The 53,429-nt window shown below is 59.5% G+C and carries 47 protein-coding genes; 24 read left to right on the top strand and 23 right to left on the bottom strand.

From position 1 onward, the window contains the following. The 8 genes from WA157_RS18675 to WA157_RS18640 form a co-directional block, all read right to left on the bottom strand. The coding region (locus WA157_RS18675) for a hypothetical protein (protein ID WP_422622407.1) at nt 1–300 on the bottom strand (300 nt) is incomplete at its 3' end. A gap of 171 nt (nt 301–471) precedes the next feature. Beyond that, nucleotides 472–1,674 (bottom strand): ribonucleotide-diphosphate reductase subunit beta, encoded by a 1,203-nt coding sequence (locus WA157_RS18670; RefSeq protein WP_422622406.1) that lies wholly within the window; start codon nt 1,672–1,674, stop codon nt 472–474. A 133-nt stretch (nt 1,675–1,807) separates the two neighbouring features. Further along, entirely contained in the window at nt 1,808–4,693 is a 2,886-nt protein-coding gene (locus WA157_RS18665; protein ID WP_422622409.1) for a ribonucleoside-diphosphate reductase subunit alpha, read from the bottom strand. Between the two features lie 235 nt (nt 4,694–4,928). Further along, nucleotides 4,929–5,540, bottom strand: coding sequence for a 1,6-anhydro-N-acetylmuramyl-L-alanine amidase AmpD (ampD, locus tag WA157_RS18660; protein WP_422622405.1), 612 nt, complete (start codon nt 5,538–5,540; stop codon nt 4,929–4,931). Beyond that, nucleotides 5,527–6,978 carry a sigma-54-dependent transcriptional regulator gene (locus WA157_RS18655; protein ID WP_422622404.1) on the bottom strand — a complete coding sequence of 484 codons (1,452 nt, stop codon included), beginning with the start codon at nt 6,976–6,978 and terminating at the stop codon, nt 5,527–5,529. The genes ampD and WA157_RS18655 overlap by 14 nt, the downstream gene beginning before the upstream one ends. Beyond that, nucleotides 6,957–8,711, bottom strand: a complete 1,755-nt coding sequence (locus WA157_RS18650) for a sensor histidine kinase (RefSeq protein WP_422622403.1) — start codon at nt 8,709–8,711, stop codon at nt 6,957–6,959. The genes WA157_RS18655 and WA157_RS18650 overlap by 22 nt, the downstream gene beginning before the upstream one ends. Next, nucleotides 8,712–8,939: a PP0621 family protein gene (locus tag WA157_RS18645; RefSeq protein WP_422622402.1), complete on the bottom strand. Its 228-nt coding sequence runs from the start codon at nt 8,937–8,939 to the stop codon at nt 8,712–8,714. It abuts the gene before it with no gap. Further along, nucleotides 8,936–9,739 carry a cytochrome C assembly family protein gene (locus WA157_RS18640; protein WP_422622401.1) on the bottom strand — a complete coding sequence of 268 codons (804 nt, stop codon included), beginning with the start codon at nt 9,737–9,739 and terminating at the stop codon, nt 8,936–8,938. Before WA157_RS18640 ends, WA157_RS18645 begins: the two co-directional genes overlap by 4 nt. Before the next feature lie 77 nt (nt 9,740–9,816). Between WA157_RS18640 and ffh the strand changes: the two genes are divergently transcribed. The 14 genes from ffh to WA157_RS18570 all read left to right on the top strand — a co-directional run bounded on the left by ffh (nt 9,817) and on the right by WA157_RS18570 (nt 25,748). Continuing rightward, nucleotides 9,817–11,181 carry a signal recognition particle protein gene (gene ffh, locus WA157_RS18635; protein WP_011465614.1) on the top strand — a complete coding sequence of 455 codons (1,365 nt, stop codon included), beginning with the start codon at nt 9,817–9,819 and terminating at the stop codon, nt 11,179–11,181. A 189-nt stretch (nt 11,182–11,370) separates the two neighbouring features. Further along, nucleotides 11,371–11,889 (top strand): pilus assembly FimT family protein, encoded by a 519-nt coding sequence (locus WA157_RS18630; protein WP_422622400.1) that lies wholly within the window; start codon nt 11,371–11,373, stop codon nt 11,887–11,889. After that, complete coding sequence (locus WA157_RS18625; protein ID WP_422622399.1) at nt 11,882–12,373, top strand: type IV pilus modification PilV family protein; 492 nt, start codon at nt 11,882–11,884, stop codon at nt 12,371–12,373. Before WA157_RS18630 ends, WA157_RS18625 begins: the two co-directional genes overlap by 8 nt. Next, on the top strand, nt 12,370–13,221 hold the full coding sequence (locus WA157_RS18620; protein WP_422622398.1) for a PulJ/GspJ family protein: 852 nt from the start codon (nt 12,370–12,372) through the stop codon (nt 13,219–13,221). The genes WA157_RS18625 and WA157_RS18620 overlap by 4 nt, the downstream gene beginning before the upstream one ends. Continuing rightward, nucleotides 13,218–13,637, top strand: a complete 420-nt coding sequence (locus WA157_RS18615) for a hypothetical protein (protein WP_422622397.1) — start codon at nt 13,218–13,220, stop codon at nt 13,635–13,637. Before WA157_RS18620 ends, WA157_RS18615 begins: the two co-directional genes overlap by 4 nt. A 169-nt stretch (nt 13,638–13,806) precedes the next feature. Further along, the gene (locus tag WA157_RS18610; RefSeq protein WP_422622396.1) at nt 13,807–17,313 is read left to right on the top strand and encodes a DUF6701 domain-containing protein; all 3,507 of its coding nucleotides are present in this window, start codon (nt 13,807–13,809) and stop codon (nt 17,311–17,313) included. A gap of 156 nt (nt 17,314–17,469) precedes the next feature. Then, a complete protein-coding gene (locus WA157_RS18605; protein WP_422622395.1) occupies nt 17,470–18,567 on the top strand; it encodes a hypothetical protein in 1,098 nt (365 codons plus the stop codon). A gap of 70 nt (nt 18,568–18,637) precedes the next feature. Next, nucleotides 18,638–19,327 (top strand): PilN domain-containing protein, encoded by a 690-nt coding sequence (locus WA157_RS18600; RefSeq protein WP_422622394.1) that lies wholly within the window; start codon nt 18,638–18,640, stop codon nt 19,325–19,327. Next, nucleotides 19,324–19,977, top strand: a complete 654-nt coding sequence (locus WA157_RS18595) for a hypothetical protein (RefSeq protein ID WP_422622393.1) — start codon at nt 19,324–19,326, stop codon at nt 19,975–19,977. Before WA157_RS18600 ends, WA157_RS18595 begins: the two co-directional genes overlap by 4 nt. Next, entirely contained in the window at nt 19,974–20,498 is a 525-nt protein-coding gene (locus WA157_RS18590) for a hypothetical protein (RefSeq protein ID WP_422622392.1), read from the top strand. Before WA157_RS18595 ends, WA157_RS18590 begins: the two co-directional genes overlap by 4 nt. An 11-nt stretch (nt 20,499–20,509) precedes the next feature. After that, on the top strand, nt 20,510–22,354 hold the full coding sequence (locus tag WA157_RS18585; RefSeq protein WP_422622391.1) for a secretin N-terminal domain-containing protein: 1,845 nt from the start codon (nt 20,510–20,512) through the stop codon (nt 22,352–22,354). After that, nucleotides 22,354–23,286, top strand: a complete 933-nt coding sequence (locus WA157_RS18580; protein WP_422622390.1) for an ExeA family protein — start codon at nt 22,354–22,356, stop codon at nt 23,284–23,286. Before WA157_RS18585 ends, WA157_RS18580 begins: the two co-directional genes overlap by 1 nt. Next, on the top strand, nt 23,283–24,473 hold the full coding sequence (locus WA157_RS18575) for a hypothetical protein (RefSeq protein ID WP_422622389.1): 1,191 nt from the start codon (nt 23,283–23,285) through the stop codon (nt 24,471–24,473). Before WA157_RS18580 ends, WA157_RS18575 begins: the two co-directional genes overlap by 4 nt. 36 nt (nt 24,474–24,509) lie before the next feature. Continuing rightward, complete coding sequence (locus WA157_RS18570) at nt 24,510–25,748, top strand: HD-GYP domain-containing protein (RefSeq protein WP_422622388.1); 1,239 nt, start codon at nt 24,510–24,512, stop codon at nt 25,746–25,748. A gap of 119 nt (nt 25,749–25,867) precedes the next feature. Here WA157_RS18570 and WA157_RS18565 read toward each other — a convergent pair whose 3' ends face one another. From WA157_RS18565 to WA157_RS18535, 7 genes are all read right to left on the bottom strand, one after another. Then, entirely contained in the window at nt 25,868–27,118 is a 1,251-nt protein-coding gene (locus tag WA157_RS18565; protein ID WP_422622387.1) for an acyl-CoA dehydrogenase family protein, read from the bottom strand. A 59-nt stretch (nt 27,119–27,177) separates the two neighbouring features. Next, a complete protein-coding gene (locus WA157_RS18560) occupies nt 27,178–28,263 on the bottom strand; it encodes a phosphotransferase (RefSeq protein ID WP_422622386.1) in 1,086 nt (361 codons plus the stop codon). Between the two features lie 20 nt (nt 28,264–28,283). Continuing rightward, complete coding sequence (locus tag WA157_RS18555) at nt 28,284–29,003, bottom strand: Crp/Fnr family transcriptional regulator (RefSeq protein WP_011465598.1); 720 nt, start codon at nt 29,001–29,003, stop codon at nt 28,284–28,286. A 101-nt stretch (nt 29,004–29,104) separates the two neighbouring features. Beyond that, the gene (pssA, locus tag WA157_RS18550; protein ID WP_422622385.1) at nt 29,105–29,917 is read right to left on the bottom strand and encodes a CDP-diacylglycerol--serine O-phosphatidyltransferase; all 813 of its coding nucleotides are present in this window, start codon (nt 29,915–29,917) and stop codon (nt 29,105–29,107) included. Nucleotides 29,918–29,987: 70 nt separating this feature from the next. After that, a complete protein-coding gene (ilvC, locus tag WA157_RS18545) occupies nt 29,988–31,004 on the bottom strand; it encodes a ketol-acid reductoisomerase (RefSeq protein WP_422622384.1) in 1,017 nt (338 codons plus the stop codon). 21 nt (nt 31,005–31,025) lie between these two features. Then, nucleotides 31,026–31,517, bottom strand: a complete 492-nt coding sequence (gene ilvN / locus WA157_RS18540) for an acetolactate synthase small subunit (protein ID WP_011465595.1) — start codon at nt 31,515–31,517, stop codon at nt 31,026–31,028. 89 nt (nt 31,518–31,606) lie between these two features. Further along, nucleotides 31,607–33,430, bottom strand: a complete 1,824-nt coding sequence (locus WA157_RS18535) for an acetolactate synthase 3 catalytic subunit (RefSeq protein WP_422622383.1) — start codon at nt 33,428–33,430, stop codon at nt 31,607–31,609. 291 nt (nt 33,431–33,721) lie between these two features. On the opposite strand from WA157_RS18535, the gene WA157_RS18530 reads away from it, so the two are divergent. The 4 genes from WA157_RS18530 to WA157_RS18515 are packed head-to-tail and all read left to right on the top strand — an operon-like array spanning nt 33,722 to nt 35,943. Continuing rightward, nucleotides 33,722–34,288 carry an RNA polymerase sigma factor gene (locus WA157_RS18530; RefSeq protein WP_422622382.1) on the top strand — a complete coding sequence of 189 codons (567 nt, stop codon included), beginning with the start codon at nt 33,722–33,724 and terminating at the stop codon, nt 34,286–34,288. Next, complete coding sequence (locus tag WA157_RS18525) at nt 34,285–34,722, top strand: DUF3619 family protein (protein ID WP_422622381.1); 438 nt, start codon at nt 34,285–34,287, stop codon at nt 34,720–34,722. The genes WA157_RS18530 and WA157_RS18525 overlap by 4 nt, the downstream gene beginning before the upstream one ends. A 9-nt stretch (nt 34,723–34,731) precedes the next feature. Next, nucleotides 34,732–35,460 (top strand): DUF3106 domain-containing protein, encoded by a 729-nt coding sequence (locus tag WA157_RS18520; protein ID WP_422622380.1) that lies wholly within the window; start codon nt 34,732–34,734, stop codon nt 35,458–35,460. Continuing rightward, nucleotides 35,461–35,943 (top strand): RDD family protein, encoded by a 483-nt coding sequence (locus tag WA157_RS18515; protein ID WP_422622379.1) that lies wholly within the window; start codon nt 35,461–35,463, stop codon nt 35,941–35,943. Nucleotides 35,944–36,032: 89 nt separating this feature from the next. Here the strand turns inward: WA157_RS18515 and WA157_RS18510 are convergent, their stop codons facing one another. Both WA157_RS18510 and WA157_RS18505 read right to left on the bottom strand, forming a co-directional pair. After that, nucleotides 36,033–36,311 (bottom strand): DUF4389 domain-containing protein, encoded by a 279-nt coding sequence (locus tag WA157_RS18510; RefSeq protein WP_422622378.1) that lies wholly within the window; start codon nt 36,309–36,311, stop codon nt 36,033–36,035. Next, nucleotides 36,308–37,306 carry an LLM class flavin-dependent oxidoreductase gene (locus tag WA157_RS18505; protein ID WP_422622408.1) on the bottom strand — a complete coding sequence of 333 codons (999 nt, stop codon included), beginning with the start codon at nt 37,304–37,306 and terminating at the stop codon, nt 36,308–36,310. Before WA157_RS18505 ends, WA157_RS18510 begins: the two co-directional genes overlap by 4 nt. A gap of 132 nt (nt 37,307–37,438) precedes the next feature. On the opposite strand from WA157_RS18505, the gene WA157_RS18500 reads away from it, so the two are divergent. Together WA157_RS18500 and WA157_RS18495 are read left to right on the top strand one after the other, a co-directional pair. Next, nucleotides 37,439–39,859 (top strand): Lon protease family protein, encoded by a 2,421-nt coding sequence (locus tag WA157_RS18500; RefSeq protein ID WP_422622377.1) that lies wholly within the window; start codon nt 37,439–37,441, stop codon nt 39,857–39,859. Between the two features lie 168 nt (nt 39,860–40,027). After that, the gene (locus WA157_RS18495) at nt 40,028–41,866 is read left to right on the top strand and encodes a chorismate-binding protein (protein WP_422622376.1); all 1,839 of its coding nucleotides are present in this window, start codon (nt 40,028–40,030) and stop codon (nt 41,864–41,866) included. 28 nt (nt 41,867–41,894) lie between these two features. Here the strand turns inward: WA157_RS18495 and WA157_RS18490 are convergent, their stop codons facing one another. Beyond that, complete coding sequence (locus WA157_RS18490) at nt 41,895–42,785, bottom strand: dienelactone hydrolase family protein (protein ID WP_422622375.1); 891 nt, start codon at nt 42,783–42,785, stop codon at nt 41,895–41,897. A gap of 154 nt (nt 42,786–42,939) precedes the next feature. On the opposite strand from WA157_RS18490, the gene WA157_RS18485 reads away from it, so the two are divergent. Together WA157_RS18485 and WA157_RS18480 are read left to right on the top strand one after the other, a co-directional pair. Next, on the top strand, nt 42,940–43,722 hold the full coding sequence (locus tag WA157_RS18485; protein WP_422622374.1) for an SDR family oxidoreductase: 783 nt from the start codon (nt 42,940–42,942) through the stop codon (nt 43,720–43,722). 12 nt (nt 43,723–43,734) lie between these two features. Then, nucleotides 43,735–44,940, top strand: a complete 1,206-nt coding sequence (locus tag WA157_RS18480; RefSeq protein WP_422622373.1) for an FAD-dependent monooxygenase — start codon at nt 43,735–43,737, stop codon at nt 44,938–44,940. A gap of 141 nt (nt 44,941–45,081) precedes the next feature. Here the strand turns inward: WA157_RS18480 and WA157_RS18475 are convergent, their stop codons facing one another. The 5 genes from WA157_RS18475 to WA157_RS18455 all read right to left on the bottom strand — a co-directional run bounded on the left by WA157_RS18475 (nt 45,082) and on the right by WA157_RS18455 (nt 50,580). Continuing rightward, nucleotides 45,082–45,609, bottom strand: a complete 528-nt coding sequence (locus WA157_RS18475) for a hypothetical protein (protein ID WP_422622372.1) — start codon at nt 45,607–45,609, stop codon at nt 45,082–45,084. Between the two features lie 14 nt (nt 45,610–45,623). After that, nucleotides 45,624–46,307 (bottom strand): C39 family peptidase, encoded by a 684-nt coding sequence (locus WA157_RS18470; protein WP_422622371.1) that lies wholly within the window; start codon nt 46,305–46,307, stop codon nt 45,624–45,626. Nucleotides 46,308–46,310: 3 nt separating this feature from the next. Continuing rightward, on the bottom strand, nt 46,311–46,706 hold the full coding sequence (locus WA157_RS18465) for a hypothetical protein (protein ID WP_422622370.1): 396 nt from the start codon (nt 46,704–46,706) through the stop codon (nt 46,311–46,313). A 108-nt stretch (nt 46,707–46,814) separates the two neighbouring features. Further along, on the bottom strand, nt 46,815–48,821 hold the full coding sequence (locus tag WA157_RS18460) for a hypothetical protein (RefSeq protein WP_422622369.1): 2,007 nt from the start codon (nt 48,819–48,821) through the stop codon (nt 46,815–46,817). A gap of 406 nt (nt 48,822–49,227) precedes the next feature. Beyond that, nucleotides 49,228–50,580, bottom strand: a complete 1,353-nt coding sequence (locus tag WA157_RS18455) for a sigma 54-interacting transcriptional regulator (protein ID WP_422622368.1) — start codon at nt 50,578–50,580, stop codon at nt 49,228–49,230. Nucleotides 50,581–50,846: 266 nt separating this feature from the next. Here WA157_RS18455 and WA157_RS18450 point away from each other — a divergent pair, with 266 nt between their 5' ends. Both WA157_RS18450 and WA157_RS18445 read left to right on the top strand, forming a co-directional pair. Beyond that, nucleotides 50,847–52,205, top strand: coding sequence for an acetate kinase (locus WA157_RS18450; protein ID WP_422622367.1), 1,359 nt, complete (start codon nt 50,847–50,849; stop codon nt 52,203–52,205). Between the two features lie 130 nt (nt 52,206–52,335). Beyond that, nucleotides 52,336–52,836: a LapA family protein gene (locus WA157_RS18445; RefSeq protein ID WP_422622366.1), complete on the top strand. Its 501-nt coding sequence runs from the start codon at nt 52,336–52,338 to the stop codon at nt 52,834–52,836. Nucleotides 52,837–53,429: the final 593 nt, after the last annotated feature.

The following is a 53,429-nucleotide window of genomic DNA, read 5'->3' as shown; positions in this document are numbered from 1 at the left end:
CTTTGCTGGTGCAGCTTTCTTTGCTGGTGCAGCTTTCTTTGCTGGTGCAGCTTTTTTAGCCGGTGCAGCCTTCTTAGCCGGTGCAGCCTTCTTAGCCGGTGCAGCCTTCTTAGCCGGTGCAGCCTTCTTAGCCGGTGCAGCCTTCTTAGCTGGTGCAGCCTTCTTGGCCGGTGCAGCTTTCTTGGCTGGTGCAGCTTTCTTGGCTGGTGCAGCTTTCTTAGCCGGTGCAGCTTTCTTAGCCGGTGCAGCTTTCTTCACGGGAGCGGCCTTTTTTACGACCGGTTTTTTTGCAGTTGCCATCATTGTTCTCCTTGATCAATTTACGAAGAGCACTTCATGCCAGTCAAAGCGCATGAAGCGATGCATGATGTTGGGCTCAAACCCAGCACTATGAACCAGGGTGCACAAATTACTGTTGCCTTCACAAGGGCAGTCAGCAAGACGTGAAATCTTTATTGTCATTTTTAAAAATTAATCCCAGGACAGCGCACCACCGGATTGATATTCAATCACGCGGGTCTCAAAAAAGTTGCGTTCTTTCTTGAGGTCAATCATTTCGCTCATCCACGGGAACGGATTCTCTTCATTGGGGAAAAGTGTCTCGAGACCGATCTGCGTGGCGCGGCGGTTGGCGATATAGCGCAAGTAGCCTTTGAACATGGATGCATTCATACCCAGCACGCCGCGGGGCATGGTGTCTTCGGCGTAGCGGTATTCCAGTTCGACAGCCTGCTCGAACAATGCCTTGATTTCAGCCTTGAACTCTGATGTCCACAACTGCGGGTTTTCAAGCTTGAGCTGGTTGATCAGGTCAATGCCAAAGTTGCAGTGCATGGACTCATCGCGCAGGATGTATTGGTACTGCTCGGCAGCTCCGGTCATTTTATTTTGACGCCCCAAAGCCAGAATCTGCGCAAAGCCAACGTAGAAAAACAGACCTTCCATCAGGCAGGCAAACACGATCAGCGACTTCAACAGGGTCTGGTCTGCCTCGTGAGTTCCGGTTTTGAATGCCGGATCCATGATGGCTTCAATGAAGGGGATCAAAAACTCGTCTTTGTCGCGGATGGACTGGACTTCGTTGTAGGCGTTGAAGATTTCACTTTCATCGAGACCCAAGGACTCCACGATGTACTGATAAGCGTGGGTGTGAATGGCTTCTTCAAAGGCCTGGCGCAACAAGAACTGCCGGCACTCAGGCGCTGTGATATGGCGATAGGTGCCAAGCACGATGTTGTTGGCCGCCAGTGAGTCTGCGGTGACGAAGAAACCCAGATTGCGTTTGATGATGCGACGCTCGTCTTCAGTCAGCCCGTTGGGATCTTTCCACAGCGCAATGTCACGCGTCATGTTGACTTCTTGTGGCATCCAGTGGTTGGCGCAGCTGGAGAGATATTTCTCCCAAGCCCACTTGTACTTGAAGGGAACGAGCTGGTTGACGTCGGTCTTGCCATTGATGATTCGTTTGTCAGCGGCATTGACGCGGCGGGGGCTGATGGAAACTGCTGCACCGCGCTGGTTCGCTGTGACGGATAGGGCTGGACGGGCCGCACCATCATGCAGCGAGTGAACCTCGGCAGATGCCAGCGACGGCTCCGTCGAGCGGCTGCTGGATGAGCCGCGTGTATGAGGCAATGGCGGTGTGGGCTTGACTTCTTCGTCCCAGGTCAACATAGATGATTCCAATCAGCAGATTATGAGAGCAGTGAAATGAAATGAAAAGTATTCATTCACATCGTTGCGCTATTGTGTTGATGAGTGTGGCGCAGCAACATCGCATCGCCACGATAGGGTGAGGGCATGAACCTCATTGACATGATTCGCAGGTTGGATCGTCAACGCCGCAAAATTTGATGTCGGTTGCAGGGCCGGATGCCATCTGCATTCTTGCCGTGGCCGCCGCAGCGTCCAGTGCACTCATGCTGGCACCGCCATGCGCCGACTCACTGCCTGAAGACACTGCATTCATGCGCCCGGCGGTGACGGTTGATTTCTCTGCATGGGTGGCCGACATGGTGCGCAGATAGTAGGTGGTCTTCAAGCCGCGAATCCAGGCCAGCTTGTACGTGTCATCGAGCTTTTTGCCAGAGGCGCCAGCCATGTAAATGTTGAGAGACTGGGCTTGGTCAATCCACTTCTGACGACGCGCGGCGGCTTCCACCAGCCAGCGCGTTTCAACCTCGAAGGCGGTGGCATACAGGGCCTTGACATCGGCCGGCACCCGGTCGATCGGATTCAAGGAACCATCAAAGTGTTTGAGGTCCATCACCATGACATCATCCCAAAGCCCCAGGCGCTTGAGGTCCTGCACCAGGTAGCTGTTGATGATGGTGAATTCACCCGACAGGTTGGACTTGACGGACAGATTGCCAAAGCAGGGTTCGATGGAGGCGTCAACACCGATGATGTTGGAGATGGTGGCGGTGGGAGCGATGGCGGTGCAGTTGGAGTTGCGCATGCCGTCCTTGGCAATCTTTTTACGCAGGGCTTCCCAATCCAGCGTGGATGAGCGGTCTACTTCCACATAGCCACCACGTTCGCGCGCCAGCATGTCCAGCGTGTCGATCGGCAAAATGCCCTGGTCCCACAGAGACCCCTTGTAACTGGTGTACTGACCCCGTTCACGCGCCAGCTCGGTGGACGCCCAATAGGCGTAATAGCAGATGGCTTCCATGGAGGTATCCGCAAATGCCACGGCCGCATCGCTGGCGTAGGGGATGCGCAGCTCATACAGGCTGTCCTGGAATGCCATGACCCCCAAGCCCACCGGCCGATGCCGCATATTGGCGTCACGCGCCTTTTTCACGGCGTAGAAGTTGATGTCGATCACGTTGTCGAGCATGCGCATGGCGGTCGTGATCGTCTTTTGCAGCTTGGCGTGATCGAGCACTTTGGCGCCGTCGGCCGAGCCTGCGGGAGCGTTCTTCAGGTGTTGCAGCAAGTTGACCGAGCCCAGATTACACACTGCTGTCTCCGTGTCGCTGGTATTGAGCGTGATTTCGGTGCACAGGTTGCTGGAGTGAACCACCCCGACATGCTGTTGCGGCGAGCGGATATTGCAGGCGTCCTTGAACGTGATCCAGGGATGGCCGGTTTCAAACAGCATGGTGAGCATTTTTCGCCACAGGTCCGCCGCTTGCACTGTGCGCGCTGGCTTGATCTCGCCGCGTGCTGCTTTTTCTTCGTAAGCGACGTAGGCCTTTTCGAAGTCGGCGCCAAACTTGTCGTGCAGGTCCGGCACATTGTTGGGCGAGAACAGGGTCCATTGGCCTTTTTCCATGACACGACGCATGAACAGGTCGGGAACCCAGTTGGCCGTGTTCATGTCATGGGTGCGACGGCGGTCATCGCCGGTGTTTTTGCGCAACTCCAGGAACTCTTCAATGTCGAGATGCCAGGTTTCCAGATAAGTGCAAACCGCCCCCTTGCGCTTGCCGCCCTGATTGACCGCCACCGCCGTGTCGTTGACGACTTTCAAGAAGGGAACCACGCCTTGCGACTCGCCATTGGTGCCCTTGATGTGCGCACCGAGGGCCCGCACCCGCGTCCAGTCGTTGCCCAGGCCGCCCGCGAACTTGGACAGCAGGGCGTTTTCTTTGATGGACTCATAAATACCGTCCAGATCGTCAGGCACGGTGGTCAGATAGCAGCTCGACAACTGCGAGCGCAAGGTGCCACTGTTGAACAGTGTGGGTGTGCTTGACATGAAATCGAAAGAAGACAGGACTTCATAGAACTCGATGGCGCGCGCTTCGCGGTCGATCTCGCCCAGCGACAGACCCATGGCCACGCGCATGAAGAATGCCTGCGGCAATTCAATGCGAGCCTTGCCCACGTGCAAAAAATAGCGGTCGTACAGGGTCTGCAGCCCCAGGTAATCAAACTTCAGATCGCGTTCGGCCTTCAGCGCGGCACCCAGTCGTTGCAGGTCAAACTGTTGCAGCCGTTCGTCGAGCAATTCGTGGTCAATTCCTTTTTTGATGAATTGGGGAAAATAATCGACGTAGGCTTGTGCCATGTCGGCCTGCACCACATCCCGGCCCAGGACTTCGTTGGCGATAGTGTGAAACAACAAACGGGCGGTGGCATAGGTGTAATCGGGGTCCTTCTCGATCAGCGTGCGTGCCGCCAGGATGGAGGCCTTGTACACCTCCTCCATCGGGACGCCGTCGTACAGGTTGCGCATCGTCTCTGCCAGGATCGGCTCAGGCTTGACGTCGGCACCCAAGCCGGTGCAGGCCGACTCGATGATGCTTTTCAGGCGCGCCAGGTCAAGCACGATGCGCTCACCCTTGTCCACGGCATGCAGCAGGGGTGCTGTGGCAGCTGTGGCGATCAATTGTTGGGCCCGTTCCTGCGTGCGCTTTTCCCGATACAGAACATAGGCACGAGCCACTTCATGATGACCACCGCGCATCAAGCCCAGCTCCACTTGGTCCTGCACATCCTCGATGTGAAACGTGCCCCCGGCCGGACGCGAGCGCATCAGGGCGCGGATCACACCCTGCGTCAAGCCGTCGACCGATTCACGCACGCTGGCCGAGGCGGCACCTTGTGTGCCATGCACCGCCAGAAAAGCCTTCATCATGGCAACGGCGATCTTGTTGGGCTCAAAAGGCACCACCGCGCCGTTACGGCGGATGATCTGGTACTGGCTCAGTGAGTGGGCCGCGGTGTCGTCGATGCCGTCCATACGGTGCACGGCAGGAACATCGGAGTGGCGGGCGGGTGATGGGTTTGAAACAGTCTGCATTTTGTCCTCGTCTGTCACTGTGTTTTAGGTGGGGCGGTGCCTGAATGGGCAGAACCTGATCCCGGGATATAGGTTTGCTTCGGTTTTGCAGAACACTATATATAGGGGTAACGTCATCATAAACCACTACCGGTAGTGGTCAGGTGAAAAGACCCTACTTAATTGAGGACAATAATCAGCAAAGACTTTTCAGTAAAACACTGGCTGGGAAAAATCTTGAGGACAAGCCCAACGCCTGTTGCAGCAGGGCCCAGTCGAAGCCACTTCCCGGGTCGGTTTTCCGTCCTGGTGCTATATGTTCGTGTCCGGCAACTTGTGTGATGGGGTAGCGTTGGAGAATGGCCGCACACAGGCTCGCCAGTGTTTCGTACTGACGTTCATCGAAGGGGGCGTCGTCAACCCCCTCCAGCTCGATGCCAATGGCGTTGTTATTGCAATCGCTGCGTCCCCGGTAACTCGACACGCCCGCATGCCAGGCGCGCCGGTCGCAACTGACAAACTGCTGCAGTTCACCCTGGCGACGGATGTAAAAGTGGGACGACACCTGTATGCCCTCGATCCGTTTGAAGTAGGGATGTGCGTTCCAGTCCAGCTGGTTGGTAAACAGGCGCTGTACCTCGTCACCGCCATACTGGCCAGGGGGCAGACTGATGCAATGCAGCACGATCAGGTCAATCTCGGCCTGGCTTGGCCGGGGGCCGTAATTGGGTGAGGCCAGCCGACCCGCAAATTGGTACCAACCCTCGCGCCAAAGCGGCGAATCGTCCTGTGCCTTAAAGGGACTCATCGGACAATTCGCCGCTGTGCGGGGTAACAATATTCAGTCTGGCAATGCGATAACCCATTTGGCGCTGGCTCAAACCGAGCCGGGCCGCTGCGGCGGTGCGATCAAAGCCGGTTTCACGCAGAGCCTGAATCAGGATGTCGCGTTCCTGAGTGTCGAGATGGCTTTGCAAGTCGCTGGGGATGGTGGTTTGATCGTCGTCCAGCGGTGTCGGGCCGCTATCCAGAAGAGAGGCGTCCTGGGTCAGCGGCTGCCGAGCGGTGAGTTCAAGCTGGAGCTCATCGCCGTCGCTCAAGGCGACGGCGCGCTGCAACAGATTCTCCAGCTCGCGCACGTTGCCGGGCAGCGGGTCTTGGGAGAGCTGTTCAAGTCCCGCTTTGGAGAGTGTCGGCACCGGAATGCCGGCCTCAAACGCGATCCGGCGCAGCAAGGTCTGGCACAGCGCAGGCAAGTCTTCCCGGCGTTCGCGTAATGGTGCAATCTCAATTTCAATGACATCCAGACGGTAATACAAGTCCTGCCGAAAGCGGCCCGCCAACACTTCCAGACTCAGGTCTTTGTGCGTGGCGCTGATGATTCGAACATCGACCGGTTCTTCCTGGGGCGACCCGATCGGGCGGATACAACGCTCCTGGATGGCCCGCAGCAGCTTTGACTGCATCGACAGGGGCAGGTCGCCAATTTCATCGAGAAACAAGGTGCCACCGCTTGCGGCCTGGAAGAAGCCAACGCGGTCCTGGGTTGATCCGGTATAGGCGCCTTTTTTTGAGCCGAAAAATTCGGCTTCGAGCAGACTCTCGGGAATCGCGCTGCAGTTCACCGCGACCCAGGCGCCGCCGGTACGGTGACTGTTGGCATGAATGGCACGCGCAACCAGTTCCTTGCCGGTGCCGGATTCGCCATGCACCAATACGGGTGCCATGCTGCGTGCCACCTTGACGATGCGCTCCTTGACCCGCCTCATGCTGTCTGATTCCCCCACCAGCCGCTGCAACACGGCATCGCTGCTCTCAGGGGGTGGCGAGCCGGCACGACCGAGCGGGGTTGCCCGCGGAGCCGGGTCCTGCACGGCAGAGGCGATGACGGATCGAAACTGCTTGAGATCAACCGGCTTGGTCAGATAGTCAAAAGCGCCCGTCTTGAGTGACTCGACGGCATTTTCTGCTGAGCCATAGGCTGTGATGACGACGCATCGCTCCGGGCGCTGTTGCGCCCGGAGTTGCTGGATCAGTTCCAGACCCAGACCATCAGGCAGGCGCATGTCGGTAATCACAACGTCAAAGCGGCGCTCGCCCAGATGCTGCAAGGCCTGCGCCAGGTTGCCGGCTGTTTCCACCCGGTAACCCTCGCGCAACAGTGTCAACTCGTACAGCGTACGCAAGTCGGGCTCGTCATCGACGACCAGAATCCGGGCATTGCTCAGCGTTGTGTTTGATGCCATGGTGTGTCCGGTATGTGCTGGTGGGTCATCTGGGCGCGGCTCGTTGCGGGCCGGGTCTGCAAGGTCACCAGGAACTCATTGCCATCAACAGGCTTGCCAGTCATGGTTCGCTGGGTCCGGTCGTAGGCAATAGTGGCACCATGCCCCTCGCACAACTCCCGGCAAATATAAAGGCCCAGGCCGCTGGAGCGGCTTTCTGAAGAAAAAAATGGTTCAAACAGATGTCGCTCCACCGATTGATCCATGGGCTGGCCGTCGCTCCACACACTGAGAGCGCAATGCCCAAGGGTCGTCGGTCTGACCGACACCTGAATCGCGTTAAGTTGGTGACTTGCGTAGCGCCGTGCATTGTCAAGCAGGTTGACCAGAATCCGGCGCAGATGCTCGGACTCAAACTTCACCTCGATCAAGCCGGGGGGTAGTTGGACGCTGAGCAGGTGCTCGCTGGCTGTCTGGTTTTGCCAGTCACGGCAAATTCTTTCGACCGATGCATTCAAGTCCAGCGCCGGCGTTGAATTGACACTTTCAAGCTGCTGCACGCGGGAGACATTGAGAATGTCTTCCACAATTTTCTCCAGCCGTTTGGCGTTCTGCTGCACCATCCGGGTGAGCTGCTTGTGTTTGGGGTCGATCAGGTCTTCGTCGAGCAGCGCATTGGCTTGCGTGATGGTGGCCAGCGGGTTGCGAATTTCGTGCGCCACCGCGGTGGACATGCGGCCCATGCTGGCCAGCTTTTCGGTTCGTATCCGCGCCTGCATCTCGCGCTGATCCTGCACGAACATGACACACAGCCGCTCGTCATCCCCTGCCTGCGTGGCCGTCAGCTGTGTGCGTACCTGGATATGCCTTGGACCTTGACCGGCCGGATGAATGGTGACATCGGCCTGCTGGGCGGCATGCCCGGAAAAACTGCGTTGCATCAAATCAACCAGGCACTGCCATTCAATCATCGCGTCGAGATTAAAAGACCTATCCCCCGGCTTGTGCCCAAACCCCAGCAGCTCGCGTGCCGCCGGGTTGGCGGCACGCACGATGCCGCGCCGATCGACCACCAGAATGCCTTCGGTCAAAGATTCAATCACCAGCTCGTTGACCCGTCTCTGTACCCGCGCGGCCAACTGGCTGCGTTGCGCCCGCAGCTCAACATTAACCAGACGGGTCGCAATCTGGCTGGCCAGAAACGAAATGACAAAACAGCCTGCACCCGTCAGCGCCGCCTGCAAAAAATGGGCGGCCATGTCTCCAGGTGCTTGAATGGACATCCAGCTGGCATAGCCAAACAACAACAAGGTCACGCCCGCCGCCGTGCCCATGGCCACCAGCAGCGAGCCCAAAATGGAGGCCATCAGAATTGGCAGGGCGAACAAGGGCGCGTAGTTGATGCTGCTGCCCTGCACCCATTGCAGGGCGATAAAAGCCAGCAGATCAACGCCAATTGTGCTGATCCATTGGACGTCAAACGTCCGCCCCAGTTGGCGCGGATGCGCCAGCAAGCGCACCGCCAGCGCAGCGGCGAAATAGCCGGTACAAATCAGGAGCAGGACGCTGTCTTTGGAGGCTCCCAACACATAGATGCTGCCTTGAAGCAACATCAGCACCACACCCAGTGTGACGCGGGCGGTCATGAAGCCGCGCCAAAGCCGCTGAAATTCTTCGGGCTTGTCGACCTTGTCTACGCCGGGTTCAAGCAGTGAAGGACCAAACCAGGAGTGTGTGTCTGGCGGCGGGTTCATTCAAGGCTCCGCGCGCTGGCGATGATCTGCGCTGCAGTACCAGCCCTTCTTGCCCTGAACGCCATCGGTTGCCGGAAAATGGACAGAGCACAGTTTGCAGCGCACCATGTCCAGCGGTGGTGGCTCACCTTTTGTCTTTTCACGATGCAGGCGCGCGTCAGACTGCCGATTGGAGCGCCACAGCCAGACACCCGCCAGCACCACCACCAGGATAAGTAACAGCTTCATAGCGCGCGTCCGAGCACAATCTCCATGACGAAGCGCGAGCCCACGTAAGCCAGCAGCAGAAATCCGGCGCCGATATACAAGACCCGTACCGCGCGCTTGCCCCGCCAGCCAAAACGGGCGCGGCCAATAAGTAAAACGGCAAAGATCAGCCACGACAGCAAGGAAAACGCCGTCTTGTGGTCCCATTTCAGGGGCGTCGCCGAACCATAAAGTTGCTTTTCAAACACGAGGCCCAGTACCAGGGTTGCCGACAGCAGCAAGAAACCTGCGCTCACAAACCTGAAGGTCAGGCGCTCCATTGTCAGCAGCGGCATGCCGATGTGGGCGTCAGCCGCCAGGCGAATGCGCTCTTCGCTGCGGCTCATGAACCACGCGTGCACCACAGCGGTGCCAAATAGACCATAAGACGCGATGCCCAGTGCCCAATGCACCGGCAGCCAGGGCGAGGCATTCGCATGCAACAGATTACCTGGGAACAAGGCCGCCAGCAGCACCACGATGGCGCCGAGCGTGGACAGGGCCCAGCGCGTTTGCAACAGTGGATAGACGCGGCTCTCAATGGCGTAGACGGCGGCCACCAGCCAGGCGGTGACTGACAAAGCCGGCGCAAAGCCGAAGCGGGGCGCCTCACCGAACAGGCTCCAGGCCAACATCACGCCATGCAGAAGCCAGCCCAGCCTGACTGCAGCCCGTGCCACACCGGTGCCCAGACGGGCGGCGCCGAAGGCCGACACGCCATAGGCTACAGCAGCGCCAAGCGCCAACGTCAGACTCAAGGGGGAAGCACTGGCTAAAATCATGGCTACAGTTTAGCGTTTTGCATACGGCCCTTGTCTTCTGGCCCCCAACCTAGGTTCCGTCAATCGGAATACCCCATATGGCCTCCGCTCTCTCAGACAAACTATCGCGCCTCGTCAAAGAAATTCGAGGCCAGGCGCGCATCACCGAAGCCAATGTGACCGACATGCTGCGTGAAGTGCGCATGGCCCTGTTGGAGGCCGACGTGGCCTTGCCCGTGGTGCGCGACTTTATTGCCCGCGTCAAGGAAAAAGCGCTGGGCCAGGACGTGCTGGGCTCGCTTTCGCCTGGCCAGGCGTTGGTCAGTATTGTCAACCGGGAGCTCTCTAGCACCATGGGCGAGGGCGTGAGCGATATCAATCTGGCCGCACAACCCCCGGCGGTCATTTTGATGGCGGGCTTGCAAGGTGCCGGCAAAACCACCACCACCGCCAAGCTGGCCAAACACCTGATCGAAAAACGCAAGAAGAAGGTGTTGACGGTCTCGGGCGACGTCTATCGCCCGGCGGCGATTGAACAGTTGAAAATGGTGACGGCCCAGGCCGGTGCCGAGTGGTTTCCCAGCTCGCCGGATCAAAAACCGGTGGCCATTGCGCTGGCGGCGCTGGACTATGCGCGCAAACATTTCTTTGACGTGCTGCTGGTGGACACGGCCGGTCGCCTGGCCATTGATGAAGCGCTGATGCAGGAAATCAAGGCCCTGCATGCGGCCCTGAACCCGGTGGAAACCCTGTTTGTGGTCGATGCCATGCAGGGCCAGGATGCGGTCAACACGGCCAAGGCATTTAAAGACGCGTTGCCCCTGACCGGCATCATCCTGACCAAGCTTGACGGTGATTCACGCGGCGGCGCGGCGCTGTCGGTGCGCCAGGTCACCGGCGCGCCGATCAAGTTTGCCGGGACCAGCGAGAAGCTCGACGGCCTGGAAGTGTTTGACGCCGAGCGCCACGCCGGGCGCATCCTGGGCATGGGCGACATTCTGGCGCTGGTGGAGCAGGTCACGTCCGGTGTCGATATGGCCGCGGCCCAAAAGCTGGCGGCCAAGGTCAAAAGCGGCGGCGGTTTTGACTTGAATGACTTTCTGGCCCAGATTCAGCAAATGAAGCAGATGGGGGGCCTGTCCAGCCTGATGGACAAGCTGCCCGCCTCCATGGCCGCGAAAGCCGGTCAAATGGACATGGGCCGGGTCGAAAAAGACATTCAGCGCAAGCAAGGCATCATCCACAGCATGACGCCGCTGGAGCGGCGCAAACCCGAGCTCATCAAAGCCACGCGCAAACGCCGTATTGCCGCTGGCGCCGGCGTGCAGGTGCAGGAAGTCAACCGCATGCTCAAAGAGTTCGAGCAGATGCAGGACATGATGAAAAAGATGAAGGGCGGCGGCATGATGAAAATGATGAAGCGCATGGGCGGCATGAAGGGCATGCCGAAGATGCCCTTCTGAGACATTGTGGGACAGACCAAGGCTACAGGAGTGAAGCGAGTGAGCTTGCTCTGTCCCCAACACTTTAGAAGCGATATTTATACATTTTATGGCTCTAGCCCCCGTGTATATTGAATACTATGCTATTACTTTAATAGCATTTATGAGCCTTCGAGAGTCATGAAGCTTCAGCTCAACCGGTCCGAAGCAATGCTTTGGTCAGGCCACGCTGGCGAGCGTCAGCGTGGCTTTACGTTGATCGAGCTGATCATGGTGATGGTGATGCTGGGGGTGCTGGCGGTGTTTGCGGCACCACGCATCTTCAACAGCGATGATTTTTATGCGCGCGGGTTTCATGATGAGACGCTGGGGCTGCTGCGCTATGCGCAGAAGACGGCGGTGGCGCAGCGCAGGACGGTTTGTGTGAGTTTCCCAACGACCGGCTCCGCAACACTGAGCATTGCCGCAAATGCCCCCACTCCCACCACGCCCACGCCCACTTGCAGTCCGGCATTGCCGCTGATTGGACCTCGGGGAGAAAGTCCGGCCACCATCCCGGCCACCGACCATGGGGCAAGCTACAACGGATTGCCTGGTAATTTCAACTTCAATGGACTGGGACAGCCGATGAGCACGGCTGGCGTCTTATTGGGCACCCAAACCGTCATCCAGATCAACAATGCATCGATCGTCTTTGTCGAAGCAGTTACCGGCTATGTTCATGACTAGGTCACGCCAACATGGCTTCACGCTGATCGAGCTCATCATCTTCATCGTGGTGGTGAGCGCCGGGCTGGCGGGTATTCTTTCGGTGATGAACACCGTGGTCAAGTCCAGCGCCGACCCGATGGTGCGCAAGCAGACGATCGCCATTGCCGAGTCCTTGCTGGAAGAGATTCTGCTCAAGGACTATGCCAAACCAACCGGCAGCACCGCGTTGGGATTTTCGGCCGGTGGAAGCCGCAAGCTGTTTGATTGCGTCACAGATTACAGCGGCTACAACACCACGAGCGGCATCGTGGATGTATTGGGCACCGTAATTCCCAGTCTGGCGAGCCACAACATTTCCCCCGTGACGGTGGCATCCAGCACCGATTTGACCGGCGTTGCGGCACTGAGGGTCACCGTTTCGGTAACCGACCCGACCGGCAATACCATCAGCCTCGCGGGCTACCGGACTTGTGATTTGTCGCCGTCATGTCCACTGCCATGAAACCTCCTTCTTGTCAGCGCGGCTTCACCCTGGTCGAACTGATCATGGTGATCGTCATCATGGGCGTGATCGGCGGTATCGTGTCGGTTTTCATGAAAAGCCCGATTGACGCCTACTTTGCCAGCGCCCGGCGCGCGGCGCTAACGGATACGGCCGACACCACGGTGCGGCGCATGACGCGCGATATTCAAAGGGCGCTGCCCAACAGCATTCGCACGCCGACGACCACACCAGCCAATCAGTGCGTCGAATTCATCCCGACCAAGACCGGTGCCCGTTACCGGGCCGAAAACATGGCGGCGGGTGATGACACCAGTCTGGACTTCACTGCCGCTGACACGACATTTAATATGTTGGGCAGCAATGTTGCTTTGCCAGCAGATCAGCGAATTTTGGTGGGTGATGTGATCGTGGTCTACAACCTGGGTATTCCCGATTCGGATGCCTATCAGCTCACGGGCAAGGTCAATCGTGCCGTAGTTGGCGGATCAAACCCCCTGAGCGAGGCTGGCGCTCCCCTGGAGACGACCATTCCCATTGCCAGCACGCAGTTTCCGTTGGCCTCAGGCAGCAACCGCTTTCATGTGGTGTCCGGCGCCGAAAACGTCGTGTCATTTGTATGCAGCGGTGGGGATCTGCATCGCACGATCAGCACTTTTGCGGCCGCTGCCGCTACCAGTTGCCCCGCTACTGGCCCCATCCTGGCCCGCAATGTCAGCTCATGCAACTTCGACTACAGCGGCTCCGACCTGCAACGCAACGCTCTCATTCGCATGACCCTGCAACTGACCGACAGCGCTGAAACCGTCAGCCTGCAGCACGAAGTGCATGTGAGCAACACGCCATGAATCGCATCCAACAAGCGCAGCGCGGCTTTGCCGCTATCGCCGCCATCTTTCTGGTGGTGATCCTGGCCGCGCTGGGCGGCTTCATGCTGACCTTTTCCAACACCCAGCAGCTCACTTCGGCGCAGGATATTCAAGGCTCCCGGGCCTATTGGGCAGCGCGCGCCGGGCTGGAGTTCGGCATCGGTACGGTCGTTGCGACCTCAGCCTGTCCGATTTTGCCGACGCCCTCGCCAACCACCTTGTCAACGACCTTTGACGGCGGCTTTAGCGTGACCGTGACCTGCAGCCGCGCAGACTATACGGAAGCTTCAGCAACCAGGTCCATTTACCAGTTCACCTCAGTCGCATCCAACGGCGCCGCCGTTGGCAGCATCGGCTACATTGAGCGCAGCCTGTCTGCGTCGATGGAGCTATAACCTGAACTGCTCATGGGTCTGCCCACAATTTATGATAAATAAGCCTCTAACCCCTACCTGTCGTGCGTTGTATGCTATTTATTTAACAGCAGTTTCCGGGTGCGCGAGTCAATACGCTCCGCCAGCTCGTCAACCGCAGGCGGACTGGGCACGGCGCTGGGGCCGGCGCATGGCTGTACTGTCGATGGCGGCGCTGTTCAGTGGACTTGCTGCTGCTGCCACTTACACCTTGCCTGGTGGCATGCTACCTAGCGGCTGCACTTCCGACTCAAGTACCAGCGTGACTTGTTCAAGCCTGAGCCTGAGCTGGGGCGACAACATCGTCGTGACCAACGCCAACACCACGCTCACCATCACCAACGAATTGAAAGTCGGCGGCAACAACATCAACACCAGCAGCCCGGCCAGCGGTTTCAACATAGTTGCCAAAAAAATTACCAGCGGCGGCAGCAGCACATTCGGAGGGAGTCTGACAGCGACAAGCGACGACATCACCATCGGGTCAGCCGACAAGGTCACGGGAGATGTGACCAGCAACAAGGGCAAGGTAACACTGAATAGCGCGAACGTTTCAGTAGGTGGCAACGTGACGGCCAAAGAAGAAGTCGAACTTGGAAGCGGTGCCTCGGTCGCTGGCAATGTCACCAGCACCAATGGCAGCGTCATTTTGAAAAGCTCAAACAGCAGTGTTGGTGGCAACGTGACGGCCCGAGACAAAGTCACGCTTGAAAGCGGTACCCAAGTCGGCGGCAACGTGAATAGCACCAATAATGATGTGAATCTGTGGTCTTCTAATGCAAAAGTCAATCAGTGCATCACCGTCGATATAAACAAAAATATCAATCTTGGATGGCATGCTTCAGTCAGCGGAGTCTGCTGCCAGTCGGGTGCCTCTTGCACGACTGATTGCGTCAATAACTCTAGTGGCTATGCAACGCCGGGGATTTGCGTTGCCGCCCCAGTCACGTTGGCAGACTACCGATTTGATGAAGCGGCTCAATACACGGGCACGTCGGGTGAAGTTAAAAACACGGTCTCGGGAGGCGCCAACGGCACGACCTTTAACGGTGTTAATAACAGTGCAGGCAAGGTCTGCAAAGCTGGAAATTTTGACGGTGTCAATCAGTATGTTGTTGTCAACGGTCTGAGTGATTCACTCTCCGGCACAGCGTCGATGAGCTTCTGGATCAAGACCACCCAGGTCGGCAATAACACGATGTGGCAGGCACCGGGTGTGACGGGGATTGAAGAAGACGGTGGCGGTGATGATGTTTTTTGGGGCTGGCTGGACAACAATGGACGTATCGGCATCACCAAGGGCAACACAACCGGGGCCAAGTCAACTGACGCGATCAACGATGGGCAATGGCATCATATTGTATTGACCCGAGATGCCAGTAGCGGCGCCACCAAAGCCTATGTAGATGGCAATTTTCAGCAACAGGTGAAGTCAGAAGCCGGGGTGGTTACCAAGCCTTTCTCAAGCATTGGACGAATTGAAAACACCAGCAGCGGTAAATCGCCCAAGTATTTGCAGGGTTCGTTGGATGAGGTCAAGGTTTTTTCCGGTGTTTTGAGCAATGGTGATGTGAGCAGTATTTTCACGAATGAGAATGCTGGAAAAAACTGGGACGGGACGGCGCGGGTTTGCGCGGCCGCCGGGCCGGACCACTACGAATTATCCCTGCCGGCTACCAGTATCACATGCCTGCCGACGACGGTAATCGTTACCGCTTGTGCCGATAGCTCCAATCCTTGCGCCAGCGTTGCAACCGGCGTGACGGGAACAGCCAATCTGGCCGCCACCGGCGGGACGATAGGCGTGGCGGCCCTGACTGCGGGTGTGGGCGCCACGACGCTGAGTTATCCGGCTGCAACGGATGGCACAGTGGTCACGGTTTCCCTCACTAGCGCAACCACGCCAGCGACTAACCTGACGACTTGTTCAGGCGGCAGTTGTTCCACCACTTTCAACACGGCTGGTTTTATCTTTTCCGCCGCCGCCAATGGCGCTGCGGCGACTGTTCCCACCCAAGTTGCGGGCGTCGCATCTGGCGCCTATTACTTGCGGGCGGTCAAGACCAACGCCACCACCATGGCGTGCCAAACGGCATTGACTGGGACGCAGTCGGTCGATCTTGGCTATGAGTGCAACGATCCGGCGACGTGTTATGCCGCCGACCTGATGAGCGTGAACGCGGGTACTGCCACTCTCATTGCGCGCAATAACAATGGCGTCCATTCAAGTGCGACACCGGTCAATATGACCTTTGATGCCAATGGCAACGCTCCCTTCACTTTTGTTTACAGCGATGTGGGCAAGGTAACGCTCTGGGCCAGAAAGACGGTAAATTCCGCCGTGTTGACGGGGTCATCCCTGCCAGCAGGAGGGTTCGTCGTGAAACCCTACGACTTTGGAGTGATGCCCTGTGCAGCTTCTGTTGTCGGTGATTGCACCACGCCACCCGCCGATCCTGGTCTGACCGGAGGCGGTAGCGTCTTTGCCAAGGCGGGTCAATCGTTCAAAGCGACGGTGACTGCACGCGCCTTCGGCGGCACAGCCACTCCCAGCTTTGGATCTGGCTCGAACAATGCAACCGAAACCGTGAGTCTGACTCATACCCGTGTGGCGCCCACCAGTGTCGGTGCGGTGGACGGTTCGTTGGGCGGCACTACTTCGATACTGCGCAGCAGTTTTGGTAATGGAATTTCCACGATAGGCAACTTGTCTTGGAGCGAGGTGGGGGTGATTACGCTGACTGCTACCAACAGCACGTTCCTGGGAAATGCGTTGACCACAACTGGAACAACCGGCAATCTTGGGCGTTTCATTCCCGATCATTTTGATACGGTTGTAGCAGGACCAATGTCTTGTGCTCCGGGTGCGGGGTGTGCCGCTCCCATCACAGAGATGGTTTATTCGGGCCAAGTATTCAAGACGGTGACTGTGTTGGCCAAGAATGCGACCAACGCTCAGACCAGCAACTATCAGGGAGCCTTTGCCAAGGCTGTTACTTTGAGCGCGACCGCCGCCAGTGGCGGCGCCGCGATTCCGACAGGCGGCACGGGCCAACCGACTTTTACATCGGCATCGGCCTCTGGTTTTACTGCTGGTAAAGCAATTGTGACTGGCGCAGCTTCGCCAGTGTTCGCGTTCGCTACGTCACCGACGGTGCCGACAGATGTTTATGTCCGAGCCATAGATGCAGATAGTGTTTCGTCCTTGCGATCTCCCGCAACGAGTTCGGTCGAAGGCGGCGTCAAAGTGGTAAGTGGGCGCATCAAAATTCCGAATGTTTACGGATCTGAGTTGTTGCCGCTTCCCATCACGGTGTCGGTTCAATATTACAAAAATGCTCCAGAGGCTTGGGTGCTCAGTACGACGGATAGCGTGACCCGCTTTGACACGTCAATCGACATTGAGGTGAGTATCGTCAAAGGACCTCTTGCGGCTGTTACCGTGCAAAGTCCAGGCTTGGTAACGGTGGGTAGTGGGGTGAAAACCTTCACATTCAACAAACCCAATGTCGCCGGCAGTGCAGACATCTGCCTGAAGAATCCGAGCTGGCTGATGACTGACGGCGGTCTTGCTTGCGGTGTCAGTCCCAGGATGTTTGGCCGTGCCACCTTCGGCATCTACAAAAGCCCTCTCATCTACCGCCGTGAAAATTATTGAGAATGCCAATTTCTTGTGAAATTTATAGGGTTAGCCCCCGTCCTGTATGCGGCATGAGCTACTAAAATAAGAGCGAAATAGCTTCATGTATTCTTCCTCCATTCTTGGAACCGCTCCCCACATGACAAAGCCCCTCTGGCAGAAGCCCGCCTGACCATGCGCTGGCCCTGGCAACGCAAAAGTTCTGACGATCAATTGGTCGTCTCCTGGTCGGGTCATACGCTGGCCTACGTGCTGGCACGGGCGCGTCAGGACGGCACTTATGAAGTTCTGAAGCTGGGGGTCGAGCGTCAAGGCACCGACAGCACGGAGGCTTTTGTGCACCGCCTGCAGGCTCTGGGCCTGAAGGGGTTTGAGGCTCGCATCATGTTGCGGCCCGAGCAGTACCAGTTGTTGCAGATCGACACCCCCGCGGTGCCGCCTGAAGAGTTGCGTTCGGCCGCCCGTTACCAGATTCGGGACATGATTCATACGCATATTGACGACGTCACGCTGGATGTGATGCGGGTGGGTGACGATCAGCAAAAAGGTAAGGGGCATCTGTTTGTGGTGGCTGCGACCAATGCGGTGATGCGCGAGGTGCTTGATTTGGGTGACAGCATGCATTGGTCGGTGTCGGTGATCGACATTCAGGAAACCGCGCAGCGCAATCTGCAAAATGCGCTGGCCGCGCGCGATGGCCGTGCCGAGCGGGCCAACGCGGCCTTAGTGTTGGTGAATGGGCAAAAAGCGGTGCTCACCATCAGTGCCAATGACGAGCTGTTTTACACGCGCAGTTTTGATTTGCCGGAGGATTTTTTTGAAGCCGCGTGGGAGCAGGGTAGTGGGGTATCGGTAGCTGATGCGCCTGATGCCGCTGCCTTTACCCCCGTGGAGGACTACGTGCCGGACTACAACGGAGAACGAAACGCGTATAGCCATGACTATGCGGGCAGACAGCTCAATGATCGCTCGGCGCCGCCCGGCGTGAGTGGGTCCGATGCGTCGGCACAACGCTTTTTGGTCGAGGTGCAGCGTTCGCTGGATGTGTGGGATCGCACGTGGTCGAGCATGCCGCTCCATGGCTTGCGCGTCTATGCCGGCGGGCGCAGTGAGGAACTGGCCCAGTGGTTGGCAGCGCAGTTGGGGCAGGCGGTGGTCGCGCTGGACGTAGCGGCCTGGTTTCCAGGTGGTGAGGAGGCGACAGCGGATGGCCAGGCGTTGTGCTTGCCCTTGCTGGGTGTCTTGATGCGCACCGAGAGTCGCAAGCTCTGACGGGGCCAGCCCGGAATTCACCCTACGATTAACCAGACGCCCGTAGCCACCCTATCCCCCAACTTCTCTCATGTCCCAGCAAATCAACCTCTGTACCCCGATTCTGTTAACGCAAAAGCGTTACTTTTCGGCGCAAACCATGGCGCAGGCTTTGGCGGTGTTTGTGCTGTTGGGGGGTGGTCTGTGCGCCTATTGGGTCTGGAGCTTGAACACCGCCAGCGAAGGTTTCAAGAAAACGCTGGCAACCCAGGCGCAAGAACTGGAGGGTTTGCAGGCTGCCATCAAGCAGGGCAAGCTTGGCTCAGGCCCGCTGGAAGCCGCCCTGGCGCAGCAGTTGCAGGGCCACAAGCTTGATTTGCAGCAACGCCAGAGTCTGATGGAAGCGCTGCAGCGCGGTTTGTTTCGACCTGGCTGGGGCCATGCTGCACGCTTGCAGTTGGTGGCGCGCAGCATCCCGGCACAAGTGTGGGTCACGGACCTGAAGGCCGATGACAATCAGCTGGCGCTCACTGGCTTTACGCTGGATCCCGCCGCACTCAATGACTGGGTAGCCAAGCTGGCGGCCAGCCCGCTGCTGGAAGGACAAAAGTTGTCAACCGTCAAGGTGGAGCATGCCAGCGCCGCGGTGCTGAAAACCCTGGCTGGCACGGCAGTGCCTGCGGCGGTCTCTGCCAGCGCTTCTACGGCGCGACCGATGTGGTCATTCAGCCTGGTCAGTGCGCTGGGCAAGCCAGCCCCACAAACGGGGGCCAAACCATGAAGCTTTGGTGGAAGAGCTGGTGGGGCGTGCAGTCCGGGCGCATCAACGCCTTGAGTCTGCGCGAGCGGGTGTTTTTGTTCTTGGCCGTTATTGCGAGCTGCATGGCGCTGGCCGATGTGCTCTGGTTGTCGCCAGCGCAGGTGGCGCACAGGCAATTGACGCAGCGCTTCGAGAAACAAAGTGCTGATTTGCAGCGTGCGCGTGATGAGTTGAAAACGGTGGCCCAGCCCGCGGATGTCGGCCGGGCAGCGCGCGATGAAATTGCTGCCGTCAAGATGCAGCTTGATTCAGTCAACCAGACCATCAAAGAGGTCTTGCCGGGCACCGCCCGGGCCACGCCACTGGCGCAGGCGCTGAGCCATTTGTTGCGTCGTCATGCCGGGTTGACGCTGGTGCGCACTTCGGCCGTGGCGCCTGAGGTGAGCAGCATCCAGCCCGGGCAAACCGCTGGCGCGGCGGCACTGCCGGTTGGGCTGACGCGCCAGGGCATCGAACTGACGGTGTCGGGCGCTTACCCTGATTTGACGCAATACGTTCAGACGCTGGAAAACGAGATGCCGCAGGTGCGCTGGGGTGTCATGACGGTCAAAAGCGACAAGTTGCCGCCGGAGCTCACGCTGCAATTGTTTTTGCTGGAGGTGCAGCCATGACGCGTTCGCTGCACTGCTTGATGGGTGTGTTGCTTGGGGCCGCGTTCGTCGCGGCCGGTGCCCAGAGTCTGCGTGACCCGACGCTGCCGCCGGCCGAGGCGGCTGTGGCTGGTGCGCCTGCTGGCGCAAGCACCATCGGCTTTGATTCAAGCGCCACGGCTGTGATTGTGCGCAACGGGCGCTCGTATCTGGCGGTGGGCACACGTCTTTATGCGCCGGGCGAGAAGCTGGGCCAGGCGCGCATTGAGCGCATTTCGGAGACCGAAGTCTGGTTGCGCGAACGCGGTGTGCTGCGCAAGGTGCCCCTCTTTGCCGGCATTGAGCGGCGTGCGGCGGCAGCGCCCGCGCTGAACGCAGGCTGCGCAGCGGACGGATCGAACAGGCGCCCGGCGGTCAAAGCGAGCGCGGCATCCGGGGCGTCAAAGGCAGCCAGGGCACGCAGTCCAAGCCAAATTTCAAATAGATCCGGTTCCCCAAATACATCGCCCTCAGTCGCCCCTTGCGTCGGCGTTCGACCCTGAGGTCTGTTCCAATGACTAGAAAAACCGACACCATGATGACTATTTTCCAGCCCAACCGACTTGGCCATGCCGCTTGGTCACCAGCAGGTGCCTTGCCCGGTCTGTGTCTGGCGATGGGTGTGACCTTGCTCGCTGGTTGTGCGGCTGAGCGGCCACTGCGCACGCCTGATGTGGGCGAGGCCATCCGTGCGGATCTGGCCGTCGGCGAGGCGGCCAGGCCTGCCAAACCGGTGCTTGTGCCGTCGCGTATCAGTGACGCGCTGGCCGAACCAGCACCACCCGCGGTGGCCATGCGTCCCGAGCCCAAGCTGGATTTGTTGGTGAACAACGCCCAGGCCCGCGAGGTTTTTTTGGCCATCGTGGCCGACACGCGCTACAGCATGATGATGCACCCTGATGTGGCGGGCACTTTGTCGGTGACGCTGCGCGGTGTGACGGTGCTGGAGGCGCTGGAGGCCATTCGTGACGTGTATGGCTACGACTTCAAGATGGAGGGTCGGCGCATCACGGTTTATGGGCCGACGCTGCAGACGCGGATCTTCACCATCAATTACCCGCATTCCCAGCGGGTGGGTAACAGTGACTTGCGGGTGTCGCCGGGGGCCGCGCTGCAGTCGAGCTCGTCTGGCGGTACGACCAACGGTGCTACGCAGCCAACATCGAGCAGCCAGCAGGGCGAGGGCAGCCGTGTCACCACGACGTCCAAGACCGATTTTTGGGCCGAGTTGACGCAAGCGGTCAAAGGCCTGGTTGGCGCCGGTCCCGGGCGCAGCGTCGTGATCAGCCCGCAGGCCGGCATCATGGCCGTGCATGCCATGCCCGACGAGTTGCGCCAGGTCGATAAATTTCTGAAGGCGGCGCAGATTGCGGTCGAGCGCCAGGTGATGTTGGAAGCCAAAATTGTGGAGGTCGAGTTGCGCGATGGCTATCAGAGCGGCATTGATTGGTCGGCTTTGAAAAATGGTGGCGGTTCGACCGGGGCCATGGGCGTGATCGGCGGCAACACCTCTGCCGCCACGTCCAGCAATACCCTGGTGCGCGGTGTGCAGTCCAACCTGCCGGGCTTTTCTGCTGGGTCTGCGTTGCTGGCCGACGGCATCTCGTTGCCGGCAGCGGGTACTGGCCTTTTTGGGCTGGCTTTCGCCACCGATGGCTTCCAGGCGGTGCTCGGTTTCCTGGAGACCCAGGGCGATGTGCAGATACTTTCCAGTCCGCGTATTGCGACCTTGAACAATCAGAAGGCGGTGCTGAAGGTCGGGGCCGAAGATTTCTTTGTGACCAATGTATCGGGCGGCTCGACGTCGAACGTCACCACGGGTTCGACCGCAACCGTGACCATGCCGTCCATCACCCTGACACCGTTCTTTTCCGGTATTTCGCTGGACGTGACACCGCAGATTGATGAAGGCACCAAGATCATGTTGCACGTTCATCCATCGGTGACCACGGTCAGCGAGAAAGCCAAGCAGATTGATCTGGGCAGCGCCGGCAATTATGTGTTGCCACTGGCGTCCAGCAGCATGAATGAGACCGACACGCTGGTACGCATTCAGGACGGCAACATTGTCGCCATTGGCGGCTTGATGCAGATTGAGTCCAACCGCAAGTCCTCGGGCTTGCCCGGCACCAGCGACGTGCCTTTGTTTTCTACTTTATTTGGCAACCGCGCCAACACCGGGCGCAAAAAAGAAGTGGTGGTGCTGATCAAGCCCACCATCATCCGCACCGCGCAAGACTGGGAAGCGCAAACCCGGCGTACCCGCGCGGCGCTGGACGATATCGATTCAGTGCGCGCCCGCGTGATCCGCATTGACGGCACGGTGCAAGAAGGCGCGCCCAGAACCCCGGCGCGGTGATGTATTTGCGGCATTTTTCGCTGCGTGAGGCACCGTTTTCCATCACGCCCGACAGTGCCTTCTTTTACGCCCATGAAGGCGCGCAGGCCGCACTCAACATGCTGCTGGTGGCGCTGCGCAGTGGTGAAGGGTTTCTGAAAATTGTCGGTGAAGTCGGTTGCGGCAAAACCGTGTTATGCCGCCAATTGCTCAAGACGCTGCAGGGCGAATGTGTCACCGCCTACATCCCGAACCCGGATATGGGGCCGGATGATTTGTTGATGACCTTGATGCAGGAGCTGGGCATTGACGTGTCACAAACCCTGGAGGGCCGAAAATTGACCCGCTACCAGGTGCACAACGCTTTGCGGGACTGTCTGTTGGGCTACGCCGAGGCGGGTCAAAGGGTGGTGGTTTGTATTGACGAGGCGCAGGCTATTCCCGTGCGCACCTTGGAGAGCTTGCGCCTGTTGTCGAATCTGGAGACCGAAAAACGAAAGTTGTTGCAGCTGGTGTTGCTGGGTCAACCCGAACTTGACGACAAGCTGTCGCGCCCTGAAATCCGTCAATTGCTGCAACGCATCACCTTTAGCGAATACCTCGGGCCGATGACGGTGCACTGTGTGCCGACCTATCTGGCGCACCGCCTGGCGACGGCCGCCTTGGGTGAGGCCACCGATACCCAAGTGTTTGAGTTGGAGGCGGCGCAGTTGATGGCGCGCCTGAGCGGTGGTGTGCCAAGGCTGGTCAATATATTGGCGCATAAGTGTCTGATGCTGGCTTATGGTGAGAATGTGCACCGTGTGAACCGCCAGCATGTAGCCTTGGCTGGCTCGGACACGCCCGGTGTACGCGCGCTGGCGCCGCTGTCCTGGTTATCACGCTGGCTGCCATGGAAGTTACGCGGGCCGGGTCGGAAAGTTCAGAATGATCAGCAGGGAGCAGCGCTGTGAGTGTGATCAATAAAATGTTGCGCGACCTGGACAGTCGCCAGGCCGAGCGCCCTGGCTTGGCTCCAGCCCCGGACACGCGCATGGGTGTCGTGCGCGACACGCTGAGCGTGAAGAGCCTTGGGCAGTCGGGACTCAAGGCGCAATCGCTGCGTCGCGCAGTGCAACTGGTCACGACCGTTCTGGCCTTGGGTGGTGTGGCGGCCTGGTGGTATCTGAATCAAGCCGCCCCGGCGCAGCCCCCGGTGCCAGCAACACCGCTTGCCATGAGCGCCAAACCACAGCCAAAGCCGGTTGCGCCCCCGGTTTCACCCTCTGCCCCCTTGGTGACAAACAGCTTGACTGTGACGTCAACCCCGGTGGTTCCGGCCCCGCTCAGCGTGGCCGCCCAGCCGGCCCTTGTGTCTCGTCCGGAGTCGGCCAAATTGCCCGTACCCGCATCTGTGCCTGCGCCCAAGCCAGACGCAGACCACGCCAATTTTTCGCTCAAGATGGACAATTTGCTCCAGCATGCGCCAAGTCCTGCGGTGGCAACTCGCCCCCCTGCGGCTGGCACGCCCCGAACCGCGTCCGGGCCGATTTTGAGCCCCTCAGCCCCGAGTGAGCCGCTGCAGGTCCCGACTGCAGCCTCCAAGGTGATCGCATCGACCCCATTGACAGCGCCACAGAGCCAAGCCCGCTCGCCCGTCGCGCAGGAAGCCTTGGCGCAAGCCCAGCAACTCTGGAACGCGGGTTCGCGCTCGGCCGCCATTGATCTGTTGCACGAGGCGTTGATACTTGCCGAGCGCGCCAACCTTGCCGGCGCGCCGTCGGGCAGCATGTCGGTCATCGCCTCCATTGCCCGCGAACTCGCGCGCATGGAACTGGCAGAAGGCCGGGTGAGCCAGGTGTTGGTGCTGCTGACCCGCCTGGAGCCGCTGCTGTCGGATGTTGCGGATATCTGGGCGATCCGGGGCAACGCGGCGCAGCGCCTCGGGCAGCACCCGGAATCGGCCGCCGCCTATCTGATGGCCCTGAAACTGCGACCCAACGAACCCCGCTGGATGCTGGGCGCGGCCGTCTCGCTGGCCGCTCAGGGACAAACGAGCGCTGCGGCCGAACTGGCAGAAAAGGCCCGCGACGGCGGTGCTTTGAGTCCTGAAGTGGCCAGCTATTTGCGTCAGCTGGGCGTGCCTTTGCGTGCACACTGAGTTCTGTACACCAACTTGCCTGGCGGGAAAACCTTCATGCTTAAACGGATCAGTGTTCATCAACTCACCCTCGGGATGCACCTGCAGGAGTTTTGCGGCTCTTGGATGGAGCATCCTTTTTTCCGCACCAGTTTTGTCCTCAAAGACCCGAAAGATATTGAGTCAATTGTGGGCAGCAGCATCAAGGAAGTCTGGATTGACTGCGACAAAGGCTTGGACGTGGCGAGTGGTGAAGCGGCGGTGTCCGAGGCCGAGTCTGAGGCCCAGGTGGAAGATGAGCTAAAACAAATAGCCAACGGCCAGCGTCAACTGGCACCGGTCTCGGCGGCGCAAGAGCTTGAACGCGCCGCCAAAATTTGTGGCCAGGCCAAACAAGCCGTGGTTTCCATGTTTGAAGAAGTCCGCATGGGCAACGCCGTGGACGTGGGCGGCGCCAAACTGCTGGTGGAAGAAATATCGGACTCGGTGTCGCGCAACCCCGGTGCGCTCATCAGCCTGGCCCGGCTCAAGACGGCGGACGACTACACCTACATGCATTCGGTGGCGGTGTGCGCCATGATGGTGGCACTGGCCAAACAATTGGGACTGGATCAAGCCCAGACCCGTTCCGCCGGCCTGGCCGGGCTGTTGCATGACCTGGGCAAAGCGGTGATGCCGATGGACGTGCTCAACAAGCCGGGCAAACTGACCGATGCGGAGTTCACCATCATCAAGAGCCACGCGGTGCAAGGGCACAAGATGCTGCTGGGCGGCGTCAATGTGGACCCGATCGCCATTGAGGTCTGCTTGCATCATCATGAAAAAATGGATGGATCCGGTTATCCAGACCGGCTCGAAGGCGATCAAATCAGCCTTTGGGCCCGGATGGGTGCGGTGTGCGACGTGTATGACGCCATCACCTCCAACCGGCCGTACAAGTCAGGTTGGGATCCGGCCGAGTCCTTGCGCAAAATGGCCGAGTGGACCAAAGGCCATTTTGACCCCCAGGTGTTTCAGGCTTTTGTCAAGGGTATGGGCATTTACCCGGTCGGCTCACTGGTGCGCTTGAGCTCCGGGCGCATTGGCGTGGTGACCGAACAGACCAGCAAGTCCTTGACGACACCTCGTGTCAAGGTGTTTTTCTCCACCAAATCGAACATGCGCATCGTGCCGCAGCTGATCGACCTGTCCAGTCCCGACACCAGTGAAAAAATAGCCGCGCGTGAAGACCCGGCCAAATGGCATTTTCCTGACCTCAACGAACTGTGGTCAGGCCTGCCGAGTGCGCCCTGGTGATTTTATATAAAAACAGGCTGTAGCCCCCGTTAAATATAGATATGTCGCTATCAATTCAGGATCAATCGCCACACGGTGGCGCTTGATCCCCCAGTTTGACAGCCGCTCGGCACAGGCGGTCAAACGGGCTTGGGCGCGGCTGCGTATTTACGCAGTTCCTGCTTGGCAATGGCGTTGCGGTGTACTTCGTCCGGCCCATCGGCAAAGCGCAGGGTGCGGGCGTTGGTGTAGGCGTAGGCCAGCGGGAAGTCATCACACATGCCGGCGCCGCCGTGCGCCTGCATCGCCCAGTCGATCACTTGGCAGGCCATGCTCGGCGCCACGACCTTGATCATGGCAATCTCGTTCTTGGCAAATTTGTTGCCAGCGATGTCCATCATCCAGGCGGCTTTGAGGGTGAGCAGACGGGCCATATCGATCTTGCAGCGGGCTTCGGCAATGCGCTCCTGCGTCACGGTTTGCGCGGCAATCGGCTTGCCAAAAGCAACCCGGCTGGTGACGCGCTTGCACATCAACTCCAGTGCCCGCTCCGCCTGGCCAATCAGGCGCATGCAGTGGTGAATGCGGCCCGGGCCGAGGCGCCCTTGCGCGATTTCGAAACCGCGGCCTTCACCGAGCAGGATGTTGCTGACTGGCACCCGCACGTTCTCAAACAGCACTTCCATGTGGCCGTGCGGTGCGTCATCAAAGCCCATGACATTGAGCGAGCGCACCACCGTGACACCGGGCGTATTGGAGGGGACCAACACCATGCTTTGCTGGGCATGACGCTCGGCTTGCGGGTTGGTTTTGCCCATGACGATGTGAATGGCGCAACGCGGGTCACCGGCGCCGGAGGTCCACCATTTGCGACCATTGATCACATAGTCATCGCCCTGGCGTTCCATGCGGGTCTGGATGTTGGTGGCGTCACTTGATGCGACCTCAGGCTCGGTCATGGCAAAGGCGGAGCGAATCTTGCCTTCCAGCAGGGGCTTGAGCCAGCGCGCCTTGTTTTCCTCGGAGCCATAACGGGCGATGGTTTCCATGTTCCCGGTATCCGGGGCCGAGCAGTTGAACACCTCACTGCTCCACAGGACGCGGCCCATGATTTCGGCCAGCGGCGCGTATTCCTGATTGGTCAGGCCGGCGCCCTGGTAGCCCGAGGCGGCGGCACTGTCGACCGGCAAGAACAGGTTCCACAGGCCAGCCGCCTGGGCTTTTTGTTTGAGCCCCTCGATGAGTTCAAGTGGTGTCCAGCGTTTGCCGGCTGCGGTGTTGGCCTCAATTTCAGCGTGCCAGGCACCCTCTGAAGGATAGATGTAGTCATCCATAAAGGCCTGCAATTTGACTTGCAGTTCTTTTGTCTTGGGGGAGTAGTCAAAGTCCATGGGATCTCCGGTTGTATCAGTTGGAACGGGCTCGATTGAAGTCAGGGTGTGATGTGGGATCAGGCTTTTTGGGCAAATTGCCAGGCCAGCTGGGCCAGCGGCCTGGCGCCGGCGCCGGAGCTCACTGCCTGCGCGCTGGCGGCGGTACCCATCTGCGCGCGCTTGGCAATGCCCTGCAAAATGGCAGCAATGCGAAACAGGTTGTAGGCCAGGTAGAAATTCCAGTCCGCTTTGAGCGCGTCGGGGGTGGTCAGCCCGGTGCGCTCGCAGTACAGCCGGATGTATTCTTCTTCGGTGGGAATGCCCAGACTGACCACATCGAGGCCGCCAATGCCGCGAAACGCCCCGGGTGGAATGTGCCAGGCCATGCAGTGGTAACTGAAATCAGCCAGCGGATGCCCCAGCGTGGACAGCTCCCAGTCCAGCACCGCCACAATGCGCGGCTCGGTCGGGTGAAACATCAGGTTGTCCAGGCGGTAGTCGCCATGCACGATGCTGACCATGTGCTCGGCCCGCGCCATGGCCGGAATGTGCTGCGGCAGCCAGTCCATGAGTTGGTCCATTTCCGGGATGGGCTGGGTGATGGAGGCGACGTATTGCTTGCTCCAGCGACCGATCTGGCGCTCAAAGTAGTTGCCCGGTTTGCCATAAGCCGCCAGGCCCCGCTCGGCGAACTTGACGGTGTGCAGGGCGGCGATGACGCGGTTCATCTCGTTGTAAATCGCGCCGCGTTCCTGGGTGCTCATGTCCGGCAGGGTTTGATCCCACAGAATGCGCCCTGGCATGAATTCCATCACATAGAACGCCCGGCCAATGATGGTTTCGTCTTCGCACAGGCAATACATACGCGGCACCGGCACATCGGTGCCCTGCAAACCACTCATCACTGCAAACTCGCGCTCAATGGCGTGCGCTGACGGCAGCAGTTTGGCGACCGGCCCTGGCTTGGCGCGCATGACATAGCTTTGCGCCGGCGTGTTGAGTTTGTAGGTTGGGTTGGACTGGCCGCCTTTGAAGGACTCGACGGTCAACGGGCCACAGAAGCCTGGCAAGTTTCTATCCAGCCAGGCGGACAGGGCGACAACATCAAACGCCTGTTTCTCGGAGACGGCCTGCGTGCCGATGAAATGCTCAAAATTGCTCATGGGACTGTGCTTTGGGGGGTTCAGTTATCGGCGTCTGCGATCAGCATCAAGGCGTCGCGGTTGCGAATGACCAGACCACCCGGTTCGATCCGGATGGTTTCCTCGCGCTCCATCGACTTGAGTTCCTGATTGACGCGTTGGCGGGAGGCACCCAGCAATTGCGCCAGTTCTTCCTGTGCCAATTGCAGACCGATGCGCATTTCGCGCCCATCGCTGAGCGAGGGCACGCCGTAGCTGCGCACCAGGTGCAGCAACTGCTTGGCCAAGCGTGCCCGCAGCGGCAGGGTGTTGAGGTCTTCCACCAGACCGTACAACTGGCGGATGCGACGGGCGTGCAGGCGCAGCAGTGCCTCGTAGAGCTCGGCATGGTGCGCCAGAATCTTTTTGAAATCGGCCTTGGCGACGCACAAGATGGTCGTCTCGCCGTGAGCGTAGGCATCGTGGGTGCGTCGGTCGCCGTCGAAGATCGCCACATCGCCGAACCAGATGCCCGGCTCCACATAGGTCAGCGTGATCTGCTTGCCCGAGATGGACGTGGAGCTGACCCGCACGGCGCCGCGCGCACAGGCAATCCATTCTTCCGGCGGCTCGCCGCGGGCAGTGATGAGTTCGCCGTCCTTGTATCGTTTGACGTAAGCGCATCGCAGAATATCGTGTCGCAGAGAAGGCGACAGGGTTGAAAACCAGCGACCTGAATTGATCGCTGCACGTTCATCGATGGTAAGGATTGGTTCTTCCATGGTCTGTCCTTTGGGTGACTGATAAGTGCTTCGTTGTCACGTCGGGGACCAGCGTTGCGGCCCAGGCACGCCGCCTGCGTGTCCGCCCCCGGCAGCATTGACTAATGAAGTCCTCTTTCATCAGGTTCCTGCGTCGAGGTACTGATGACGCTGGTCTGCAAACCTTTGGTCTTGCGCCACACGTAAATGACGTAGCCGCTGAAGCCATAGACGACAAACAGGCCAAACATCACAATGGGCGGATCGATGTTGATGACGGCAATACCGAGCGCAATCAGCACAATCACGATGAACGGCACGCTCTTTCTCATGTGCACATCTTTGAAGCTGTAAAACGGCACGTTGGTCACCATGGTCAGTCCGGCATACAAAGCCAATGCGAATGTGGGCCATGCCACGCTGGCGCCCTTGACGCCCATGTCCGTCATGACCCAGATAAACCCGGCCAGCAAGGCCGCCGCCGCTGGCGACGGCAAACCCTGAAAATAGCGCTTGTCCACCACCGCTGTGTTGACGTTGAAGCGCGCCAGCCGCAAGGCGCCGCACGCGCAATAGACAAAGGCTGCAATCCAGCCCCAGCGTCCCAGGCCCTTGAGCGCCCAGACATAAGCGATGAGCGCGGGCGCGGCACCGAACGACACCATGTCCGAGAGTGAATCCATCTGCTCGCCAAAGGCGCTTTGCGTGTTGGTCATGCGGGCGACGCGGCCATCCAGGCTGTCGAGCACCATGGCACAAAAAACACCGATGGCCGCCAGGTCGAAGCGGCCATTGATCGCCATGACAATGGCGTAAAAGCCACCAAAAAGTGCCGCCAGCGTAAACAGGTTGGGCAAAATATAAATGCCTTTGCGGCGCTTTCTCACCACGATGGCGTCGACCTCGGTGAAGTCTGAATCGTTTCCGTCATGCATAGAATTGGCCTCCAGACCTTCATAGTAACAAAGGCCACTGAAGTGGCCTTTGTCGGGAGTGTCGTACGTCTTAGTTGCGGGTTTGGTCAACTAATTTGTTCTTTTTGATCCAGGGCATCATGGCGCGAAGCTTTTCGCCCACTTGTTCAATTTGGTGCTCGGATGTCAACCGGCGACGGCTCAACAAGGTCGGTGCGCCGGCCTTGTTTTCCAGGATGAAGCTTTTCGCGTATTCGCCGGTCTGGATATCTTTCAGGCATTGGCGCATGGCGTCTTTGCTGGCGCTGGTAATGATCTTGGGGCCGGTCACGTACTCGCCGTATTCGGCGTTGTTGGAGATGGAGTAGTTCATGTTGGCGACGCCGCCTTCATAAATCATGTCCACAATCAATTTGAGTTCGTGCAGGCATTCAAAATAGGCCATCTCAGGTGCATAACCGGCTTCGACCAGGGTTTCAAAACCGGCTTTGATCAGTTCCACCGTGCCGCCGCACAAAACAGCCTGTTCGCCGAACAGGTCAGTCTCGGTTTCTTCCCGGAAAGTGGTTTCGATAATGCCGGCTTTGCCGCCGCCGTTGGCCATGGCATAGCTCAGGGCCAGGTCGCGTGTACGGCCCGACTTGTCCTGATGAATGGCGATCAGTTGCGGTACGCCGCCACCTTGCACATAGGTGCCACGCACGGTATGGCCCGGCGCCTTGGGCGCCACCATCCAGACGTCCAGATCAGCGCGCGGTGTTACCAGGCCGTAGTGCACGTTAAAGCCGTGCGCAAACACCAGCGAGGCGCCTTGTTTGATGTTGGGCTCGATGTCGTCGGTATAGACCGCTGCGATGTGCTCGTCAGGCAACAGGATCATGACCACGTCGGCGGCCTTGACGGCGTCAGCCACCTCAGCCACCTTGAGACCGGCCTTTTCGACCTTGGTCCAGGAAGCGCCACCTTTGCGCAAGCCGACCACCACTTTCACGCCGCTGTCGTTCAGATTTTGGGCGTGGGCATGGCCCTGACTGCCGTAACCAATGATCGCAACCGTTTTGCCTTTGATCAGGCTCAGATCACAGTCCTTGTCGTAAAAAACTTTCATTTCTCTCTCCGTTGTAAAAAATTAAACTCGCAAAATACGTTCGCCGCGACCAATGCCGCTCGACCCGGTGCGAACGGTTTCCAAAATGGCACCCCGTTCAATAGCCAGCAAGAATGCGTCGTTTTTTGTCTGATCCCCGGTTAATTCTATGGTGTAGCTCTTCTCGGTGACGTCGATGATGCGGCCGCGGAAAATGTCAGCCATGCGCTTCATTTCTTCACGCTCCTTGCCGACTGCGCGCACCTTCACCATCATCAACTCACGCTCGGTGTAAGCCCCTTCGGTCAAATCAACGACCTTGACCACTTCAATCAGGCGGTTCAAGTGCTTGGTGATCTGTTCGATCACTTCGTCCGATCCAGCGGTTTGAATCGTCATGCGCGACAAGCTGGCGTCTTCTGTTGGCGCCACGGTCAGCGACTCGATGTTGTAACCACGCGCTGAAAAAAGTCCGACCACGCGCGACAGCGCGCCGGGCTCATTTTCCAACAGGACTGCAATGATGTGTTTCATGGTATGTGATTCCTCTTTTCGTTGCCCTACCCCTGGGGCGGTAACCGCAGAGCTTGGCAGACAATAGATTCGTCCAAAGTTAAAGTTGATTAAAGATCTTCAGAGCCGAGCAACATTTCAGTAAGGCCCTTGCCGGCTTTCACCATGGGGAACACGTTCTCGGTCGGGTCGGTGCGGATATCCATGAAAACCGTCCGGTCCTTGAGCTTGCGCGCTTCGCGCAGCGCCGGCTCCACGTCCTGCGCGCGCTCAACCAGCATGCCCACGTGGCCATACGCTTCAGCCAGCTTCACAAAGTTGGGCAGCGCATCCATGTAACTGTGACTGTAGCGACCCTCGTACTCAACTTCCTGCCATTGGCGCACCATACCGAGGTAGCGGTTGTTGAGTGACAGGATTTTGATCGGGGTGTTGTACTGCAGACAAGTGGAGAGCTCCTGAATGCACATTTGCACCGAACCATCGCCTGTAATGCAATACACCTCGCTGTCAGGCTTGGCCAGCTTGATGCCCATGGCGTAGGGAATGCCCACGCCCATGGTGCCCAGGCCACCGGAATTGATCCAGCGCCGTGGTTCATCGAAGCGATAGTATTGAGCCGCCCACATCTGGTGTTGACCCACGTCGGAGGTGATGTACGTATCCGCATCCTTGGTCATTTTCCAGAGCGTCTCAATCACGAACTGCGGCTTGATGACATCATTCTTGCCGTGATCGTATTTGAGGCAATCGCGCTTGCGCCAGCCTTCGATCGTGTCCCACCAGGCACCCAGTGCGTTGGCATCGGGCTTGACAGCACCCTCCTTGATCATGGCGATCATTTCGGACAGCACCTCTTTGACATCGCCCACAATCGGGATATCCACTTTGACCCGTTTGGAGATGCTTGAGGGGTCGATGTCGATGTGAATGATCTTGCGTTCATTCTGGGCGAAATGCTTGGGGTTGCCAATGACACGGTCATCAAAGCGGGCGCCGATGGCCAGCAGCACGTCGCAATGCTGCATCGCGTTATTGGCTTCCACCGTACCGTGCATGCCCAGCATGCCAAGGAATTTTTTATCGCTGGCCGGATACGCGCCCAAGCCCATCAGGGTGTTGGTGCAGGGGTAGCCCAGCATGTCCACCAGGGTGCGCAACTCATCAGAGGCGTTGCTCAACAACACGCCACCGCCCGTGTAGATATAAGGCCGCTTGGCCGCCAGCAAGAGTTGAAGCGCCTTGCGAATTTGCCCGCCATGGCCTTTGCGCACCGGGTTGTAAGAGCGCATTTCCAGCGTGTCAGGGTAGCCCGCGTAATGTACTTTTTTGAACGAAACATCTTTCGGGATGTCGACCAGGACCGGGCCCGGGCGTCCACTGCGCGCGATGTGAAAGGCCTTTTTCATGGTTTCGGCCAGATTGCGTGCGTCTTTGACCAGAAAATTGTGTTTAACCACTGGGCGCGTGATACCCACCGCGTCGCACTCCTGAAAAGCGTCCATGCCGATGGCGCTGGTGGGCACTTGCCCCGACACAATCACCATCGGGATGCTGTCCATATAGGCGGTGGCGATGCCGGTGACCGCATTCGTTACACCGGGCCCTGAAGTGACCAGGGCCACGCCGACCTCGCCGGTGGCGCGTGCATAGCCGTCGGCTGCGTGCACCGCTGCTTGCTCGTGCCTCACCAGAATGTGTTGGATCGTGTCTTGTTTATACAGCGCGTCGTAAATGTGCAGCACGGCGCCGCCGGGATAGCCCCAGACGTACTTGACGCCTTCAGCCTGCAAGGCCTTGATGAGAATCTCGGCACCCCGAAGTTCGTTCTCGTCTGACGTCGCAACGAGCTGTTTGACTGGGGTCGTGGGTGTTTGACTGGCTAACGCGGTCTTTGCCGCCGCCGACGCGATTCGGGCTTTTGATAATTCCATGATGAACCTTTGTGAATTTCTCTGACGAAAAACCTTGGGTGCTCCTTCGCAAACACTTGTGGGGCCGCGTCGGAACTTAAAGCCAAAGCCATGGGCGCAGTGATTCTTGCGCCGGACCGTGACCCGTTTGCCTTTTAATTTGCAAGACGCATTATGGCATTGCCGCCAATGGATGCCATGCCATCTGCCGGAAAGATCATTTGCGGGTGCCATAATTCGCGCACTTGATGTCACGTCAACCGGTTTGCATCTCTCTTCAACGCGTCACCACTGCCGCAAGGTAAACACCTCTTGGCCTCTGAACAAGAACTTTCTGATTTTCTGAAAGACGTTGAAAAACGTGCCTTTAAACGGTCCGTTTACCACGTTCGCAACGTGGAGTCCGCACTGGATATCGTGCAAGACAGCATGATGAAGCTGGCCGTGCACTACGGTGACAAACCGGTGGCCGAGTTGCCAATGCTGTTCCAACGCATTCTGTCCAACTGCACGCTTGACTGGTTTCGGCGCCAAAAAACCCGCAATGCACTTTTCTCCAATCTGAGTGATTTTGAATCGGCAGGAGAAGACGGCGAATTTGACCTGCTGGAAACTTTAAACACCCAAAACCACTCCGATCAAACGGAAAGTGCGGAGAGTTCCACACAGCGGGCACAAACCTTGCATGAAATTGAAAGCGAAATTCAAGCGCTTCCAAACCGTCAACGAGAAGCCTTCCTCATGCGTTATTGGGAAGAGTTGGACGTGGCAGAGACTGCTGCGGCCATGGGGTGTTCAGAAGGCAGTGTCAAAACGCACTGTTCGCGGGCAATTCGGGCCCTCGGCAAAGCATTGAGGGCGAGGGGAATCACATTATGACCAATTCGTATCAGTACCAAAATCAACTAGCACAAGATCGTTTGGGCTTTCGCATCACAGCCCGCTTGTCTGATGCCACGGACAGTTTGCCGCATGATATTTCGGAGCGTCTGCGCGCGGCTCGGGTGCAGGCAGTGGGCCAACGCAAGATGGCGCTCAAGTATGCCGTGAGCGACTTGGCGTTGTCGGGTGGTGAGGGGAGCGTCACGTTTGGCAAGGAGCATTTCGGCTTGTGGGGCCGGTTGGCTGCGGCCATTCCACTGTTGGCCCTGGTTGTGGGCCTGATCGCCATCAATGTCATTCAAGATGACAACCGCGACCGCGAGTTGGCCGACATCGATGCAGCGTTGCTGACCGATGACCTGCCACCAGAGGCCTATGCAGACCCGGGGTTTTTGCAGTTCCTCAAAATCAATGCCGCTCAGGATCGGTAGACTGAAACCATGACGATCTTCACGTTCGTTGGCAACCAGCTCAGTCGCCCCTTCAAGGCTGGTGCGCTGGTTTTTGGCGCCATTTCTTGCTTCCTGGCGCTCGGCATGGCCACCTCACAAGTTTGGGCCCAAGCTGTGCCAGCAACGCCCCTGCAGGCAGCCTCTGCGGTCAAACGGTCCAGCCCGGCGGCGCCGACCAAAACGTCAAATGCCCCGAACAAGTCTTCTCAACCGAGCTGGCAAGATTTGACGCCCGCGCAGCAGCTGTCACTCAGGCCCCTGGCGGCCCATTGGAGTTCCCTGGATAGCGCCAGAAAGCGAAAATGGATCGCCCTTGCTGCGAATTATTCAGCCCTGGCGCCGGTGGAGCAGGCCAAGCTGCACAGTCGCATGACCGAATGGGCGTCGCTGAGCCCCAAGCAGCGCGATCAGGCGAGACTCAACTTTGCCCAGACCAAGCAACTCAGTCCGACCCAAAAAGCCGCCACATGGCAGGCCTACCAAGCGCTCAGTCCTGAAGAAAAACAAAAGCTGGCCAAATCAGCACCGCCCAGGCCGACCGGTGCGGCAGCGGCTACCAAACCTGCGGCCCCTGAAAAATTGACGAGAATCCCCCTGCACAAGCAAACAACAAAGCAAGTGTCTGAGGCACCTGCAATCAATCCAGCGGTGAACCGCAACACCCTGTTGCCGCGTGCAAAGCCGCTGCCTGAGCCTAAACCCACGCAGCAAAACTAAATGGAAACCCCTTCTCTTGCCCGGCGCATGGCCTGCTGGCTGTATGAGGGCCTGTTGATGTTCGGCGTGGTCTTCATCGCCGGCTATCTCTTTGGCACCCTGAGCCAAACGCGCAATGCCATGGACAACCGTCATGCCCTGCAGGCGTTTCTATTTGTCATTTTCGGCATCTATTTCGTCTGGTTCTGGTCCCACGGCCAGACCCTGGCCATGAAAACCTGGAACATCCAGGTGGTGGATCGTGCCGGTCAGCCCATCACACAAGCGCGGGCTTTGCTGCGCTATGTGCTCTGCTGGCTCTGGTTTTTGCCAGCGTTGGCGGCCGTTGCGCCGTTCAAGTTGTCTGGCGCTGAATCTGCCGTGATCGTGATTGGCTGGGTTGTGATCTGGGCTATTTTGAGTCGTCTTCAGCCGCAACAACAGTTCTGGCACGACGTGCTGGCAGGCACCCGGCTGGTGTCAAAGCCCCGCTTGAATCGGTAGCAGTCCAGACGCAATTCGCCTTGCGTTCACGTTGGTTTTAACCAAGGGCTCGTTCAGGAATGGCTTGCACAACCTTTTTCGAACGGGCCCTAATCGCTTGCCGGCCATTCGGCAAATGGGAAAGGCAACTCTTCCGACGCAAAGCTGACGAAGTTCGCATTTTGGGCCTGGTAGCGCCCCAGACTGCGACCAAACATTGACAAGCGCGGGTTGGGTGTTTGGCTCACCAGCGCCAGAATAAACTGAATGATTGCCACAAAAAACAGCAGGGTGCTGGCCAACTGGTAGGCCAGGGCCATCAAAATCATCAGCAGGCCTCGCACCCAGATGCTGCGCGGAGCCTGGGTTTCAGTCGAATAGTCGTTCATGGTCTCTCCTTTTTTTCAGCAAAAATCCCGGACGTGATCTCATAAGAGCGCAGTCGCGCCGAATGTTCATAAATTTGTGACGTGATCATCAACTCATTGGCCCCGGTGCGCTCGATAAACGCCCTCAGGCTGGCGCGCACGGTGCCCGGTGCGCCAATGGCCGAGCATGACAAAACGCTCTCAAGCAAGGCTCGCTCGGCCGGACCGACACGGTTGGCGTAGTCGGCTACCGGCGGCGGCAGGCGGGCCGGGCGCCCGCTGCGCAGGTTGACAAAGGCCTGCTGCATGGAGGTGGCTTGATGCGCTGCTTCTTCGTCGCTATCGGCGGCGAACACGTTAAAGCCAAGCATGACGTAGGGTTTTGCCAAGTGCGCCGAAGGCGAGAAGCTGGTCCGGTACAGATCGATCGCCTGCATCATCTGCTGGGGTGCGAAGTGGGAGGCAAAAGCATAGGGCAGACCCAGCACGGCGGCCAGTTGCGCGCCAAACAGGCTGGAGCCCAGAATCCAGATCGGCACATTCAAACCCTGGCCGGGCACCGCATGCACCGGGTTGATTGATTCCTTTGAAAAATAATCCATCAGTTCGACCACATCGCGCGGAAACTCGTCGGCGTCCGACGCCAGGTTGCGGCGCAGCGCGCGCGCGGTGGTCTGGTCCGAGCCGGGCGCACGGCCCAGCCCGAGGTCAATGCGGCCAGGGTAGAGCGATTCCAGGGTGCCAAATTGCTCGGCGATGACCAGCGGCGAATGGTTGGGCAGCATGATGCCGCCCGCGCCGACCCGAATCGTGGATGTGCCGCCCGCTACGTGCCCGATGAGCACTGAAGTCGCGGCACTGGCAATGCCCGGCATGCCGTGATGCTCCGCCAGCCAGTAACGTTGGTAGCCCCAGCGTTCGGCGTGTTGGGCCAGGTCAAGGGTGTTGCGAAACGACTGCGCCGCGTCGCCACCTTGCACAATGGGGGAGAGGTCGAGAACTGAAAAGGGAATCATGTGCAGCATGTTAGGTCATTCAAAATGAATGACAAGTGGGAGCCCTGCAAAACTCCATCTTGCCAACTGTGCAAAACTGGACAACACTGTTCTCCAGAAATCGTCTGAAACCTGTCCAAGGAATAACAAAAAATGGCCATTTCCAGCCTGCCGCCCGATGTGCTTCGCATCACGGTCGCCCCTGAGTCCCTCGGGTTCTCTGATACCTCCGAGTTACTGCAGCTCCCGCTGCCCTGGATCGGGCAGGAGCGCGCCGAAATCGCCGCGCGCTTCGGCCTTGGCATGGAACAGCCCGACTACAACCTGTTTGTTCTGGGTGAGGTCGGCAGCGGGCGCTCCACCTTGTTGCGCCAGGTGATGCAGGAGATGGCGGCTCATCGGGCGGTGCCGCCCGACTTGTGCTACCTGCATAACTTCGATGCGCCGGACAAGCCCCGTGCACTGCGCCTGCCACCGGGGCAGGGACGTTTGCTGCGCCAGTTCATGGCCCAAATGTGCAAAACCCTGCAAAAAGAGATTCCCCAGCGCCTGGATGGCCCCGACTTCAAGGCCGAGAGCAAGCACATTGAAAAGACCTACAAGGTCGAACAGGCCAAGGCCTATGCCGAACTCGACGCCTTTGCCGAGGCCCGCAGCTTTGCCCTGTACCGGGAGAATGGACATTTGGTGTTCACCCTGCTGGGCGACAAAGGCACGGCACTGACCGAGAGCGAGGCGCGTTCGCTGCCGAAAGAGCGGCGCGCCCGGATTGACCAGGCCGAGCAGGAATTGCGCGAGGAAATCACCCGCTTTCTGGACAAGACCCGCCCGATAGAGCGCGTCATGAATGAAGGCCTGGCTGCCCTGCGGCGTCAGGTCGCCCGCCCGCTGCTGGACCGCGAAGTGCAGGAAATCCGTCTGGGCTTGAACAAGCAGATCAAGGACGCCATCAAGCTCTCAGACTACCTGGAGCAGGTGATCAAGGATGTGCTGGACAACCTGGAGCTGTTCCAGGTGTCGGACGAGGATGATGAACTGCGCCAGGAAGAACTGGTCGACGTTTTGTCCCGTTACCGGGTGAACCTGCTGGTGGACAACGAAGGGCTGGTGGGTGCGCCGGTGATCATCGAGAACAACCCCTCGTTTCGCTCCCTGTTTGGCAGCATCGAATACCAGCCCGACGAAGATGTGCTGGTGACCGATTTTTCCCGCATCCGCGCTGGCAGTCTGCTCAAGGCGCATGGTGGTTTCATGATGCTGCACCTGCGCGACTTGTTGACCGATGAATGGATGTGGGAGAAGCTGCGGCGCTTCACGCGCAGCGGCCGTTTGCAGATCGAAGAACCCGGCCCGATGCTCTCGCCGATGGCCGCCGTGTCACTGGAGCCCGAGGCGGTGGACGTGGAGGTCAAGATTGTGCTGATTGGCTCGACTGAGCAGTACTACGAATTGCAGGAGGCCGACCCGGAGTTTGCCCGCCGTTTTCGGGTCAAGGTGGATTTTGCCGAGAGCTTTCTGGCCAATGCCCAAACCTATGGCGCCTCAGCCGTGTTTGTGGCCCACACCGCGGCCCGCTTGGGCTTGCCCCATTTTTCGGCCCCAGCGGTGGCGCGTCTGCTGGAGGATTCGCACCGTGAGGTGGACGACCAGTTGCGCCAGAGTGCCATCTTTGCCCGCACCGAGGCCCTGGTCATGGAAAGCGCCACTGTCTGCCGCATGCGCGCGGGCACGCGGGTTGAGGCCGTCGACGTTGAGGCTGCCTTGCAGGCGCGCAAGTTGCGCCATGACTATCCGGACCAGCGTATGCAGGAAGCTATCACCGAGGGTGAGTGGCTGATCACCTTGCATGGCGAGAAGATCGGCCAGCTCAACGGCCTGTCGCAAATCGACCTGGGCGATTACCGCTTTGGCCTTCCGGTGCGGGTGACGGCGCGCACCTATGCCGGCAATGAGGGCTTGCTCAACATTGAGCGCGAGGTGGAAATGTCCGGCCCCATCCACGACAAAGGCGTGCTGATACTGCACAGCTACCTGTCGGCGCTGTTCGCCCACATAGCGCCGTTGGCGCTGAATGCCTCCATCGTGTTTGAGCAGGAGTACCACGGTATCGAGGGGGATTCGGCATCTTGCGCCGAGCTCTATGCGGTGCTGTCGTCGCTCTCCGGCCTGCCGCTCAAGCAGGGTATTGCCGTCACCGGTGCGGTCAACCAGCATGGGGAAGTCTTGCCGGTGGGGGGCATCAACGAGAAAATTGAAGGTTACTTCCGGACCTGCCAAAAGGCCGGGCTCGATGGCCAACAAGGGGTGCTGATTCCGCAGCGCAACCGGCGCCACCTGATGCTGGAACGCGAACTGGTCGAGGCGGTGTCGCAGGGCCTGTTTCACATCTACACCGCCGAATATGCCAGCGAAGGCATTGAGCTGCTCACCGGCTACTCCTCAGGCATGCCCATGGGCGCGAGCGGCTACGCGCAAGACACTGTGTTGGGCCATGCCCAGAAGACCCTGCAAGGCTACCGCCGGGCCTGCCAGTTGGCCGACCACCCGAGGCTGCCGCACAGGAAGTCGCGCTGATGCCGCTCTGACGGACGTCATCTGGCCGTCGCCGCCCGAGTCGGATCCACGCGCGTCCACGGTGGTTGGGCTGTTGGCAATCGGCGGGTTCAGTGAGCCGACAGAGGTAAAACATGGATGGCTTCGGGCTATGATCCAGCTCCTTTCAAACAGCCTGGGAGTGTGGGCGTGCGGGCTTTTATCGATTTCCCGGCAAGTTTGCCGGCCGCGCCGGGCAGCGTGCAGTCGGCTCGCTGGAGCGCCCGCTTTGAATCCCCCTTGCAAGTGCTCACCGCCTGGCAGCTTCACGAGGTGCCAGCCGTGCTGCAACAGGTTCAGCAACAGGCCCGGGCCGGGCGCTGGTGTGTGGGCGAGCTGGCGTATGAGGCGGCCAGCGCCTTCGATTCCGCACTCGTCACGCAGCCGGCGCGCCCAGGTTGGCCTCTGGCCCGATTTGCCGTGTTTGACCGCCCGCGTCCAGAGTCGCCAACTGCGTCACCACCGCCGGTCGCACCCGGTGCGGGTGCTGCGCCACATCCGATACCGGAGTGGACCTTGGCGAGCGACTTCGCGGACTACGCCACACGCTTCGAGCGCGCGCGCCAAGCGATGGCGGATGGCGAGTGTTATCAGGTCAATCTGACTGAGGCGCTGCGGGCGCAGTGGCCAGCGGCCGATACCCGCGACATCGCGGCTTGGTTCGAGCGGCTGCGCACAGCCCAACCCGGCGGCTATCAGGCCTGGCTCGACTGGGGCGAACAGCAGGTACTGAGCCTGTCGCCCGAACTGTTTTTTGATTGGCGGCCCGACGGTGCAGAGGGCGTGTTGACCTGCCAGCCGATGAAGGGCACCGCGCCCCGCCACGCCGACCCCCAACTCGACGCGCAAGCCTGCTCGCAACTGCGCGCGAGCGCCAAAGAGCAGGCCGAAAACGTGATGATTGTGGATCTGCTGCGCAACGACATGGGGCGTATCGCCCAGCCCGGCAGTGTGCAGGTGTCCAGGCTGTTTGCGGTGCAGGCCTTGCCCACGGTGTGGCAAATGACTTCAACCGTTTGCGCGCGCACGCGCCCTGGTGTTGGTTTGCCCGAATTGTTTGCGGCGATGTTCCCATGCGGCTCGGTGACCGGCGCGCCCAAGGCGCGCGCCATGCACTGGATTGCTGCGCTGGAGCGTGGGCCGCGTGGCGTCTACTGCGGTGCCGTGGGGGTGGTGCGCCCCGGTGGCGCGGCGACTTTCAACGTGCCGATTCGAACCGTCGCGCTGCAGCGTGAATCGGTCGCGCCGGGCGCACCGGCATGGCACGGTCACTTTGGTGTTGGCAGCGCCGTTACCTTTTATGCCGAGCCGCTGGCCGAGTGGCGCGAGCTGGCTGCCAAGACGCGCTTTCTGGCGCGCGCTGCGCAGCGCTTCGAGTTGTTGGAGACCCTGCGTCTCGAAGCGGGGCACTACTGGCTGCTGGAACAACATCTGGCGCGCATGGCGGGCAGCGCTGCCTACTTCGGCTTTGAGTGGCGGCCCGCTGACGTGCAGGCCTGTCTGGGTCAGTTGCTTGGCGGGCGCGAGCAGGGCGTGTATCGGGTGCGGCTGACTTGTTCTTCTGAAGGTCAGGTCCAGGCTCAGGCCTTCGATCTGCAGCCGAGCCCGCAGCCCGTGTTTTTCAACCTGAGCGCGCAGGCCCTCGAATCGATGGGCCGCGAGCACGAGTTCGTGGCCCACAAGACCACGCGCCGCCAGCATTACGAAACCCGGCTGCGCAGCGCGCCGGGCGTATTCGACACCTTGATGCGCAACGAGCGCGGCGAGTTGACCGAGTTCACCCGCGGCAATCTGGCGCTCAAGATAGCGGGGCGCTGGCGCACCCCCGCCTTGCACTGCGGACTGCTGGCCGGCACTTACCGTGCTGACTTGCTGGCACGGGGTGATTTGAGCGAGGAGGTCTTGACGCTGGCTGACTTGCAACGAGCCGACGAAGTGGCGTTCTTCAACAGTGTGCGCGGCTGGTTGGTGGCGCGGCTGGTGGCGTGAGCTCCAGGCTGGGCACGGGATTGGCCACTTAGCCCCGCAAGTTCTTGTCGAAAAACGCCATGGTGCGTTGCCAGGCCAGTGTGGCGCTGGCGGCGTCAAAACGCGGTGTGGTGTCGTTGTTGAAGCCATGCTGGGTGCCGGGGTACTGATAGGCTGTGTAGTGCACCCCGGCGGCCTTGAGTGCGGCTTCATACGCGGGCCAGGAGGCATTGATACGTTCGTCGGTACCGGCAAAGTGAAGCAGCAGCGGGGCTTTGACTTTGGCAGCGTCTTCGGCGGGCGGATGGTTGCCATAGAAAGTCACGGCCGCATCCAGCTCGGGCAGGTGGGTGGACAGCACATGCGCCACGCCGCCGCCCCAGCAAAAACCCACGGTACCGAGTTTGCCGTTGCAGTCGGCGCGGCTTTTCAGGTAGCGCGCGCCAGCCAAAAAATCCTCGCGGGTTTTGTTTTGATCGAGCTTGGCAAACAGTTCGCGTGCCTTGTCTTCATCGCCCGGGTAGCCGCCCAGCGGCGTCAGCGCGTCCGGCGCCAAGGCCATGAAGCCGCCCAAAGCCAGGCGCCGCGCGATGTCCTCGATATGCGGATTGAGGCCGCGATTTTCATGCACCACCAGGATGGCAGGCAGTGGGCCGCTGGCATTGGCCGGGCGCGCCAGGTAGCCCTGGACCGTGCCGTAGCCCGCAGGCGAGGGGTACTGCACGCGTTCGGTTTTGAGCCGTTTGTCGTCTGGAGCCACTTGCTGTGCCTGCGCAAAATTCGGGCTCAGCGCAGCGAGCAGCATGCCTGCGGTCATGCCCGCTACCGCAAACTTCTGCGCCCCTTCCAGAAAGCCGCGCCGGTCAATGGTGCCGTGCACATAGGCATCAAACAAAATCAGCAGTTCCTGGTCAAAGTCTTGTGCTGTCAGGCGTTTCATGAGCAGGCTCCAAAAAAATTGCAGGATAGCGGCAGCGCTGGATGCTCGCAAGCCATGCGTAAAAGACGGACAGCTCGTGGGGTTAAAGTTCCTGCAAAGCCATGCACAATCGCCTGGTTTTCTCTCCATGGCGCCACTCAGCGGCGGATACCCAATGACGCATCAAAAACGCGATGGCAAGCCTGACCCGCAGGGCGCCGCAAAAAGCGTGTTCATCACCGGCGCCTCGTCCGGCCTCGGGCGCCAGATGGCGATCGAATTCTCCCGGCGCGGCTACCGGATGGCGCTCACCGCCCGCCGCCTGGATGTGCTCATGGCGTTGCAAACCGAGCTGCAAGCCGAGGGTGGCAAAGCGGTATTTGTGGCGACACTGGACGTGACCGACGAGGCGGCGGTGGCCCAGGTGTTTTCCCAGGCCCGCGCGCATTTGGGTTCGCTCGACATCGTGGTGGCCAATGCGGGTATTGGTCACCACGGCACCATCGGCAAACTGCCGTTTGAGCGGGTGCGCGACACCATCAACACCAACGTCATCGGCTTCATGGCCACGGTGGACGCGGCCATGTTTCATTTCAAGGAACAGGGTCACGGTCATCTGGTCGGCATCAGCTCGGTGGCGGCCTTTCGCGGCATGCCCGCCGGGGGCGTTTATGGGGCATCCAAGGCCGCAGTCACGACCTATCTGGAGTCGCTGCGGGCGGAGACGCACAGCAGCCCGATTGTTGTCACCACGCTGTCGCCGGGTTTTATTGACACGCCGATCAACCGCGGCGCGAAAAGCCGCCCGTTTGTGATCGGGGTCGAACGCGGCGGCAAATTGCTGGTGGATTTGATTGAGCGCCAGGTCGAACAGGCCACCGTGCCGCGCTGGCCCTGGAGCGTGGTGGCCAGAGTCATGGCCGTGTTGCCGACGTCTGTCATTGCAAAACTGAGATGAAGGCTGACCCGCATGACTGAAAAAGCATTGATTGTTGGCGGTGGCATCGGTGGTTTGGCCGCTGCGCTGGCTTGCGTGCGCGCAGGCGTGGAAGTTGACTTGTTTGAGCGTGCCGCTGAGTTTTCCGAGGTCGGGGCCGGTATTCAACTGGGCCCCAATGTGACGGCGGTGCTCCATGCCTGGGGTTTAAAGGACGCGCTGGCCAGCGTGGCCGCCTTTCCGGCTCGCCTGCAGGTGCGCAGCGCGACCTCGGGCGCTGAGTTGGGCGTATTGACGCTGGGGTCGGTGGCGCAGGCGCGTTATGGCTTTCCCTATGCGACGATTCACCGGGCTGATCTGCATGCTTTGCTGCTCACTGCCTTGCAGTCGCAGACAGGGGTGCGGCTCTATGTGGGCAGTGCGGCGGCTGGTTTTGTGCAGCATGACGATGGCGTGACGCTGCGGATGGCCGATGGCCGCGAGGCGCAGGGTGAGCTGTTGGTAGGCGCCGATGGCCTGTGGAGCACGGTGCGCCAGCAGTTGCTCCACGATGGCAAGCCGCTTGCCACCGGGCACCTGGCCTATCGCGCGCTGGTGCCGCAAAGCAGCTTGCCTGAGCGCTTGCGCTCGCAGCAAGTCACCGCCTGGCTGGGGCCTCGGCTGCATGTGGTGCAGTACCCCGTGCGCCGGGGCGACTGGCTCAACGTGGTGGCCATCGTGCAGGGCCGCACGGTGGGAGAGATCGAGAGCTGGGACCACAGCGCCAATGCCAGCGAGCTGCAACGCCACATGGCTGCCACCTGCGCGCCCGTGCAGGATTTGATTCATGCCATTGAACAGTGGCGGCTATGGCCCTTAAGCATCCGCTTGCCCATGCGCGGCGCCCACGAGCAGGCGCAGGGGCGGGTGGCGCTGCTGGGTGATGCAGCGCACCCCATGCTGCCCTATCTGGCGCAGGGTGCGGGCATGGCCCTGGAAGACGCGGCTGAGTTGGGCCGGGTGCTGACACGAGATGGCGCGACCCAGCCGGTGGCGCTGTCGCGCGACCTGCCCGCCTTGCTAAACCAGTACGCCCGGCGCCGCTGGCAACGCAACGCCCGGGTGCAGGCGCGCGCAATCCGTAATGGGAAAATATTTCATGCCACCGGGCCCATGCGCTGGGGCCGCGATGCTGCCATGAAGCTGCTGGGTGAGTCGCTGCTGGACTTGCCTTGGTTGTATGGCGGCGTGCAATCATAGAAGTGCTATGTTAATTATAGCTAGTTACGTAGTATTGACGGGGGCTGCAGTCTTGTTTTGTATATATTTGCTGGAGATCGGTTGAAGTGGTCCAACGAGACTGCTGTGCGCCTGCAATCAAAGCCCCGCCATGGCACCGCCTCAGCGACTGCCCATCGCGCCCAGCAGCGCGTCATTCAAGACGGTCTGCGTATTGAGTGCCTTGAGCAGCCCCAGGCTGTTGACACCGGTGTTGATGACGGTGAGTGTTTGTATCTGCTGGTCACTGAGGCTGTTCTGGATCAGCGTTCCGGTTGCCAGGTCCGACCTGACGCCGGCCGCGACAAAGTTGTTGGGGCCGATTTGCACCAGACCCGAATCGGCAATGGCGGCGCTGGCAATCCTGGCTTGTTCAGGCGTGATCTGGGTCACATCAGGCAAATTGAAGCTGGTCCTGCTGACCAGATCACCGTTGACCATGACGGTTCTGATGATCCCGAAAGACACGGCCAGCCCTGAGCCGGCATCAAACCCGCCACGCTGGGTGTCGAGTTGTTGGTCGCTGACGGCAACCCATTCATCTGGCCGAAACGCTTGTTTTGCTTCAGCTGCCAGCCCGATGCCAAGGCACGCGCTGCCGGCCAGAAGCACCAGGCATTTGCTGATCAGCTTTGCGCGCAAGTGTTTCATGATGGCGTCATCCACTAATAGTCGCCCGGGCCAAATTTGCCCAATGTGACGTTGGCTAGACTGTCCAGACTGACCCCTGCCGTCAGGGGCGCTTTGGGTGCCACCAGCCAGTCGGCCTCGTCGTTGAATTTCGCCTGTGCCTGTTTGTTGTGAATCACAAACAGCAGCTTGTTGACCCAGATGGATTCAAAATTGGCGCGGGAAACCGCCCGCGTGCCGCTGGAGGGGTCGCCGATCAATATCCGGCCGTCTCGCATGCCCTTGACCACGACAAAATGGTGATACCCATTGTCAGAAATCAGGACAATGGCCGGCAGGCCCGCCTCAAGCAGTTTGGCCAATGGCAACTCAAAGCCATCGGCCTGAAATTGGTGGGCGTTCAAGTAGGCTTTCATATCCAGCAGGGAAAAGCCCTCCTGGCGGATTTTTGCCTGGTCGCCGCGCGCAAACATTTCTTCGAACACAGACTGCTCCGTCACCGGGTAGCCGTAGTGGTGGGAGAGCAGGGTTGCCACCGCTGCCGAGCCACAGCTAAAGTCGTACTGCTGGCGCGTGGTGGCCTTGAAGCGAGCCTCTTTCAGGCTGGTGACATGGACCGCGTAGCGGCCTCCAATGCCAGCCAATTCCAGCGTGTCAGCCTGCGCCGGTGCGCAAGTGGCGGCGACTGCCGCAACAACCCAGGCAAGTGCGGCGCGCATGGCTTATTGCATCTGCACGTTGATGATGGTGGCGTTCTGGATCAACACGTTCGATCCCGAGTTTTGCACCACCATCGGCATGCCACTTGCGTTGGCAAACGAGCCGTCGGCAATGAAGTTGCTGCCGCTCAATACATCCACCGCTGAATTGTTGGTGACCGCGCCACTCAACTGCATGTCATTCTTGACCACATCAAAGCCGCCACGATAGCCGTCCAATTGGGCGCCGGCCATTGGTGTCCCAAGTCCTGGAACTTCTGTCCCAGCTGGTGGAATTTCGGTCGCGGCTTGTGCCGCCGGCGGCGCCTCATCCACATGGATGTCAGTGGCCAGGGCCCAGCCTGACGAACTCAACGCCACGGCAAGTGTGGCCCTGGCGAAAAAAATAATGGATCGCATCTCATCCTCCATGTTGTTTTGGTTGCCGCGCCGTGGGCAACTCGTGTCAACAACGAAAGCACCGGTCATTGGGTGAAACGAATTTCACCCAACGACCGGCCCAGACGCTTACTTGCCTACAGCCAGGTTAGCCTGCACATTCACGCTTTGCTGCACCAGCGCAGCCAAGCCGCTGTTTTGCGCAGCAACCATGATGCCGGCTGCCGACTGGCCAACACTGCTCATCGCGTTGTACATGTTGAAGGTGCCTGCGTTCAGGTTGAGATTGCCGCCGTTGCCGCCAGCACCGCCAACCGCGCCGTTGCCGACGCCACCAACACCGCCGTTGCCGACGCCACCCGCGCCACCGGTCGCACCGACCGCACCCGTCGCGCCTTGGGCAGTACCGCCGCTTGCGCTACCGTTGGAAGCAGTGGTCGACGCGCCGCCGTTGGTCGCGCTGCCGTTGGAGGCTGCGCCGCCCGCCGCGCCCGCACCACCTGCATTGCTGGCCGTGCCACCAGCGCCGCCATTGGCCGTGCCACCGGCACCTGTCGCAGTGGCTGTACTGGTGGCTGTGCCGCCCGTGCTGCTGGCCGTGCCGCCAGTACCTGCGCCCCCAGCCGATGTGGCGGTACCGGTAGCGGCACCGCTAGAAGCTGTGGATGCGCCAGTGGTGCCGGCGCCACCGTTGGAGCTTGCCGATCCGGTGGCTGCTCCACCGCCAGATGTTGCCGATCCGGTGGCTGCCCCGGCGGTGGATGTTGCCGTGCCGGTGCCAGCGCCTGCTGTTGAGGTTGCTGTACCTGTGGCTGCACCGCCAGTGTTGGTTCCGGTTTGGGTGTTCGAGCCGGTGGTCGGAGTCCCGCCGGCTGCGCCGGTTGCTGTGCTTGCCGTTGTGGATGTATCGTTGGAGGCCGCGCCGCCAGCTCCGCCTGGTGCAGCAGGATCAGACGCCGCTGCACCGCCGGCCCCACCGGCTGCACTGTTGGAAGATGTGGCCGGGCCGGCCGCTGTGCCGCTGTTGGCGTCAGCACCACCGGTACCACCCAACTGCCCGGAAGCTGCAAGACCGCCGAGAGACGCATCAAGCGCGCCTGCCGAGCCGCCCTTGGTCAAATCTATCGCAGCCGACGAGCCGCCCTTGTTGGCATCCAGCGCGGCGGACGAGCCACCCTTGTTGGCATCGAACGCGGCGGATGAGCCACCCTTGGCCATGGAAGCGTTGAAGGCCGAGCCGGTCTTGGTCATATCCGCAGCCATCGAGGAACCGCCCTTGGCATTGGCGCTCGATGCAGAACCCGATGCCTTCTGGTCGGTCATGTTATGGGCGTCGCCGCCGTAGGCCGTGGCGCCGCCACCATTGGCACCTCGGGCATTCTTGGCGAGGCCGCCATCACCGCCATTGCCAGCTGCGGCGCCGCCGTTCGTGGCGCTGCCGTTGCTGGCTGCGCCGGCAGTGGCGCTGCCATTGGTCGCGTTGGCGCTGCCGCCGTTGCCACCGTTGCCGCCATCGCCGCCTGCACCGCCGTTGCCACCGGTTCCGTTGCCAGCGGTACCGCCGTAGCCATTGCCGCCAGCGCCGCCTTTAGCGCCGTTGGCTGTGCCGCTGTTGTTGACCTGGTTGCCGATGCCATAGATGGTGTTGCCGCCTACGGTGCCGTTCAGCTGAACCTTGGCAATGGCCTTGCTGTTATTGAAGGAATTGCTGAAGTTGGCAGTAGCCGTTGAACCGTTGTTGGCGGCCGCTGTGCCGGTTCCATCGGCATGGGCCATACCCTGGTTGTCACGGTTGTCGCCAACGCTCTTGTTGTTGTTCCGATCGGACTGGTTCCGGTTGTCGACCCGGTTGTCGGAGTTGTTGCTGTTGTCAGCCTGGTTTCGATTGTCAGCTTGATTTCTGTTGTCGACCCGGTTGTCCGAGTTGTTGCTGCTGTCGTTATGTGAGTTCTGGTTCGCGCTGGAGTACTCATTGGCAGCCGCGCCGGTACTGGCAGACTGGTCCGAATTTGCCGTTGCAGTCTGGTTGTTGTTGTCGGCCAGATCAGCGCTGTTGTTGTTGTTCGGATTCGCCATCACCTGGCCTGACAAACCAAAAGCAAGCGCGATTGCCGACGCCAATAAAGTCTTTTTCATGGTATTTCCTTAAAAAAATTTCTGAATGAAGTTTGGTTGGCTCGGCGCAGAAAACACGCCAATCCGGAAGCCAATACGCAAATTCGATGCCCGATAGATCGTCAAGAACGTAAGTAGTTGATTTATATCGAAAAGAAATGAAATTTGCGTTGCAAAACAAGACATTTGCAAGCAAAAAAAAGATGAAATCTCATTCACGCGGATGAGATCTGTATCAGGCTTGTGACAACTTGTTTGACGCCCGGCAAGTCGGCATTTGATATATCGCAAAGACGACTGAAAGTGGCCTTGATTTTCAATGGCCCTGACCACCGCGCGCCATGGCAGAACAAATGGCGAAAGGTGTCACAGTCTTGAGGCACCCGACGCATCAAGGTCGGCTGCCTGGGTCAATGACGGGTCGGATTCAGGGCGTGATGCCGTGCTTCCCCATCAATCGGTACAGTGTCATGCGGGAGATGCCCAGATCGCGAGCTGCACGGCTGATGTTGCTGCCGTTGTCTTGCAGACAGACGTGAATGGCGTCGCGCTCGGCGCGCAGGCGGGCTTCCTCCAGCGCTTCACCGCTGTGCTGCCCATTCGATCCATTGGGGCCATTCGGCAATTTCAGATCAAGGTCTTCGGGCGTTATCAGGCGCCCCTCGGACATCACCATCGCCCGCCGGATGCGGTTGATGAGTTCACGCACATTGCCCGGCCAGTCGTGCGCCGTGATGGCCAGCATGGCCCGGTTGCTGAAACCGGTGAGACGGGGTTTTTTGTCCTGGGCAAACACTTTGAAAAAGTGGCTGGTCAGCAGTGCCAGATCGTCTTTTCGTTCCCGCAAGGCGGGCACGGTCAGGGGCAGCACGTTCAGCCGGTAAAGCAGGTCCTCGCGGAACTGTCCTGCTTTGACCAGCCCTTCAAGACGCATGTGGGATGCGGCAATGACCCGCGTGTCGACTTCAATGCTGTGCGATGCACCCACCCGCGTGATGGTGCGTTCCTGCAGGAAGCGAAGCAAATTCGTTTGCAGGTCAAGCGGCAAGTCACCGACCTCGTCCAGGAATAGTGTGCCGCCCGCAGCAGACTCGATCAGGCCCTGCTTTTCTTTGGCGGCACCTGTGAATGCGCCACGCACATAGCCGAACAGTTCTGACTGGATCAGGCTGGCGGGCATGGCGCCGCAATTGACCGCAATGAATGGCCCGCCGGCCCTTGGGGAGTGATTGTGAATCGCCCGCGCCGTTAGCTCTTTTCCGCTGCCACTCTCGCCCCAGATCAGCACCGGGGCGTTGGTTTGGGCGACTTTGCCAATTTGCTTGCGTAAATGTTGCATGGCCGCGCTTTGGCCCAATAGCGCCATGTCGAGCTTGCCCGTGTTGGCCATGGCGGGCGGGCCGTCAAGTTCAGCATAGCCGAAGGCATGACCCAGGGTGTGATTGAGCCGGGCGGGGTCAATCGGCCAGGTATGAAAGTCAAACAGGTGTTGCACAATCAGCGCCCGGTAGGAGGGGCGCTTGATCATCTCGGCCGGGAAAACCCCGACCCACTGGGTGCTCTGATGGGCCTCAAGCAGCGCATCGACTTCAATGACATCAGCGTCGCGGGTGTTGTTGAGCAACAAGAGTCCGACCGGATAGAGATGCCGGGCCAGCGCCTCGCGGGCAGCCGCCAGGTCATTGACGGCAAAGATCGCCCAGGACGACAACAGCTCGGCGGGGGTGCTCAGGAGCTGCTGATCTCCCAAGGTGATGCTCAACAACGTTCTGGGCGACATCTGAAATTCCCTTGGCTTGTCTCTTGTTTTCTGGCCATGCAAGATCCTTACTCCGGATTAAGAAGCGGGCGTTGCAATGAATCTCATTTCATCCTAAGCAACACCGGCCTTGCCTGGTTTGATATTTGTCACGTCGAACACTGGCGCCAGGGCAATTTGCGGTGCTTGATTATTCGCAACATCGATTGCCCGCGCTTCTCCAACACTTGGCCGCTTGCTGGGGTCTTTGTGTATCTTGTTGTTTCGCTCACCCGGAGAAATGAGTCATGGCACATTTGAAATTTCCCGCGATCAGCGCAGTGGCTTGCGCGGTTGTATTGCTGCTGGGCAGCACGGTGCATGCGCAATCCTCCACGCGCAGTGGGCCGCAGTGGCAGGCGATGCAGGCGCGCCTGGAAGCCCTGAGTCAGGAACTGGCCGAGCAAAGAAGACTGCTGGCGGACCTCGAATCATTTCGGCAGCAATATTTTGAGCAACGTGGCCTGCTGCAGTCTCTGGAACGCCAGGTGGCACAACAGCAGGTGGCGCTGGATGAGCTTCGGGGCACCGCCAGTTGGAATGTTCTGGCCTCGCAACGCGGCACTGGAACAGCGGGTGAGCCGCTGCGATTGGCCCAGGCACAGCCGAAGGATCCCGTGCCGGTTGGACAGTCACCGGCCACTGAAGGACGTCCGCCCGAGGTGGCGCCCCTGTTCGAGCAACCGGGTGTGCTTACACAGCCGGGTCACTATGTGCTGGAACCCTCATTGCAGTATGGATACTCTTCAAGCAACCGGGTTGCCTTGGTGGGCTACACCATTATTCCGGCGTTGTTGATCGGGCTGATTGACGTGCGCGAAGTCAAGCGCAATACCGTCACGGCGGCGCTGTCGGCGCGCTTGGGTGTGAGCCGACGGCTTGAACTGGAGCTTCGGGCGCCCTATGTTTATCGAAGCGACGCCACGGTCAGTCGAGAAATCTTTGAAGGATCTGCCACCGAGAGTGTGTTCTCGGCCAACGGCATGCACATGGGTGACCTTGAGTTGGGCGCGCGCTACCAATTGAACGATGGTGGCATTGACAAGCCGTTCTATGTGGGAACCTTGCGCTTGAAAACCCGTACCGGCACCGATCCATTTGACGTCGTCACCGATTGCCAAACGCGCTGTGTTGGCAACACCACGGGCACCGGCTTGCCGCTTGACTTGCCGACCGGCTCCGGGTTTTATTCCCTGCAAGCGGGCCTGACCATGTTGTACCCGTCCGATCCGGCGGTGTTTTTCGGCAGCGTCACCTACCTTCACAACTTTGCGCGCGATAACGTCAGTCGTACTGTGCTCAACGGTGAGAAAGAGTTCCTGGGAACGATTTCACCCGGCCCCATCATCGGCTTTAACTTTGGCATGGGGCTGGCGTTGAACGAAAAGTCATCTTTCAGTCTCGGCTATGACCACAGCTCGGTGGGCCGGACCAGACACAATGGCGAGGTCGTGCCCGGCTCGGTCCGCACGCAGTTGGGCACCTTGCTGCTCGGCTATTCCTACCGCCTTAGCAAAACCACCTCTTTGAGTGTGGCGGTTGGGGCCGGCCTCACGACCGACACGCCCGATGTCTCTCTGACCGTGCGGCTGCCGATGACGTTTTGAACAGGTGGCACAGGGCGCAGCAACGCGGTGGTACCTGCAGTTACCTGTTGGCAGCAGCCTCGCCAGGAGATCAATTACCATTGATCGTGCCGCCGGTCGGCGAGCGATCCACCCAAGAAAGTCTGCCATCATGAAAATCCGTACCCTGTTTTTGCTCCTTGTTCTGACCTTGGTGGTTGGTTTTGCCGCACTCAACCGGACAGCGTTCATGGCCCCGACCACGCTGTCGCTGGGGCTGGCTGACGTGCAGGCGCCGCTGGGCCTGGTGATGCTCGGGCTGCTGGTTTTTGTCACCGGGCTGTTCCTGGTGTTTGTGTTGTACCTGCAGACCACGGTGCTGTTTGACGCGCGCCAACATGCCAAAGAACTGCAGAGCAACCGCAAACTGGCAGACCAGGCCGAGGCGTCGCGGTTTACCGAGCTGCGCAGCTTTCTGGAACTCGAACTCAAAAAACAACTGGATCAGGATGCACACTCGCGTGCCGCGGTGCTGACCCGGATCGATCAGATGGAGGCCACCTTGCGCCTGGTTGTTGAGCAGTCAGGCAATTCATTGGCCGCTGCCCTGGGCGAGCTGGAAGACCGGTTGGACAAGGGTAACAAGGACGTGACCCACAACTTGCTGGCTTGACTGTTGGTCGGTCCAAACTTGGTGACCGCCGATTAAATTCTGATTTCTCACAGGGACGGCTCGGGTGAGTGCCGCACCGTAATTCCTGGCGCTCGATCACAGGTTCGCCTGTCGCGCAATCCTTTGGCAGTTGCAGTTGCAGTTGCCTTGACGGGGTTGGGTTTGAGTTTTTGACCTTCTTGTCCCCACTCTCTCACCCCCGCCTCTCTCTCGCCCCGCCGGGCGAGAAAGAGGAGCCAACCGCCACATTTGGCCGCGTCTTTTTCGGTGGGAAATAACCGATCAGAGGCACGCTGGCCTCAAAGTGGCTGCCACTCATTACGGCCCGTCAACACCATGGCCGCACTTGGAGGTCAGCGCGCAGTCGATTACCAGTTTTCCCACCTAAAAAAACGCGGCCAAATGTGGCTATTAGCTCCCCTTTCCGCCCCGGCGGGGGCGGAGAGGGGTTGGGGGAGAGCAACTGTGTTTCAAGTCAAGCATTTTTAAACGTTTTTATGCCTGAACAGATCGTGGATAACCATAGTCAGCCTGCCAAGGCTGGCCGGATTTAATGATGGCATTGATGATCGTGAGCAGCTTATGCATACAGG

Source organism: Rhodoferax ferrireducens, assembly GCF_049302455.1.
GTDB classification, from domain to species: domain Bacteria; phylum Pseudomonadota; class Gammaproteobacteria; order Burkholderiales; family Burkholderiaceae_C; genus Rhodoferax; species Rhodoferax ferrireducens_B.
Note: the sequence above shows the minus strand (reverse complement) of the source record. Positions and strands in the feature narration are given on the sequence as shown.

Coding starts and splice junctions, on each gene's coding strand:
- WA157_RS18600 (WP_422622394.1), top strand. CDS start 18,638: ATGTCCCAGCAAATCAACCTCTGTACCCCGATTCTGTTAACGCAAAAG.
- WA157_RS18555 (WP_011465598.1), bottom strand. CDS start 29,003: ATGGAAGAACCAATCCTTACCATCGATGAACGTGCAGCGATCAATTCA.
- WA157_RS18570 (WP_422622388.1), top strand. CDS start 24,510: ATGCTTAAACGGATCAGTGTTCATCAACTCACCCTCGGGATGCACCTG.
- WA157_RS18610 (WP_422622396.1), top strand. CDS start 13,807: ATGGCTGTACTGTCGATGGCGGCGCTGTTCAGTGGACTTGCTGCTGCT.
- WA157_RS18605 (WP_422622395.1), top strand. CDS start 17,470: ATGCGCTGGCCCTGGCAACGCAAAAGTTCTGACGATCAATTGGTCGTC.
- WA157_RS18525 (WP_422622381.1), top strand. CDS start 34,285: ATGACCAATTCGTATCAGTACCAAAATCAACTAGCACAAGATCGTTTG.
- WA157_RS18650 (WP_422622403.1), bottom strand. CDS start 8,711: ATGAACCCGCCGCCAGACACACACTCCTGGTTTGGTCCTTCACTGCTT.
- ilvC (WP_422622384.1), bottom strand. CDS start 31,004: ATGAAAGTTTTTTACGACAAGGACTGTGATCTGAGCCTGATCAAAGGC.
- WA157_RS18620 (WP_422622398.1), top strand. CDS start 12,370: ATGAAACCTCCTTCTTGTCAGCGCGGCTTCACCCTGGTCGAACTGATC.
- WA157_RS18475 (WP_422622372.1), bottom strand. CDS start 45,609: ATGAAACACTTGCGCGCAAAGCTGATCAGCAAATGCCTGGTGCTTCTG.
- WA157_RS18510 (WP_422622378.1), bottom strand. CDS start 36,311: ATGAACGACTATTCGACTGAAACCCAGGCTCCGCGCAGCATCTGGGTG.
- ffh (WP_011465614.1), top strand. CDS start 9,817: ATGGCCTCCGCTCTCTCAGACAAACTATCGCGCCTCGTCAAAGAAATT.
- WA157_RS18450 (WP_422622367.1), top strand. CDS start 50,847: ATGGCACATTTGAAATTTCCCGCGATCAGCGCAGTGGCTTGCGCGGTT.
- WA157_RS18615 (WP_422622397.1), top strand. CDS start 13,218: ATGAATCGCATCCAACAAGCGCAGCGCGGCTTTGCCGCTATCGCCGCC.
- WA157_RS18630 (WP_422622400.1), top strand. CDS start 11,371: ATGCTTTGGTCAGGCCACGCTGGCGAGCGTCAGCGTGGCTTTACGTTG.
- WA157_RS18590 (WP_422622392.1), top strand. CDS start 19,974: ATGACGCGTTCGCTGCACTGCTTGATGGGTGTGTTGCTTGGGGCCGCG.
- WA157_RS18665 (WP_422622409.1), bottom strand. CDS start 4,693: ATGGACGGCATCGACGACACCGCGGCCCACTCACTGAGCCAGTACCAG.
- WA157_RS18470 (WP_422622371.1), bottom strand. CDS start 46,307: ATGCGCGCCGCACTTGCCTGGGTTGTTGCGGCAGTCGCCGCCACTTGC.
- WA157_RS18645 (WP_422622402.1), bottom strand. CDS start 8,939: ATGAAGCTGTTACTTATCCTGGTGGTGGTGCTGGCGGGTGTCTGGCTG.
- pssA (WP_422622385.1), bottom strand. CDS start 29,917: ATGCATGACGGAAACGATTCAGACTTCACCGAGGTCGACGCCATCGTG.
- WA157_RS18480 (WP_422622373.1), top strand. CDS start 43,735: ATGACTGAAAAAGCATTGATTGTTGGCGGTGGCATCGGTGGTTTGGCC.
- WA157_RS18560 (WP_422622386.1), bottom strand. CDS start 28,263: ATGAGCAATTTTGAGCATTTCATCGGCACGCAGGCCGTCTCCGAGAAA.
- WA157_RS18640 (WP_422622401.1), bottom strand. CDS start 9,739: ATGATTTTAGCCAGTGCTTCCCCCTTGAGTCTGACGTTGGCGCTTGGC.
- WA157_RS18485 (WP_422622374.1), top strand. CDS start 42,940: ATGACGCATCAAAAACGCGATGGCAAGCCTGACCCGCAGGGCGCCGCA.
- WA157_RS18585 (WP_422622391.1), top strand. CDS start 20,510: ATGACTAGAAAAACCGACACCATGATGACTATTTTCCAGCCCAACCGA.
- WA157_RS18565 (WP_422622387.1), bottom strand. CDS start 27,118: ATGGACTTTGACTACTCCCCCAAGACAAAAGAACTGCAAGTCAAATTG.
- WA157_RS18500 (WP_422622377.1), top strand. CDS start 37,439: ATGGCCATTTCCAGCCTGCCGCCCGATGTGCTTCGCATCACGGTCGCC.
- WA157_RS18580 (WP_422622390.1), top strand. CDS start 22,354: ATGTATTTGCGGCATTTTTCGCTGCGTGAGGCACCGTTTTCCATCACG.
- WA157_RS18455 (WP_422622368.1), bottom strand. CDS start 50,580: ATGTCGCCCAGAACGTTGTTGAGCATCACCTTGGGAGATCAGCAGCTC.
- WA157_RS18505 (WP_422622408.1), bottom strand. CDS start 37,306: ATGATTCCCTTTTCAGTTCTCGACCTCTCCCCCATTGTGCAAGGTGGC.
- WA157_RS18520 (WP_422622380.1), top strand. CDS start 34,732: ATGACGATCTTCACGTTCGTTGGCAACCAGCTCAGTCGCCCCTTCAAG.
- WA157_RS18460 (WP_422622369.1), bottom strand. CDS start 48,821: ATGAAAAAGACTTTATTGGCGTCGGCAATCGCGCTTGCTTTTGGTTTG.
- ilvN (WP_011465595.1), bottom strand. CDS start 31,517: ATGAAACACATCATTGCAGTCCTGTTGGAAAATGAGCCCGGCGCGCTG.
- WA157_RS18670 (WP_422622406.1), bottom strand. CDS start 1,674: ATGTTGACCTGGGACGAAGAAGTCAAGCCCACACCGCCATTGCCTCAT.
- WA157_RS18655 (WP_422622404.1), bottom strand. CDS start 6,978: ATGGCATCAAACACAACGCTGAGCAATGCCCGGATTCTGGTCGTCGAT.
- WA157_RS18515 (WP_422622379.1), top strand. CDS start 35,461: ATGGAAACCCCTTCTCTTGCCCGGCGCATGGCCTGCTGGCTGTATGAG.
- WA157_RS18535 (WP_422622383.1), bottom strand. CDS start 33,430: ATGGAATTATCAAAAGCCCGAATCGCGTCGGCGGCGGCAAAGACCGCG.
- WA157_RS18445 (WP_422622366.1), top strand. CDS start 52,336: ATGAAAATCCGTACCCTGTTTTTGCTCCTTGTTCTGACCTTGGTGGTT.
- WA157_RS18595 (WP_422622393.1), top strand. CDS start 19,324: ATGAAGCTTTGGTGGAAGAGCTGGTGGGGCGTGCAGTCCGGGCGCATC.
- ampD (WP_422622405.1), bottom strand. CDS start 5,540: ATGAGTCCCTTTAAGGCACAGGACGATTCGCCGCTTTGGCGCGAGGGT.
- WA157_RS18625 (WP_422622399.1), top strand. CDS start 11,882: ATGACTAGGTCACGCCAACATGGCTTCACGCTGATCGAGCTCATCATC.
- WA157_RS18490 (WP_422622375.1), bottom strand. CDS start 42,785: ATGAAACGCCTGACAGCACAAGACTTTGACCAGGAACTGCTGATTTTG.
- WA157_RS18465 (WP_422622370.1), bottom strand. CDS start 46,706: ATGCGATCCATTATTTTTTTCGCCAGGGCCACACTTGCCGTGGCGTTG.